The sequence below is a fragment of the Cyanobium sp. A1C-AMD genome (assembly GCF_024346495.1).
Taxonomy (GTDB): domain Bacteria; phylum Cyanobacteriota; class Cyanobacteriia; order PCC-6307; family Cyanobiaceae; genus Cyanobium_A; species Cyanobium_A usitatum.
The window spans coordinates 1-53,091 of record NZ_JAGQDB010000006.1; the positions used below are offsets into that span (position 1 = coordinate 1).

Annotated in this window: 62 protein-coding genes and 1 tRNA gene (1 of these 63 only partly in view); 31 read left to right on the forward strand and 32 right to left on the reverse strand. The window is 65.2% G+C overall.

Features of this window, described 5'->3' with window-relative positions; all coding sequences use genetic code 11:
• From yidC to sppA, 7 genes are all read right to left on the reverse strand, one after another.
• A partial coding sequence (gene yidC, locus KBY74_RS02000) for a membrane protein insertase YidC (protein ID WP_254941276.1) occupies nt 1-777 on the reverse strand: 777 nt, incomplete at its 3' end.
• A gap of 53 nt (nt 778-830) precedes the next feature.
• Entirely contained in the window at nt 831-1,238 is a 408-nt protein-coding gene (locus tag KBY74_RS02005; protein ID WP_254941277.1) for a PH domain-containing protein, read from the reverse strand.
• Nucleotides 1,235-1,618, reverse strand: a complete 384-nt coding sequence (rnpA, locus tag KBY74_RS02010; RefSeq protein ID WP_254941278.1) for a ribonuclease P protein component — start codon at nt 1,616-1,618, stop codon at nt 1,235-1,237. The genes KBY74_RS02005 and rnpA overlap by 4 nt, the downstream gene beginning before the upstream one ends.
• Before the next feature lie 5 nt (nt 1,619-1,623).
• Nucleotides 1,624-1,761, reverse strand: a complete 138-nt coding sequence (rpmH, locus tag KBY74_RS02015) for a 50S ribosomal protein L34 (protein ID WP_006170261.1) — start codon at nt 1,759-1,761, stop codon at nt 1,624-1,626.
• A gap of 95 nt (nt 1,762-1,856) precedes the next feature.
• Complete coding sequence (locus KBY74_RS02020; protein ID WP_254941279.1) at nt 1,857-2,450, reverse strand: DUF2808 domain-containing protein; 594 nt, start codon at nt 2,448-2,450, stop codon at nt 1,857-1,859.
• Nucleotides 2,451-2,538: 88 nt separating this feature from the next.
• Nucleotides 2,539-2,916, reverse strand: a complete 378-nt coding sequence (gene aroH / locus KBY74_RS02025; protein ID WP_254941280.1) for a chorismate mutase — start codon at nt 2,914-2,916, stop codon at nt 2,539-2,541.
• The gene (sppA, locus tag KBY74_RS02030; RefSeq protein WP_106501686.1) at nt 2,913-3,725 is read right to left on the reverse strand and encodes a signal peptide peptidase SppA; all 813 of its coding nucleotides are present in this window, start codon (nt 3,723-3,725) and stop codon (nt 2,913-2,915) included. The genes aroH and sppA overlap by 4 nt, the downstream gene beginning before the upstream one ends.
• Nucleotides 3,726-3,783: 58 nt before the next feature.
• Between sppA and KBY74_RS02035 the strand changes: the two genes are divergently transcribed.
• The 5 genes from KBY74_RS02035 (at nt 3,784) to KBY74_RS02055 (ending at nt 8,399) form a co-directional block, all read left to right on the forward strand.
• Nucleotides 3,784-4,719 carry a DMT family transporter gene (locus tag KBY74_RS02035; RefSeq protein WP_254941281.1) on the forward strand — a complete coding sequence of 312 codons (936 nt, stop codon included), beginning with the start codon at nt 3,784-3,786 and terminating at the stop codon, nt 4,717-4,719.
• Nucleotides 4,719-5,795: a glycosyltransferase gene (locus tag KBY74_RS02040; RefSeq protein WP_254941282.1), complete on the forward strand. Its 1,077-nt coding sequence runs from the start codon at nt 4,719-4,721 to the stop codon at nt 5,793-5,795. Before KBY74_RS02035 ends, KBY74_RS02040 begins: the two co-directional genes overlap by 1 nt.
• Nucleotides 5,796-5,878: 83 nt before the next feature.
• On the forward strand, nt 5,879-6,127 hold the full coding sequence (locus tag KBY74_RS02045) for a type II toxin-antitoxin system Phd/YefM family antitoxin (RefSeq protein ID WP_254941283.1): 249 nt from the start codon (nt 5,879-5,881) through the stop codon (nt 6,125-6,127).
• Nucleotides 6,128-6,141: 14 nt separating this feature from the next.
• A complete protein-coding gene (locus tag KBY74_RS02050) occupies nt 6,142-6,525 on the forward strand; it encodes a type II toxin-antitoxin system VapC family toxin (RefSeq protein WP_254941284.1) in 384 nt (127 codons plus the stop codon).
• Nucleotides 6,526-6,596: 71 nt separating this feature from the next.
• Nucleotides 6,597-8,399: a glycosyltransferase family 39 protein gene (locus KBY74_RS02055; RefSeq protein ID WP_254941285.1), complete on the forward strand. Its 1,803-nt coding sequence runs from the start codon at nt 6,597-6,599 to the stop codon at nt 8,397-8,399.
• Here KBY74_RS02055 and KBY74_RS02060 read toward each other — a convergent pair.
• Nucleotides 8,393-8,941 carry a DUF721 domain-containing protein gene (locus KBY74_RS02060; protein WP_106501429.1) on the reverse strand — a complete coding sequence of 183 codons (549 nt, stop codon included), beginning with the start codon at nt 8,939-8,941 and terminating at the stop codon, nt 8,393-8,395. The two genes, KBY74_RS02055 and KBY74_RS02060, sit on opposite strands and share 7 nt — an antisense overlap.
• A gap of 87 nt (nt 8,942-9,028) precedes the next feature.
• On the opposite strand from KBY74_RS02060, the gene KBY74_RS02065 reads away from it, so the two are divergent.
• From KBY74_RS02065 to KBY74_RS02085, 5 genes are read left to right on the forward strand one after another with little or no spacing between them, the layout of a single operon-like run.
• The gene (locus tag KBY74_RS02065) at nt 9,029-9,802 is read left to right on the forward strand and encodes a PspA/IM30 family protein (protein ID WP_254941325.1); all 774 of its coding nucleotides are present in this window, start codon (nt 9,029-9,031) and stop codon (nt 9,800-9,802) included.
• A 48-nt stretch (nt 9,803-9,850) separates the two neighbouring features.
• Nucleotides 9,851-10,201 (forward strand): co-chaperone YbbN, encoded by a 351-nt coding sequence (locus tag KBY74_RS02070; RefSeq protein WP_254941286.1) that lies wholly within the window; start codon nt 9,851-9,853, stop codon nt 10,199-10,201.
• Complete coding sequence (locus KBY74_RS02075; protein WP_254941287.1) at nt 10,188-11,381, forward strand: aminotransferase class I/II-fold pyridoxal phosphate-dependent enzyme; 1,194 nt, start codon at nt 10,188-10,190, stop codon at nt 11,379-11,381. Before KBY74_RS02070 ends, KBY74_RS02075 begins: the two co-directional genes overlap by 14 nt.
• The gene (locus KBY74_RS02080; RefSeq protein WP_254941288.1) at nt 11,378-12,085 is read left to right on the forward strand and encodes a biotin--[acetyl-CoA-carboxylase] ligase; all 708 of its coding nucleotides are present in this window, start codon (nt 11,378-11,380) and stop codon (nt 12,083-12,085) included. Before KBY74_RS02075 ends, KBY74_RS02080 begins: the two co-directional genes overlap by 4 nt.
• Before the next feature lie 52 nt (nt 12,086-12,137).
• The gene (locus KBY74_RS02085; protein WP_254941289.1) at nt 12,138-13,289 is read left to right on the forward strand and encodes a M23 family metallopeptidase; all 1,152 of its coding nucleotides are present in this window, start codon (nt 12,138-12,140) and stop codon (nt 13,287-13,289) included.
• Here the strand turns inward: KBY74_RS02085 and KBY74_RS02090 are convergent.
• A complete protein-coding gene (locus KBY74_RS02090) occupies nt 13,282-13,956 on the reverse strand; it encodes an ABC transporter ATP-binding protein (protein WP_254941290.1) in 675 nt (224 codons plus the stop codon). The genes KBY74_RS02085 and KBY74_RS02090 overlap by 8 nt on opposite strands.
• A gap of 36 nt (nt 13,957-13,992) precedes the next feature.
• Entirely contained in the window at nt 13,993-15,552 is a 1,560-nt protein-coding gene (locus KBY74_RS02095; RefSeq protein ID WP_254941291.1) for an NAD(P)H-quinone oxidoreductase subunit N, read from the reverse strand.
• A gap of 110 nt (nt 15,553-15,662) precedes the next feature.
• Between KBY74_RS02095 and topA the strand changes: the two genes are divergently transcribed.
• The 5 genes from topA to KBY74_RS02120 are packed head-to-tail and all read left to right on the forward strand — an operon-like array spanning nt 15,663 to nt 21,672.
• A complete protein-coding gene (gene topA, locus KBY74_RS02100) occupies nt 15,663-18,380 on the forward strand; it encodes a type I DNA topoisomerase (protein ID WP_254941292.1) in 2,718 nt (905 codons plus the stop codon).
• Entirely contained in the window at nt 18,380-18,835 is a 456-nt protein-coding gene (locus tag KBY74_RS02105; RefSeq protein ID WP_254941293.1) for a hypothetical protein, read from the forward strand. The genes topA and KBY74_RS02105 overlap by 1 nt, the downstream gene beginning before the upstream one ends.
• Nucleotides 18,835-19,497, forward strand: coding sequence for a DUF2232 domain-containing protein (locus KBY74_RS02110; RefSeq protein ID WP_254941294.1), 663 nt, complete (start codon nt 18,835-18,837; stop codon nt 19,495-19,497). Before KBY74_RS02105 ends, KBY74_RS02110 begins: the two co-directional genes overlap by 1 nt.
• Nucleotides 19,498-19,505: 8 nt before the next feature.
• On the forward strand, nt 19,506-20,639 hold the full coding sequence (locus tag KBY74_RS02115; RefSeq protein WP_254941295.1) for a nicotinate-nucleotide--dimethylbenzimidazole phosphoribosyltransferase: 1,134 nt from the start codon (nt 19,506-19,508) through the stop codon (nt 20,637-20,639).
• A gap of 10 nt (nt 20,640-20,649) precedes the next feature.
• Nucleotides 20,650-21,672 (forward strand): twin-arginine translocation pathway signal, encoded by a 1,023-nt coding sequence (locus KBY74_RS02120; protein WP_254941296.1) that lies wholly within the window; start codon nt 20,650-20,652, stop codon nt 21,670-21,672.
• Here KBY74_RS02120 and KBY74_RS02125 read toward each other — a convergent pair.
• Nucleotides 21,669-22,742, reverse strand: coding sequence for an aldo/keto reductase (locus KBY74_RS02125; protein ID WP_254941326.1), 1,074 nt, complete (start codon nt 22,740-22,742; stop codon nt 21,669-21,671). The two genes, KBY74_RS02120 and KBY74_RS02125, sit on opposite strands and share 4 nt — an antisense overlap.
• Nucleotides 22,743-22,803: 61 nt before the next feature.
• A complete protein-coding gene (locus KBY74_RS02130; RefSeq protein ID WP_254941297.1) occupies nt 22,804-23,373 on the reverse strand; it encodes a bifunctional nuclease family protein in 570 nt (189 codons plus the stop codon).
• 60 nt (nt 23,374-23,433) lie between these two features.
• Here KBY74_RS02130 and KBY74_RS02135 point away from each other — a divergent pair, with 60 nt between their 5' ends.
• Both KBY74_RS02135 and KBY74_RS02140 read left to right on the forward strand, forming a co-directional pair.
• Nucleotides 23,434-24,099: a riboflavin synthase gene (locus KBY74_RS02135; protein WP_254941298.1), complete on the forward strand. Its 666-nt coding sequence runs from the start codon at nt 23,434-23,436 to the stop codon at nt 24,097-24,099.
• 49 nt (nt 24,100-24,148) lie between these two features.
• On the forward strand, nt 24,149-24,724 hold the full coding sequence (locus KBY74_RS02140) for an HdeD family acid-resistance protein (protein ID WP_254941299.1): 576 nt from the start codon (nt 24,149-24,151) through the stop codon (nt 24,722-24,724).
• A 24-nt stretch (nt 24,725-24,748) separates the two neighbouring features.
• Here the strand turns inward: KBY74_RS02140 and KBY74_RS02145 are convergent, their stop codons facing one another.
• The 4 genes from KBY74_RS02145 to KBY74_RS02160 form a co-directional block, all read right to left on the reverse strand.
• On the reverse strand, nt 24,749-25,114 hold the full coding sequence (locus KBY74_RS02145; protein WP_254941327.1) for an AbrB family transcriptional regulator: 366 nt from the start codon (nt 25,112-25,114) through the stop codon (nt 24,749-24,751).
• Nucleotides 25,115-25,239: 125 nt separating this feature from the next.
• Nucleotides 25,240-25,848 carry a heme-copper oxidase subunit III gene (locus tag KBY74_RS02150; RefSeq protein WP_396123064.1) on the reverse strand — a complete coding sequence of 203 codons (609 nt, stop codon included), beginning with the start codon at nt 25,846-25,848 and terminating at the stop codon, nt 25,240-25,242.
• The gene (ctaD, locus tag KBY74_RS02155) at nt 25,845-27,467 is read right to left on the reverse strand and encodes a cytochrome c oxidase subunit I (RefSeq protein ID WP_254941300.1); all 1,623 of its coding nucleotides are present in this window, start codon (nt 27,465-27,467) and stop codon (nt 25,845-25,847) included. Before ctaD ends, KBY74_RS02150 begins: the two co-directional genes overlap by 4 nt.
• A 9-nt stretch (nt 27,468-27,476) precedes the next feature.
• Nucleotides 27,477-28,349: a cytochrome c oxidase subunit II gene (locus KBY74_RS02160; RefSeq protein ID WP_396123065.1), complete on the reverse strand. Its 873-nt coding sequence runs from the start codon at nt 28,347-28,349 to the stop codon at nt 27,477-27,479.
• Nucleotides 28,350-28,544: 195 nt separating this feature from the next.
• Here KBY74_RS02160 and KBY74_RS02165 point away from each other — a divergent pair, with 195 nt between their 5' ends.
• The 6 genes from KBY74_RS02165 to KBY74_RS02190 all read left to right on the forward strand — a co-directional run bounded on the left by KBY74_RS02165 (nt 28,545) and on the right by KBY74_RS02190 (nt 33,481).
• Nucleotides 28,545-29,507 carry a COX15/CtaA family protein gene (locus KBY74_RS02165; RefSeq protein WP_254941301.1) on the forward strand — a complete coding sequence of 321 codons (963 nt, stop codon included), beginning with the start codon at nt 28,545-28,547 and terminating at the stop codon, nt 29,505-29,507.
• Nucleotides 29,500-30,483 carry a heme o synthase gene (locus KBY74_RS02170; protein ID WP_254941302.1) on the forward strand — a complete coding sequence of 328 codons (984 nt, stop codon included), beginning with the start codon at nt 29,500-29,502 and terminating at the stop codon, nt 30,481-30,483. Before KBY74_RS02165 ends, KBY74_RS02170 begins: the two co-directional genes overlap by 8 nt.
• Before the next feature lie 18 nt (nt 30,484-30,501).
• Nucleotides 30,502-31,524 (forward strand): ATP-binding cassette domain-containing protein, encoded by a 1,023-nt coding sequence (locus tag KBY74_RS02175; protein WP_396121812.1) that lies wholly within the window; start codon nt 30,502-30,504, stop codon nt 31,522-31,524.
• Nucleotides 31,524-32,369, forward strand: a complete 846-nt coding sequence (locus tag KBY74_RS02180) for an ABC transporter permease (protein ID WP_254941304.1) — start codon at nt 31,524-31,526, stop codon at nt 32,367-32,369. The genes KBY74_RS02175 and KBY74_RS02180 overlap by 1 nt, the downstream gene beginning before the upstream one ends.
• A gap of 98 nt (nt 32,370-32,467) precedes the next feature.
• Nucleotides 32,468-32,806: a hypothetical protein gene (locus KBY74_RS02185; RefSeq protein ID WP_254941305.1), complete on the forward strand. Its 339-nt coding sequence runs from the start codon at nt 32,468-32,470 to the stop codon at nt 32,804-32,806.
• The gene (locus KBY74_RS02190) at nt 32,807-33,481 is read left to right on the forward strand and encodes an N-acetylmannosamine-6-phosphate 2-epimerase (protein ID WP_254941306.1); all 675 of its coding nucleotides are present in this window, start codon (nt 32,807-32,809) and stop codon (nt 33,479-33,481) included.
• Nucleotides 33,482-33,492: 11 nt separating this feature from the next.
• Here KBY74_RS02190 and groL read toward each other — a convergent pair whose 3' ends face one another.
• Nucleotides 33,493-35,175, reverse strand: a complete 1,683-nt coding sequence (gene groL, locus KBY74_RS02195; RefSeq protein ID WP_254941307.1) for a chaperonin GroEL — start codon at nt 35,173-35,175, stop codon at nt 33,493-33,495.
• Between the two features lie 134 nt (nt 35,176-35,309).
• Between groL and KBY74_RS02200 the strand changes: the two genes are divergently transcribed.
• The gene (locus tag KBY74_RS02200) at nt 35,310-35,549 is read left to right on the forward strand and encodes a hypothetical protein (RefSeq protein WP_106501449.1); all 240 of its coding nucleotides are present in this window, start codon (nt 35,310-35,312) and stop codon (nt 35,547-35,549) included.
• Here KBY74_RS02200 and fabG read toward each other — a convergent pair.
• Nucleotides 35,546-36,298: a 3-oxoacyl-[acyl-carrier-protein] reductase gene (fabG, locus tag KBY74_RS02205; protein WP_254941308.1), complete on the reverse strand. Its 753-nt coding sequence runs from the start codon at nt 36,296-36,298 to the stop codon at nt 35,546-35,548. The genes KBY74_RS02200 and fabG overlap by 4 nt on opposite strands.
• A gap of 72 nt (nt 36,299-36,370) precedes the next feature.
• The gene (locus KBY74_RS02210; protein WP_254941309.1) at nt 36,371-37,216 is read right to left on the reverse strand and encodes a lipopolysaccharide heptosyltransferase family protein; all 846 of its coding nucleotides are present in this window, start codon (nt 37,214-37,216) and stop codon (nt 36,371-36,373) included.
• Nucleotides 37,217-37,289: 73 nt separating this feature from the next.
• On the opposite strand from KBY74_RS02210, the gene ispD reads away from it, so the two are divergent.
• On the forward strand, nt 37,290-37,970 hold the full coding sequence (gene ispD, locus KBY74_RS02215) for a 2-C-methyl-D-erythritol 4-phosphate cytidylyltransferase (protein WP_254941310.1): 681 nt from the start codon (nt 37,290-37,292) through the stop codon (nt 37,968-37,970).
• Here the strand turns inward: ispD and KBY74_RS02220 are convergent.
• Together KBY74_RS02220 and KBY74_RS02225 are read right to left on the reverse strand one after the other, a co-directional pair.
• Nucleotides 37,933-38,862 (reverse strand): LD-carboxypeptidase, encoded by a 930-nt coding sequence (locus KBY74_RS02220; RefSeq protein WP_254941311.1) that lies wholly within the window; start codon nt 38,860-38,862, stop codon nt 37,933-37,935. The two genes, ispD and KBY74_RS02220, sit on opposite strands and share 38 nt — an antisense overlap.
• On the reverse strand, nt 38,859-39,764 hold the full coding sequence (locus KBY74_RS02225) for a 4-hydroxybenzoate polyprenyltransferase (protein ID WP_254941312.1): 906 nt from the start codon (nt 39,762-39,764) through the stop codon (nt 38,859-38,861). The genes KBY74_RS02220 and KBY74_RS02225 overlap by 4 nt, the downstream gene beginning before the upstream one ends.
• A 91-nt stretch (nt 39,765-39,855) precedes the next feature.
• Here KBY74_RS02225 and KBY74_RS02230 point away from each other — a divergent pair, with 91 nt between their 5' ends.
• A complete protein-coding gene (locus tag KBY74_RS02230) occupies nt 39,856-41,466 on the forward strand; it encodes a Ppx/GppA phosphatase family protein (RefSeq protein ID WP_254941313.1) in 1,611 nt (536 codons plus the stop codon).
• On the opposite strand, the gene KBY74_RS02235 is transcribed toward KBY74_RS02230, so the two are convergent.
• Together KBY74_RS02235 and KBY74_RS02240 are read right to left on the reverse strand one after the other, a co-directional pair.
• Nucleotides 41,447-42,199, reverse strand: a complete 753-nt coding sequence (locus KBY74_RS02235; RefSeq protein ID WP_254941314.1) for a helix-turn-helix domain-containing protein — start codon at nt 42,197-42,199, stop codon at nt 41,447-41,449. The two genes, KBY74_RS02230 and KBY74_RS02235, sit on opposite strands and share 20 nt — an antisense overlap.
• A gap of 66 nt (nt 42,200-42,265) precedes the next feature.
• Nucleotides 42,266-42,337, reverse strand: a tRNA-Val gene (locus KBY74_RS02240).
• Between the two features lie 69 nt (nt 42,338-42,406).
• Here KBY74_RS02240 and KBY74_RS02245 point away from each other — a divergent pair.
• Nucleotides 42,407-43,882, forward strand: coding sequence for an FAD-dependent oxidoreductase (locus tag KBY74_RS02245; RefSeq protein ID WP_254941315.1), 1,476 nt, complete (start codon nt 42,407-42,409; stop codon nt 43,880-43,882).
• 7 nt (nt 43,883-43,889) lie between these two features.
• Here the strand turns inward: KBY74_RS02245 and cobM are convergent, their stop codons facing one another.
• The 4 genes from cobM to petC are packed head-to-tail and all read right to left on the reverse strand — an operon-like array spanning nt 43,890 to nt 47,055.
• A complete protein-coding gene (gene cobM / locus KBY74_RS02250) occupies nt 43,890-44,657 on the reverse strand; it encodes a precorrin-4 C(11)-methyltransferase (protein WP_254941316.1) in 768 nt (255 codons plus the stop codon).
• On the reverse strand, nt 44,654-45,514 hold the full coding sequence (gene lgt, locus KBY74_RS02255) for a prolipoprotein diacylglyceryl transferase (protein ID WP_254941329.1): 861 nt from the start codon (nt 45,512-45,514) through the stop codon (nt 44,654-44,656). Before lgt ends, cobM begins: the two co-directional genes overlap by 4 nt.
• Nucleotides 45,511-46,446, reverse strand: a complete 936-nt coding sequence (gene petA, locus KBY74_RS02260) for a cytochrome f (RefSeq protein WP_254941317.1) — start codon at nt 46,444-46,446, stop codon at nt 45,511-45,513. The genes lgt and petA overlap by 4 nt, the downstream gene beginning before the upstream one ends.
• 48 nt (nt 46,447-46,494) lie before the next feature.
• Nucleotides 46,495-47,055: a cytochrome b6-f complex iron-sulfur subunit gene (petC, locus tag KBY74_RS02265; RefSeq protein ID WP_106501698.1), complete on the reverse strand. Its 561-nt coding sequence runs from the start codon at nt 47,053-47,055 to the stop codon at nt 46,495-46,497.
• 130 nt (nt 47,056-47,185) lie between these two features.
• Between petC and KBY74_RS02270 the strand changes: the two genes are divergently transcribed.
• Nucleotides 47,186-47,542, forward strand: a complete 357-nt coding sequence (locus KBY74_RS02270) for a DUF3067 family protein (protein ID WP_261360220.1) — start codon at nt 47,186-47,188, stop codon at nt 47,540-47,542.
• On the opposite strand, the gene tatC is transcribed toward KBY74_RS02270, so the two are convergent.
• A complete protein-coding gene (tatC, locus tag KBY74_RS02275; RefSeq protein ID WP_254941319.1) occupies nt 47,539-48,318 on the reverse strand; it encodes a twin-arginine translocase subunit TatC in 780 nt (259 codons plus the stop codon). The genes KBY74_RS02270 and tatC overlap by 4 nt on opposite strands.
• Nucleotides 48,315-50,021 (reverse strand): NFACT family protein, encoded by a 1,707-nt coding sequence (locus tag KBY74_RS02280; RefSeq protein WP_254941320.1) that lies wholly within the window; start codon nt 50,019-50,021, stop codon nt 48,315-48,317. The genes tatC and KBY74_RS02280 overlap by 4 nt, the downstream gene beginning before the upstream one ends.
• A 42-nt stretch (nt 50,022-50,063) precedes the next feature.
• Between KBY74_RS02280 and gmk the strand changes: the two genes are divergently transcribed.
• Nucleotides 50,064-50,618: a guanylate kinase gene (gene gmk, locus KBY74_RS02285; protein ID WP_254941321.1), complete on the forward strand. Its 555-nt coding sequence runs from the start codon at nt 50,064-50,066 to the stop codon at nt 50,616-50,618.
• Between the two features lie 91 nt (nt 50,619-50,709).
• Here gmk and psaJ read toward each other — a convergent pair whose 3' ends face one another.
• Both psaJ and KBY74_RS02295 read right to left on the reverse strand, forming a co-directional pair.
• Entirely contained in the window at nt 50,710-50,826 is a 117-nt protein-coding gene (gene psaJ, locus KBY74_RS02290; RefSeq protein ID WP_254941322.1) for a photosystem I reaction center subunit IX, read from the reverse strand.
• 54 nt (nt 50,827-50,880) lie between these two features.
• A complete protein-coding gene (locus KBY74_RS02295) occupies nt 50,881-51,375 on the reverse strand; it encodes a Photosystem I reaction center subunit III (RefSeq protein ID WP_254941330.1) in 495 nt (164 codons plus the stop codon).
• A 61-nt stretch (nt 51,376-51,436) separates the two neighbouring features.
• Between KBY74_RS02295 and tsaD the strand changes: the two genes are divergently transcribed.
• Both tsaD and KBY74_RS02305 read left to right on the forward strand, forming a co-directional pair.
• Entirely contained in the window at nt 51,437-52,516 is a 1,080-nt protein-coding gene (gene tsaD / locus KBY74_RS02300) for a tRNA (adenosine(37)-N6)-threonylcarbamoyltransferase complex transferase subunit TsaD (protein ID WP_254941323.1), read from the forward strand.
• Nucleotides 52,517-52,556: 40 nt separating this feature from the next.
• Nucleotides 52,557-52,766: a chlorophyll a/b-binding protein gene (locus tag KBY74_RS02305; RefSeq protein ID WP_254941324.1), complete on the forward strand. Its 210-nt coding sequence runs from the start codon at nt 52,557-52,559 to the stop codon at nt 52,764-52,766.
• Nucleotides 52,767-52,793: 27 nt separating this feature from the next.
• Here the strand turns inward: KBY74_RS02305 and KBY74_RS02310 are convergent, their stop codons facing one another.
• A protein-coding gene (locus KBY74_RS02310) for a type IV pilus twitching motility protein PilT (protein WP_254941331.1) crosses the window boundary here: on the reverse strand, nt 52,794-53,091 show its 3' end. 800 nt of this gene lie beyond the right edge of the window; only the last 298 of its 1,098 coding nucleotides appear in the window; its start codon lies off the right edge, out of view; its stop codon occupies nt 52,794-52,796.

Consider the following 53,091-nt stretch of genomic DNA (forward strand, 5'->3'; position numbering starts at 1 on the left):
GTCGGTCATAAAGCCCACTTGGCCGAGGGCCTTGATGAACAGGAAGCCGCTGCGGGCTGCCAGACCGGGGATCTTGGCCTCCACGGTGGCGTCGCCGGTGCCTAGGGCCGTGATCGTGCCATCAGCTGCCACGCTCACGACGCCTTCTCCTTTGGTCACGCTCCAGGCGGGCGTGTAGGCGTCGCCATGGTCGATGCCCTGCAGCACCGAAGCAAAGCTCGAGCCGTCTTTGGTGTGCAGCTTCACCTGGGCCGAATCACCCACCCCCAGCTTGGTGCCGCCTTCGAGGCTGGCGATCACCGGCACGTGGGTGGTTTCGGTAACGAAGATCGAGTGGCTTGGGCTGTTGAAGGGTTTGGGTTCGACTGCGGCGATTTGCTCAGCAGGCAGCACCTTGAGGTTGAGGGTGTAAGGCACATCCGCGAAAGGTGAGCCCCGCAGGGTGGCGAACAGGGCAAACAGGATCGGCATCTGCACCAGCAGGGGCAGGCAGCCAGCCAGGGGGCTGCCGAACTCCTTCATCAGCCCGCCCAGCTCCTCCTGCTGCTTCTGGGGGTTGTTGGCGTACTTGGCCTTGATCTCGGCCTGCCGCTTCTGCATGGCGGGCTGGGCGATTCGCATGCGGCGGGCGTTGCGGATCGAGCCGGCGCTGAGCGGGAACAGGGCCAGCCGGATCACCACGGTGAGGGCGATGATTGCCAGGCCATAGCTGGGCACCAATCCGTAGAAGAAATCGAGGATTGGGAGCAGCAGGTTGTCGGAGATGTAGCCGATCACGGCAGAGGGGCTCTCTGGGTAGGGGGGAGCGTGGGCTCAGTGTGACTGATGGTCTAGGCGGCCATGCCCTTAGGTGTGGAGCTTTTGGCTTGGCGGCGCTCCTCGATGTAGGCCTCCAGGTCCCGGAACCCAGGCACTGCGCGCATCTCGAGCTTGGAGCCGTCGTTGAGCACCAGCACCATGTCGCCCCAGAGGCCGAAGCCGCGGGGCACACTGCGCACCTCCCTGATTTGGCTGTACACAACCTGGGTGCGGTCGCGCCCCAGCCAGCCACCATTTACCTCGATGCGGCGACTGGTGATCCGGAAACGCAGCCATAGAGCCCGCACGATCGCTCCAATTGCGAAAGGAATGCCGATCAGGGTGAGCCCGAGCACCAAATTGAAGATCAGGTCTCCCTTGGCGGGTCCACCTTCGTAGAAAACGCTTTCCTGAATGGAGGTGGCGGGGGCAGTGCTCATCGCGTCAGGCCTGCTTGATGAAGAAGTTGATTGCATTCTCCCAGCAAGGCCTGGGGGCATTGCTCAGCGCTACCGGGTTTGAGGCTGAGTAGGAGCCAGAGGCAGCGCTGGCCATCGCCGATTTGCTGGGCAAGTAGGTGCTCGTGCAGGAGGCGGCGCAGGCGATTGCGGCGCACGGATCGTTTGTGCACCTTGCTGCTGATCACAATCCCGCAGCGCCAAGTGCTGGCCGGACTTTCCTGCTGCTTGGCAGGTAGGAGTGGGGGCAGGGCGTCCAAAACGCGGAGCAACAAAAAAGGGCCGTGCGTTTTGCGGCCCTTCTGATACACACGGTCAAACACCCGTTGCCCCTTAAGCCGGTGGCACTGGGGCAGGGCCAAGGCTCTTAAACGGCGAGGCGGGCCCGGCCGCGGCGGCGGCGGGTGCGGATGACGCGGCGGCCTGTGTGGCTGCGCATGCGCACACGAAAACCAGATACGCGCTTGCGCTTACGACTCGTTCCTTCCAGGGTGCGCTTGGTCATGGCTGGCTCTTCGCTGCGCTTATTGCGTCGGTAATGGGCGTAAGGGCCAACCTATCAGGCGGGGTTGGCACCTCCCCCCTCAGTACCACCACTGCTCAGTTGGTAGGGGGATCGATCTGAATCAGCCAGCTGCCCAGGTAGCCGGCTATCGGCACGTCGCCTGGGGCTTGGGCCATGGCATTGAACTGATACATGCCGATGTTGAAGGGATTGAAGATGTTCATGTACACCCCGATGGTGCCGGTGTCTGGCACGGGGGTATCTGGGAAAATCTCTATGGCACCGCCATCGGCAGATACTTCGATCGTGGCTGGGATGGTCTCCTGGCACTTGGTGCGAGACATCATGCCGCCCTCACTCATCTTGCAGAGCTTGACTCGCTTGGGATCAATCTTGGTGTCAAAATAACTTGGGACGCTGATACTTAGTTTTAGAATTGCCGTCTTGCGATCTTTTGGTCTGAGTATCAAGTAGTACTCCGAGCGCTTAAGGCGCTGGGTGTCGGTCATAAAAAAGTAGAGCTTGCGGTAGTCCTTGGTGTTGTCCCAGCGGAACTCCATCAGGCTGGGCGTGCCCTGGGCCAGGCTCGGCTGGAGACTGGTGCTAAGCGCAACTGCTCCAGTGACGAGTGCGGCGCTGGCGGCCAGGGCCGGGAGGGCGAGTTGGTGGCGAAGGCGAGGGAAACCCATCAGGGCTGCACCAATAAGTGATTTGATTCTCAGCAGGGAGCTGCTGCCCCGGTGCCCGGGGTGGCCGGCCCCAAAGGTGGCGGCGGGCCTATGGCTGAGCCCGATCTGGTCGCAGGCCAGCTGCCTCGCGCAGGTAGGGGTGCACCGGGGTCTGCTGCGGTTGTAGCCAGGCATGGGCCAACAGTCGGATGCAGCGAGGCAGATCGCCTGCTACTTCCATTTGCTGGCAATCGAGCAAAGCCACCTGGTCCCAGCCCGGCTGGCGCCTGGCGATGGCCGCCGGAAAACAGGCATCCAGATCCCGGGTTACGGAAAAGGTCACCGACACCAGCTGCTCTCCCTGGAGTCCATTGCGCTCCATAAGGGCATCCACAAGCTCCCTTACACAGGCTTGAATCGCCGCGGTGCTGTTCGCCTCGGCGGTGGTTGCCCCGCGTAGGGCCCGCAGCACAAAACCAGCATTCATGGCCTGTAGAGCCACAGGGGTTGACCGCTCCAGGCCAGTTCCAGGCTGAAGCTCTCGATCAGCTGGCGCAGTTGGCTGCGGCCTGGCAGTACACCGCCAAAGCGTTTAGGCGGGCTGCCAAAGGTGGTTGGGCGGGTTTTCTCAGGGTCGAGGCCAGCCAGCTCAGCGGCCAGTCGCCTGGCCGTCTCCTCATCACCGAGCACATCCACTAAACCCAGCTCCAGGGCTTGGGCGCCGCTGAACACCCGGCCATCGGCGAAGCCGCGCACCGTCTCTTGGTTAAGCCCCCTTCCCGTTGCTACGGCCTCCACAAACTGGTGGTAGCTCGAATCAATCAAGCTCTGCAGCAGCTTGCGTTCCCCTTCGCTGAGAGCGCGATCCGGCGAAAGAATGTCTTTGTAGAGGCCGCTCTTGACGGTTTCAAAGCTCACGCCCACCCGCTCCAGCAGTTTGGAGAGGTTGTTGCCCCGCAGAATCACGCCAATCGAGCCGGTGATCGTGCCTGGGTTGGACACAATTTTTTCGGCGGCAACTCCGATGTAGACCCCGCCTGAGGCGGAAATGTTGCCGAAGCTGGCCACCACCTTGCAGCCCTTTTCTCGCAGGCGCATTAGGGCGCTGTAGATCTCCTGGCTGTCGCCCACGGTGCCGCCGGGGCTATCGATACGCAGCAGAAGAGCAGGGCACTCCCGTTGCTCCACCTGGCGCAGGGCCTTGAGCACCCGGCTGCGGGTGGGGCCGGCGATTGGTCCTTCGATGGCAATGCGCGCCAGGGTGCGACGGGTCTTGCGGCGCCAGGGCCAGGGCATTTGGGATAGGTGAAGTGGTTGGATCTTAAAAACAAAGCCTTCGCCGGCCAGGAAGCCCATGCCCCAGGCCCTGCGATGGCCCTTGATGTTGCTCCCTTTTGCGCTGTGGGGCACGGCGATGGCGGCGATGCGGCCCCTGCTGGAATCCGCCAGTCCCCTGCAGGTGGCAAGCCTGCGGCTGCTGCCAGCGGGGGTTCTGGTGCTGCTGGCCGCCCTGTTGCTAGGCCGCTCCCTGCGGGTGGCTGCCGTTGATTGGCCCTGGTTGCTGGCCTTTGCCCTGGTGGACGGCAGCCTCTTCCAGGGGCTCCTGGCCCGGGGCCTGGGCCAGACTGGAGCGGGCCTGGGTTCGGTACTTATTGATTCCCAGCCCCTGCTGGTGGCCCTGCTGGCCCGCAGTTTGTTTGGGGAGGCGATCAATCCGGTGGGCTGGGTGGGCCTGCTGCTGGGGTTGCTCGGCATCCTTTGCCTGGGTTTGCCGGCACCGGTGCTGCGCCACTGGTGGCTCGATGGTCCCGTCGCCCTTGGCGAACAGGCCTGGAGCCATGGGGAGCTGTGGATGCTGGCGGCGGCGGCGGCGATGGCCATCGGCACGGTGCTGAGTCGCTACGCCAGCCGTCAGAGTGATCCGGTGGCAATTACCGGCTGGCACCTTCTGCTTGGTGGCCTGCCGCTGCTGGGCGGGGTCGCCTGGGAGGGAGCCCTACTGCCCTGCTGGAGCCTGGGAGAATGGGGATTGATGGCTTACGCCACCGTGCTCGGCAGCGCCTTGGCCTACGGCCTCTTCTTCTGGTTTGCCAACAGTGGTGACCTCACGGGTTTCACCGCTCTCACCTTCTTAACTCCCGTCTTCGCCCTGCTCTGCGGGGTTTTGCTGCTTGGTGAGCAGTTGCAGCCGCTGCAGTGGCTCGGGGCCCTGCTGGCCTCGGTTTCGGTGCTGTTGATCAACCGGCGCCAGCAGCTCTGGCGCGGCACCTCCCTGCTGGAGCAGCCGTGATGCGGATTCTGGTGGTGAGTACTCCGGTGGGAGCCCTGGGCAGTGGCCGCGGCGGTGGCGTGGAGCTCACGGCCTGTGCCCTAGTAGCGGGGTTGTTGGGGCGGGGCCACCGGGTGACGGTGCTGGCTGCCGAGGAGTCGGTGTTGCCCACCTCCTGCCTCGCCGCCGAACTTTGGACCTGTAGCGGCAGCTCCCAGACCAGCGCCCAGCACCAGCAGCGCAGTGCCGCGATCACGATGCCGGCCGATGGCCTGCTGCAGGCCTTCTGGCGGCGGGCTCTGTTGGAGGGGCCTGGGGCCGGCTTTGAGGCGGTGATCAACCTGGCCTACGACTGGCTGCCTCTCTGGTTGACGCCCATAGCGCCCCTGCCCCTATTTCACCTGGTGAGCATGGGTTCGGTGAGTGAGGCGATGGATTTGGCGATTGCCGAGCTGGCGGCTTGGGATCAGCGGCGCCTCGCTTTTCATACCCGCGTGCAGGCGGAGGATTTTTGTTTGCCCCAGGCGCCGGTGGTGCTGGGCAATGGCTTTGACCTAGATGCCTATGGCTTCTGCGCCGAGCCTGAGCCGCTGCTCGGCTGGGCCGGCAGGGTGGCGCCGGAGAAGGGGCTGGAGGACGCGGCGGCGGCGGCGGCCCAGCTGGGGTTGCCCCTAGCGGTGTGGGGTTTGGTGGAAGACCAGGCCTATGCGGCAGCGGTGGAGGCGTCGGTGCCGGCTGGCACCCTGCAGTGGCGGGGTTTCTTGCCCACCAATCAGCTGCAGCAGCAACTCGGCCATTGCCAGGCCCTGCTGAATACTCCCAAGTGGAATGAGGCCTACGGCAACGTGGTGGTGGAGGCGCTGGCCTGCGGTGTGCCGGTGGTGGCCTATCGCCGCGGCGGCCCCGGCGAGTTGGTGCAGCACGGTCTCACTGGACTGCTGGTGGAGCCGGATGACGTGACGGCCCTGGCGGCGGCGGTGGCCCAGGTGGGCGCGATGGAGCGACGCGCCTGCCGGGCCTGGGTGGAGGCCAACGCCACGCGGGCGGTGCTGGCGGAGCGGGTGGAGGCGTGGTTGCTGGCGGGGCTGGGATTGTGAAACGGTTTTTCAACCCATCCTGAGAGCTAAATGTTGATGCTTAGTCGACTAACCTGTATCCAAGAGGAAAGTTGATCACAGCCATGCGGCAGGTGAACATGCACGAGGCCAAGACCCACCTCTCGCGGCTGGTTGATGAGGCAGCAGCAGGGGAACCGTTTGTGATCTGCAAGGCTGGTCGGCCCATGGTGTGCGTCTCCCCCCTCAGCGAAGCAGGCACTGCTGGGGCACCGCTGCGGCGCCTGGGCCTGCTGGCCGGCCAGTGCCAGGTGCCCGACGACTTTGATCAGCTGGGTGCCGCCGAGATTGCGGATCTGTTTGAAGGCGCCTGAGGTAAGCGATGCGCATGCTGCTCGATACGCATCTGCTGGTGTGGGCGATGGGCTCGCCCGAGCGGCTGTCAGCGGCACTAGCGGCGATGCTGCAGGATCCCGCCAGTACGCCTGTATTCAGCGTGGCCAGCCTGTGGGAGCTGGTGATCAAACAGGCGCTAGGGAGGCCCGATTTCCGGGTGGAGCCAGCCTTGCTGCGCCGAGCCCTGCTTGATGGCGGTTGGCAGGAGCTGCCGATCCAGGCCCATCACGCCCTGGCGGTGGCCTCACTGCCGCTCCTGCATCGGGATCCCTTTGATCGGCTGTTGCTGGCCCAGGCCAGCGCCGATGGCCTGCTTTTGATCACTGCCGATCAGCAACTGGCGGCCTATCCGGGGCCGGTGCGGCTGATGGGCTGAATGGGCGCTTCAGTACGTTGAATGCTTCGGCAAAACGCCCTCTGCCACAGCGCTTAACGCCAGATCTGCTAATGGCTGAGCCGCCACCGGCCACGCTGGCCCGCCATCGCCTCGTCTTGCTCTGCACCCTGGCGATCGGCTTGCTGCTGTTCGTGTGGCAGCTCGGCAGCACGGGGCTAGTGGATGAAACACCGCCGCTGTTCGCCGCCTCGGCGCGGGCGATGGCTGAAACGGGCGACTGGCTGATTCCCTGCGTCAACGGCCTGCCCCGCTACGACAAACCGCCGCTTTTGTATTGGCTGATGGGGGCCCTCTATGCCCTGCCGGGGCAGCAGGCCTGGAACCCCCTGGGCACCTGGGCGGCGCGCCTGCCCTCGGCCCTGGCCAGCGTGGCCCTGATGCTTGGTCTGGCCCACACGCTGCTGCGCTGGCCCCAACGCTCCCGGGCCCCAGGGGCCACGGCGCTGGCGGCCGCCCTGGCCTACGGCCTTTCGCCCCTGGCGCTGGTGTGGGGCCGCATCTCTGTGAGTGATGCTCTACTGGCTGGGTGTCTGGGGTTCAGCCTGCTGCTGAGCTGGCGCTGCTACGCCGCAGGCGGGCGCCGCTGGTGGCAGGCCTGGCTGGTGCTGGGGCTGGCGGTGCTGGCCAAGGGGCCGGTGGCGGTGCTTTTGCTGGGGCTCACCCTCCTTTTATTTGGCTGGCTGCAGGCGGATCTGGGCGGGCTGTGGGCGCGGCTGCGGCCCCTGCCTGGACTGGCACTCACCGCCCTGGTGGCGCTGCCCTGGTATGGACTGGCGCTGCTGGTGGAGGGAGAACCGTTCTGGCAGAGCTTTTTTGGCTATCACAATCTTCAGCGCTTCACCGCGGTGGTGAACAACCACCAGGCTCCCTGGTGGTTGTTCGGGCCGGTGCTGGTGATCGCCAGCTTGCCGGTCACGCCCTTGTTGCTGCTGGGGCTGGCCCAGGGACTGGGGCGCCTGCGCTGGCGCTGGCTGCCGGCCGAGCCGCTGGCGCCCGAGCTCTCCCTGCAGCGTTTCGCCGCCTGCTGGCTGCTGGCGGTGTTCCTGTTTTTCACTGCGGCCGCCACCAAGCTGCCCAGCTACTGGCTGCCGGCCATACCGGCGGCGGGCCTGCTGGTGGCCCTGGCTGCTCAGCGGTGCCGGCGCTGGGCCTGGGGGCTGAGCCTGCTGCTCACGGCGGTCGTGGCCGGGGGCTTCGCGGCAGGACCCCTTTGGCTGCCGCTGATTGAGGCTCCCGAGATGCCCAGCCTGGTGGCTGAGCTGTTGGCGGCGCCCTGGGTGCCCCTGGCCGCGGCCTTCTGGGCCCTAGCCCTGCTGCTGGGGGCCTGGGCAGGCTGGCGCAAGGACGCTCTGTCGGGCCTGCTGGCCCTGCAGCTGCCGCTGGCAGCGTTTGTGCCGGCCGTGTTGCTGCCGCTGGTGGAGTTGGGGGATCGGCTGCGGGCCGCCCCAGTGCGGGAGCTCGCGGCTGAGGCCCGCTCCGCCCGCCGGCCCAGCGAGCCGCTGGCGATGCTCGGCATGCTCAAACCCTCGCTGCATTACTACAGCCGCCGGGTGGTGATCTTCGAGGGTGATGAGCCCCAGCACCTGTTGAACCTGGCCGATCGCCTGCGGCATGAGAGCCGCCCAGGCCAATCCGCCAGCACGCCGGCGCAGCAGCCGAGTGTGTTGGTGGTGATTGATTCCGGCACCGCCGCCCAGCCCCACTGGCAGGGACTTAAACCCCAGCTATTGAGTCGCCGCGGTATTTATGCCCTCTGGCGTCTGGAGCGCAGTCGCCTGGAGCAGCGGGCGGCCCAGCTGCAGCGGCAGGGGGTGGCCGCCGACTGGCAGCTGCAGCGCCCCGAGCGCTACTGAGGCTGCGCGCCTTCTAAAGACTGGGTCAGCTGCTTTTGCCGGCAGAAACTGCAATGGCCCCAGCGGGCCATCTCACCGGCGGGGGCCGGGCTGGTGCAGCGGGGACAGCTAGCCATGCCGTGGACGTCCACCCGGCTGGGATGGACGCTCCACACCTCTTCCTCCTGCTGGCGGCCGGGGGCTACGGCGGCGCTGGGGTGGTGCTGCTCCAGGCGGATGTCGCGCACGGTGAAGCCGTTCGCGCGTAGGGCCCCCAGCAGTTGGTGGCGGTTGTATTGGAGCGCCTGCAGCCAGGGGCCAGGGGCGGCGCCCACGGTAAGCAGGCCGCTGTGCAGCCGCAGGGGCCGGCAGTGGGGTGCCAGCTGGGCGCCGGCGATGCGGGGCCAGGCCTGCCATAGGGCTGCCAGGTGTCCGCCCTGCTGCCAGCTTTGCTCCAATTCCCGCAGGCAGCTGGCCAGGGCGCTGGCGGGCTGCCGGGGTGGCGGCATCAGCAGGCTCAGATTGCCGAGTTGGCGGGTTTGCTGTCGGGGGGCCTTGGCCATGGCTTGACCCTATCGGCGGTGCGGCAATCCCGCTGGTGAATCAAGCCAAACCCTGGCTAACCTCAGGCCTTGCCCCTGCAGCCTCCGATGGGCTTCTTCGACCGCCTCAGCCGCCTGATCCGCGCCAACGCCAATGCGGCGGTAGGCGCGATGGAGGACCCTTCCAAGATTTTGGATCAATCGGTGGCCGACATGCAGTCGGACCTGATCAAGCTTCGCCAGGCGGTGGCTACTGCTATCGCTAGCCAAAAGCGCATCCAGAACCAGGCCGAGCAGGCCGATTCCCAGGCTAAAACCTGGTATGAGCGCGCTGAACTGGCCCTCAAGAAGGGTGAGGAAGACCTGGCCCGCGAAGCCCTAGGGCGCCGCAAAACCTGCCAGGACACCGCCACTGCCCTCAACACCCAGCTGCAGAGCCAGGCGGGTCAGGTGGACCAGCTCAAAAAGAGCTTGGTGTCACTTGAGAGCAGGATCGCCGAGGCCAAAACCAAAAAGGACATGCTCAAGGCCCGGGCCCAGGCGGCCCAGGCCCAGGAGCAGCTGCAGAGCGCCGTGGGCAGTCTCGGCACCAACAGCTCCATGGCCGCCTTTGAGCGCATGGAGGAAAAGGTGCAGACCCTGGAGGCTCGCAGCCAGGCCGCCGCTGAGCTGGCTGGAGCAGATCTGGAGAGTCAGTTTGCGGCGCTTGAAGGGGCCCCCGAGGTTGACGATGAATTGGCGGCTTTGAAAAATCGCCTGGCCGGTGGCACACCGGTATCCCTGCCCCTGGGCACACCAGCTGCTCCCCAGCTCGAGCCGGTAAAGGTGAGCGAGGTAGACCCGGAGCTCGAGGAGCTCAAGCGTTCGATCGACAAACTCTGAGCGGCTTGGCAGTTCGTCTCCGGCCGGCTGCCCCGCTCCATACAATCGATGTACGCATACGTTTTAAGGGCTGCTGTCGTGTCTGTCGCTCATCTCACCGATGCCAATTTCCAAGCTGAGGTGACCGATTGTTCTACGCCCGTGCTGGTGGATGTGTGGGCCGAATGGTGCGGTCCCTGCCGGCTGATGGCTCCAATGATGGAGTGGATGGCTGCTGAATATGCGGGTCGTCTGGTGGTGGGCAAGCTCGAGGCAGACGCCAACCCAGTGATTCGCGATGGCTTGCAGATCCAGGGACTGCCCGCCCTGATCTTGTTCCGAGATGGCAAGGAACTGGCACGCCACGAGGGTGCCATGGCCAAACCGCAGCTACAGGCTTTTGTGGATGCCCATATCTGAGCGCCTGTCGCGTCTTGGCAGCGGCGTTTTCGCCCGCAATGACCAGCGCAAATCTGCCTACGCATCTCGTGCCGCCAGCCGGGGTTTATCCCCACTGCTCGATCTCTCACTCGGCTCCACCGATCTGCAACCCCCCGAGGCAGCGATCGACGCGATCGCTGCCCAGCTTGGTCGGCCCGCCAGCGCCTCCTACTGCCTTCACGCGGCGACCCTGCCCTTTCGCTCGGCAGTGGCCGATTGGGCCCAGCGTCGCTTTGGGGTGAAGGTGGATCCGGAGACGGAGGTGCTGTTGCTGGTGGGTTCCCAGGAGGGAACGGCTCACCTGCCCCTAGCGGTGCTCAACCCGGGTGATCGGGCCCTGCTGCTCGACCCCTGCTACCCCTCCCACCTGGGTGGCTTACACCTGGCTTCCGCTGAGCCGGTGTTGTTGCCGCTCGATCCCGAGGCGGGCTGGCGACCGGATTTTGATGCCCTCAGCCCAGAGCAGTGGGACGACTTGAAGTTGATGGTGCTCGGCTACCCCCACAACCCCACTGCCACTACGGGCCAGCAGGTCTGGCTGGATGAAGCGGCGGAAAGGGCCTTTCGCCATGGGCTGGTGCTGGCCCACGACAACCCTTACGTGGATCTGGCCCTCGATGGCGAGGCGCCGGCCCTGTTGCGAGCACCCCATTGGCGCGACTGCGGCATTGAGTTTTTCTCCTTTTCCAAGGGCTGGTGTTTGGGGGGCTACCGGCTGGCTTTCGCCATCGGTGCCGAGTGGTTGATCAGCGCCTTGCGGCAGCTCAAGGGGGTGGTGGATTTCAATCAGTCCCTTGCCCTGCAGGCCGGGGCGATTGCGGCGCTTGAGCAGGCTCCCCATTGGCCTGGTGAGTTGCGGCAGGAATACCGGCAGCGACGCGATCGCATGGCTGACGCCCTTGAGGCGGTGGGCTGGCCAGTGCGGCGGCCCTCAATGGCGCTGTATTTGTGGTTGGAGTTGCCGCCCCAGGCGCGCGAGCGCAGCTGGGGTAGCGAGGATTTTTGTGCAGCCCTGCTCGAGGCCACCGGTGTGGCCCTGACGCCTGGCAATGGCTTTGGCCCCGGAGGCGAGGGCTGGCTGCGCCTTGCCCTGGTGCATCCGGTGGCTGACCTCGAGGCTGGTGCGGCCCGCATCGGTGCCTGGCTGGCCACCCTTTGAGCTGGCAGTTGCGCCGCCTGCCGGTGTGTGCCAGCACCGAGATCGAACTTGATCGCTGGCTGGAGCGGCGCCAGGCCGCAGGCATGTCGCTGCAGCGGCTGGCGGTAACAGCTCGGCGCCAGCGTTTTGGCCACGGTCAGCAGGGGCGGCCCTGGTTATCGCCGGCGGGCGGGATCTGGCTCAGTGCGGCCATTCCTTGGGCTGGGGATTTGCCTGGAACGGCCTCCCTGGGCCTTGCGGTAGCGGTGGGGCTGGCCCAGCAGCTCGAGGCCCTGGGGCTTTCGGTGCAACTCAAGTGGCCCAACGATCTGCTCGTGGGGGATCGCAAAATTGCGGGGTTGCTGCCCCGGATGCGCTTGCGGGGTCAGCGGATCCGCGCTGCCCAGGTTGGGGTTGGTCTGAATGGTTGCAACCGGGTGCCGCCTGGAGCCCTGTCGGTGGCAGAGGCCCTCGGCTGCCGCCAGGGCCACCCCCTGGCGCGGCCAGAGCGCTTGTTGCCCAGGGTGCTTGCCGGCCTGGAATGGGCTGCGGCCCATGCCCAGCAGCCTTGCCAGGTGCGCGCTGCCGCCGAGGCCCGGCTGTGGCGCCCTGGGGCGGGCTGGTTGCACGACGGTGAGCTTTGGCAGGTGCTGGGTCTGCATGCCGATGGCCGCCTGCGCCTCGGCCGGCAGGGGCGGGAGCTGGCCCTCCAGCGCCACTTCTGAGGCCGTTCCTTCGGCAAGGCCGCGGTTAGGCAGGATTTTTACAATGGCGCCTATGCGCGATCGCCAGCCACCGGGGCAAGCCCCCCTAAATTCTGCTGCCCCAAGCCCCCTGCGCCGGGGCCGGGTCTTGGTGGGGATGCTGCCCCTTATGGCAGCCCCCCTGCTGGGAGTGGGCCTGGCCTGGGGGCAAGACCAGCTCAGTCCTGGCCTTGCCCCTTCGCCTGCTGCCGCTGGAGCCAACCCCCAGCCGGCAATCGAGATGCCGCCAGCGCCACCGCCCGTGCCCCTGGCCCAGCCGCTACGTCCCGATCCGGCTGCCCTGCAGAGCCGGCCGCCGGCCCGTTTTGATGCCTCCCTCGATGAGCTGGTGCGTGATGGCGTGGTTAGTCCGGTGGAGCGGGCCCGGATTCGTTCGGGCTCCGGCACGACCCCCTTCAACGTGCCGGCCCACCAGCAGGCCTGCAGCAGCGGCGCCCTTTCCCAGCAGGAGTGCAGCAGTGGCTTGGTGGTGCGCTGGCGCGGCCGTACCAACAACGACGTAAATGGTGGCGTAGCAGGCGCTGAATCTTTTGCCCGCTATGACGGCGAAGGTCGCTTGCTGCCGCCGCTCACGGTGCCAGTTTCGGCCCTGCTGGCCGGCGCTGGCGGTAGCTTCCGCCTTGCCGATGTCTTTGGGGTCACGCCCCGCCCGGCTCCGATCGGTGGCAATGGCAACCGCAAGCTGCTGTTTCCTCTTATTGGCTCGGCGATCACCAGCAGCAACTTCGGCTACCGGCTGCACCCGATCCTGGGCAGCTGGCTGATGCACGCGGGCCGCGATCTGGCGGCTCCAGAGGGCACGCCAGTGGTTTCAGCCCTGGGCGGCTTGGTGGTGAGCAGTGGCCTGGCGGGTGGCTATGGCTTGGCGGTTGAGGTCGAACACGACCGGCCGCGGCGCCGCACCCTCTACGGCCATCTCAGCGAGCTCTACGTCAAGGAGGGTGATCGGGTGCGCCAGGGCGAGGTGATAGGTCGGGTCGGCAGCACGGGCTTGAGTAGCGGACCCCATCTGCACTTCGAGTTGCGGCTGCCCGGCGACGGCGGCTGGGTGGCGGTTGATCCTGGTGATCTAGATCCGGGCAAGGGGGCCGCCGGCAGCGATGCCATCGCCCTGTTGATGGGGCAGCTACTGGAGAGATTGGAGCGGCCCCGCACCCTTAGCTGAGGATCCGGCCGTCGCGGAAGTGCACAATCTTCTCGGCCCGGGCAGCTACGTCGTCTTCGTGGGTCACCATCACCACGGTCATGCCGCCGCGATGCAGGGCATCGAAGATGTCGAGTACTTCGGCGGTGGTTTGGGAATCCAGGGCCCCGGTCGGCTCGTCGGCCAGCAGCAGGGCGGGCTGGTTGATGATCGCCCTTGCTATGGCTACCCGTTGCTGCTGGCCGCCCGAGAGCTGATTGGGCTTGTTGTTTAGCCGCTGACCCAGCCCCACCCGCTCTAGGGCCGTTTGGGCCCGTTGGCGCCGCTCAGCGGCAGGCACCCCCGCGTAAACCATCGGCAGGATCACATTGTCGAGGGCGCTCAACTGGGGCAGCAGATGGAACTGCTGAAACACAAAGCCCAGGTCGCGGTTGCGCAAATCAGCGAGCTGGTCGTCGCTGAGGTCTTCCACCGGGGTGTTGTTGAGCCGGTAGCTGCCGCTGGAGGGGCGGTCGAGGCAGCCGAGAATATTCATGGCCGTGCTTTTGCCGGAGCCGGACGCCCCCATCACGGCCAAGTAATCCCCCCTATTGACGGTGAGATCCACACGGTCGAGGGCCTTAACGGCCATCTCGCCGCTGCCATAAACCTTGTCTACGCCCTGAAGTTGGGCAACGGGATCGCCCATCAAATCGTTGCCCTGTTCTTAAAAAATGAACTGTGCTCAACCAATGGCCTGAACCAGCATCGGCGTGCCGGTAACAGCCTGGCTGGCCCAGGTGAATAGGGGGTTGGAGAGAATGCCACCCACCGCTGTGACAATCACGCAGCCCACCAGGGCGGTGCGCAGGGCGGGCAGGCCAGCCACAGACCAATTGATGGCCGGGTAAGCCTTCACCAAATCTGAGGCTTCCTGGGGCTCTTTCACCACCATCATCTTGATTACTGAGATGTAGTAGTAGATCGATACCACCGAGGTGACCAGACCCACCACCACCAGCAGGTATTGGTGATCGGCCCAGCCGGCAAAAAATAGATAAATCTTGCCGAAGAAGCCCAGCATCGGCGGTATGCCACCTAGGGAAAGCAGGCAGAGACTTAAGCCCAGGGTGATCAGCGGATCCTTTTGATAAAGGCCGGCGTAATCGGCGATGCGGTCGGAGCCGGTGCGCAGTGAGAACAGGATGATGCAGGCGAAGGCGCCCAGATTCATGAACAGGTAGGCCGCCATGTAGAGCACCATCGCGGCGAAGCCGTCTTCGGTGCCGCACACCAGGCCGATCATCACGAAGCCGGCCTGGCCGATGGAGCTGTAGGCCAGCATCCGTTTCATCGAGGTTTGGGCCAGGGCCACCACGTTGCCCAGCACCATGCTGAGCACCGCAAGCACGGTGAACAGCAGCTTCCACTGGGCATCAAAGCTCTCGAAGCAGCCCACCAGGATGCGCAGGGCCAGGGCAAAGCCGGCGGCCTTGGAGCCCACCGAAAGGAAGGCCACCACCGGCGTTGGCGAGCCCTCGTAGACGTCGGGGGTCCACTGGTGGAAGGGCACCGCGGCGATCTTGAAGGCCACCGTGGCCAGCACGAAAACCAGGGCTAGAGCCGTAACCGGCGAGGCGCTGGTGCGCAGGGCCAGGGCTACGGCGTCGAGGCCGGTGGCGCCGCCGGTGAGGCCGTAAAGCAGGGAGGCGCCGTAGAGAAATACAGCCGCGGCGGCCGAACCCACCAGCAAATATTTCAGTGCTGCCTCGGAGCTACGGGCATCCCTCTTCATGTAGCCGGCCAGCAAATAGCTAGACACAGAAAGAGTTTCCAGGGACACGAAAATTGTCACTAGATCGGTGGAGCCACATAGGAACATGGCGCCGAGGGTGGCAGCCAGCAGAATGCCGGCGAACTCACCCACCGGTGTGCCGCTCTGCTCCACGTAGCGCCAGCTGAGCAGCAGTGAAATCAAGGTGGAGGCCGCCACCACGGCTCGGAAGGCAATCGCCAGGTTGTCCGCCAGGAAGGAGCCCACGAAGGCGGGCTGCAGGTCGGGGGTGTTCCACTGCAGGGCAAGCAGCACCAGGGCGCTGCCCAGGCCGGCATAACAAATCGGTGGCACCCAGCGGCTGGCGGCCTTCTCGCCAGCGAGATCCACCAGCAGGCAGGTGAGCAGCGCGATCAGCACCGCCGCCTCCGGGGCGATGGCGCCAGCGTTGAGCTGGAGATTTAATCCTCCCGTTCCGGCACCACTGCCGATCGCATCGGCCACGGAAGAGAGGGCGCCCAGCAGGAACATCAGCGAGGGGACCGCGAGGTGGGAGCTGTGATGTCGGTGACTGTAGCTGCGCCTGGCTGTCAACTTGGGCGCTTGATGCGATAAAGAGGGAAGCGGTAAGGCGCTGGTCTGTGGGTCACACCCTGGTCATTGTTGAAAGTCCGACGAAGGCCCGCACCATCCGCGGCTTCCTTCCCAAGGACTTCAAGGTGGAAGCCTCGATGGGGCACGTCCGCGACTTGCCCAATAACGCCAGTGAGATTCCGGCGGCTCACAAGGGTGAGAAGTGGGCCAATCTCGGCGTCAACACCGCCGCCAACTTCGAGCCCCTCTACGTGGTGCCGAAGGACAAGAAAAAGGTGGTCAAGGAGCTCAAGGATGCCCTCAAGGGCGCCGACCAGCTGCTGCTGGCAACTGACGAAGACCGGGAGGGGGAATCGATCAGCTGGCACCTGCTGCAGCTGCTCAGCCCCAAGGTGCCGGTGAAGCGCATGGTGTTTCACGAGATCACCAAAGAGGCCATCAGCCGGGCTCTCGAGGACACCCGCGACCTCGATATGGAGCTGGTGCATGCCCAGGAAACCCGGCGCATCCTCGATCGGCTGGTGGGTTACACCCTTTCGCCGCTGCTGTGGAAAAAGGTGGCGTGGGGGTTGAGCGCCGGCCGGGTTCAATCGGTGGCAGTGCGCCTGCTCGTGCAGCGCGAGCGGGCCCGCCGGGCTTTCCGCAGCGGCAGCTACTGGGACCTCAAGGCCCGGCTGGAGCAGGGCGAAGCTGGCTTTGAGGCCAAGCTCAGCCATTTGAAGGGGGAGCGCATCGCCGGAGGCTCCGACTTCGATGAGAGCACCGGCGCCCTTAAGGCCGGCAGCAAGGTGAGGCTGCTGAGCGAGGCCGAGGCCCGCCAGCTCCAGGTCCAGGTGCAAGCCAATCCCTGGCAGGTGACCTCCGTAGAGGAGAAGCCCACGGTGCGAAAGCCCGTGCCGCCTTTCACCACCAGCACCCTGCAGCAGGAGTCCAACCGCAAGCTGCGGCTCTCGGCCCGGGAAACCATGCGCACGGCCCAGGGCCTCTACGAGCGCGGTTTCATCACCTACATGCGCACCGACTCGGTGCACCTCAGCGACCAGGCGATCAACGCAGCCCGCAGCTGCGTCAGCGAGAAGTACGGCAAGGACTACCTCAGCCCCAGCCCCCGCCAGTTTTCCACCAAGGCCCGCAACGCCCAGGAGGCCCACGAGGCGATTCGCCCAGCCGGTGAGGCGTTCCGCACCCCAAACGCCACAGGTCTAGATGGCAAGGATCTGGCCCTCTATGAGCTGATCTGGAAGCGCACCGTGGCCAGCCAGATGGCTGATGCCCGCCTCACCATGCTCGCCGTTGAACTGCAGGCCGATGGCGGCGCCCTGGGCCCAGCCCAGTTCCGGGCCTCGGGTAAGCGCATCGACTTTGCCGGTTTCTTTCGCGCCTACGTCGAGGGCAGCGACGATCCCGATGCTGCCCTTGAAGGTCAGGAGCTGTTGCTGCCGGCCCTGAAGGTGGGCGACAGCCCCGCCTGCAAGGCGGTGGAGGCCCTGGGCCACCAAACCCAGCCCCCCGCTCGCTACAGCGAGGCTGCCCTGGTGAAGATGCTTGAGAAGGAGGGCATCGGTCGCCCCTCCACCTATGCCTCGATCATCGGCACGATCGTCGATCGTGGCTACGCCACCCTCGCCAACAACTCCCTCACCCCCAGCTTCACGGCTTTTGCCGTGACGGCCCTGCTGGAGGAGCACTTCCCGGATCTGGTGGACACCAGTTTCACGGCCCGGATGGAGAACACCCTCGATGAGATCTCCCACGGTCAGGTGCAGTGGCTGCCTTATCTGGAGAGCTTCTTTAAGGGAGAAAAGGGCCTGGAAACCCAGGTGCAGCAGCGGGAGGGTGATATCGACCCCGGCGTGTCCCGCACCGTTGAGCTGGAGGGCCTGCCCTGCGTGGTGCGCATCGGCCGCTTCGGCGCCTACCTGGAAACCAAGCGCGTCGCTGAAGACGGCACCGAGGAGCTGCTCAAGGCCACCCTGCCCCAGGAGATCACCCCTGCCGATCTCGATGCCGAAAAGGCGGAGTTGATCCTGAGGCAAAAGGCCGATGGGCCCGAGTCCCTTGGTGATGACCCGGAAAGCGGTGAGCAGGTGTACTTGCTGTTTGGCCAGTACGGGCCGTACGTGCAGCGGGGCCAGGTGAGTGACGAGAACCCCAAACCGAAGCGAGCTTCGCTGCCCAAAGGCGCCAAGCCCGAGGAGCTGACCCTGGAGGATGCCATCGCCCTGTTGCGGCTACCCCGCCAACTCGGCGACCACCCGGAGGGCGGTCGGGTGGAGGCGGGGCTTGGTCGCTTTGGCCCCTACGTGGTGCACCACAAGGGCAAAGGCGAGAAGGACTACCGCTCCCTCAAGGCGGAGGACGACGTACTGGTGGTTGGCCTTGACCGAGCCTTGGAGCTGTTCGCCATGCCCAAGAAGGGCCGTGGCGGCCGCACGGCCCTCAAGGACATCGGTGTCCCCGAGGGCGCCGACGAGGCGATCCAACTGTTTGACGGTCCCTACGGCCTCTATGTCAAGCAGGGCAAGGTGAATGCTTCGCTGCCGGAGGGCACCACCGCCGACACCATCACCCTGGAGCAGGCGGTTGAGCTGCTGGCCGCAAAGGCAGCTACTGGCAAAGCTGCGGCCAGGAAGCCGGGAGCCAAAAAGCCAGCAGCCAAAAAACCGGCAGCTAAGGCTCCTGCGGCAAAGAAAGCTCCCAGCACCACCAAGACCGGCCGGCTGCGCGCCAGCGCGGTGCGGGTGATCAGGGCGGCGGACAGCTGATGGCAGGCGCCGGCCGCACCTTTGGGTCGCTGCTTTGCGCCCTAGCGCTGGCTGGCTGCAGTGGCACCCGCTTCGGCGACCAGCTGGCCCGCAGCTTCTCAGCGCCCCCGGCCCAGCCCGCTCAGCCGGTCTCTCCTGCCCCTAATCCAGCTACCGCCACTCCCGCCTCAAAAGCTGCTGCCCCCACTTCTGCTGCCCCCACTGCTGTCTCCCCCAAAAAGGCTGAGCCCAAGCCCGTGGAAGCCAAGCCGGCAGCCGTCAATCCCAGTAAGCCAGCCCCCTATCGCATCACGATCCAGCTGCCCTCCGCCGATCCCGCGGCCCCGGCTGAAGCGGTCACACAAGCCTTGCGGGCGGCGGGGGTCAGTTTTGAGGTGGAGATGATTGAGCGGGTCGGAGCTGCTGCCACGCCGGCGCCTGCCCCCACGGTCACACCGGCGCCGGCACCGCGCTGATGTCGTCCCGGCGCCAACTCAACCGCGGCCAGGCCCGCCAGTTGATGGATACGGCCTATCTCGCCGCCGCCACCGCCCTGCTGTGGGTGGCGCTCTACTACCTGCCGGTGGGCAGCCCCCTATTTCGGCTGGCCCTGCCCCTACCCCTGGCCCTGTTGCAGTTGCGTCATGGCTGGCGCTGTGCCGTGGAGGGACTGGTTGTGACCGCCCTATTGCTGGTCGCCTTGATGGGTCCGATCCGGGGGCCGTTGGTGGTTTTCCCCTATGGCTTGCTGGCCCTGTGGCTGGGCTGGTGCTGGCGGGCCAGGGCTGGTTGGCGCTCCAGTTGGTGGCTGAGCTGGGGCGTTGGCAGCCTTATCGGTGCAGCCGGCTTCCTGGTGCGGGTGGCGGTGCTATCGGTTTTGGTGGGCGAGAACCTTTGGGTGCTGATCACCACGGCGGCTGCTGGTTTATTGGAGAAGCTGGCTGGCTGGCTGGGCTTGGCGGCATCGATCGAGCTGGCCCAGGTGCAGCTGGCTGCGCTGGCGTTGGTGTGGGTGCAGAACGTGATCGTGGTGCTTGCCCTGCATGCGGTGGCCTACTGGATCTTTCCGCGCCTGCAAGCTCCAATCCCAGAGCCACCAGATGCCCTGAGGGCCCTGGTGGCCCTTGATCCCCTCTGAGTGGCCTGATGGCCCCTGATTCCTGGACCCAGGCTCTGGAGCAGGGCTGGCGCCGCAGCCGCACTCTGCTGCTGCTCGCCGCCACCGATACGGCTGCGGTGCCTGGGATTTCCGCTGCCGGGGCCTCGCCCCAGGCCCGGCTGGGCACGGCGGCCGCCGATGCCGAATTGCTGCTGCTGGGCCCCGGTGGTCGCCGCTGCCATGCCCTGCCGCCCCTGCCGGCGGGGGTCAGCCCGGCCCTGATCAGCCACGTGGTGTTGAGTCAGCTGGGGCTGCTGGAGCGCACCCGGGTGCTCGATCTGGGCTGTGCGATCGCGGCGGCGGTGCCGCACCTGCGCCTGCCGGGGCTGGAGAGTGCCGGCCCGGCCCGCTGCCTCAGCACGGGCCAGGCCCTTGCCCCAGCGAGGGTGGCGGCCCTCGTGCAGCGCGGCAGCGCCTGGGGCAGGCGCTTGGATCCGGCCGAGCCGTTGCTGCTGGCCGAATGTGTGCCAGGCGGCACCACCACGGCCCTGGCGGTGCTCGAGGGCCTGGGGGTGGCAGCGGCGGGTCTAGTGAGCGGCAGCTTGCGCCAACCGGCCCATGGCCTGAAGGCGGCCCTCGTGGCTCAGGGTTTGGCTGCAGCGAGTTTTGAGGCGGCAGATCCGACGGGAGTTGCGCACCCCCTAGCATTTGCGGACCCCCTAAACGTGTTGGCGGCGTTGGGGGATCCAATGCAGGCCTTCGCTGCTGGGCTGGTGGGGGCGGCGGCGGCCCGCGGTACGCCGGTGCTGCTGGCCGGTGGCAGCCAGATGGCGGCGGTGCTGGCCCTGGCCCTAGCCCTGGCTGAGCCAGGCCAGCGGCCAGCCCTGGCGGATCGCTTGGTGGTGGCCACCACCGCCTGGGTGGCCGAGGAAGCTGGCAGCAACCTGGCCCTGCTGCTGGAGCGCATAGGTGCCCGCTGGCAGGTGCGGCCGCGGCTGGAGGTGGCGGCCCTGCGCTTCCATGGCTGCAGCAGCGCCGCCCTACGCGACTACGAGCGCGGCTACGTCAAGGAGGGGGTGGGGGCCGGCGGCCTGGCCCTGCTCTGGCAGCTGGCGGGCCGGCAGCCAGGGGCCCTGGCTGAGGCCTGCGACGCAGCCTGCCGGCTGGAGCTCGGTGCCTAGGGTCGCTGCCATGGCATTCACTCCCGCTGTGCTCTCCCGTCGCCGGCTGCTGCAGCTAGGGGTGGGAGCTGGCGCTGGCCTGCTGGCCGCCTGCCGCTCCGCCCCTGGCCCCGAGCTGCTGCTGGCAGAAGCAGACCTGCCAGCCGCCTGGCTGAAGCAACTGCCCGCCCCCTGGCGGACACGCCAAGTGGCTGATGCCGCTGCTGTGCAAAAAGCCGTGCGTGAGCTGGGCCAACGGCCGGCCCCTGGCTTGGTTGCTCTCAGTGACGGCTGGGCCAGTGGCCTGAGCCGGCAGCAACTTCAGTCCTTTGAGGCGCCGCGGCTCTGGGCTCGCCTGGCCGCCTTCAGTGCCCCGGTGGCCCGTCTTTATGGTCCGGTGGGTGAGGCGCAGCTGGCCTTCCCCTGGGCCTACAGCCCCTGGGTGATCGCCCTGCGCAGCCGCCCCGACCTGGCCGCCCGTCGCGAGGAGGGCTGGCAGTTGCTGCTTGATCCCAGCCTGCGTGGCCGGTTGGTGTTGCCCTCCAGCCCTCGCATCAGCCTGGAGATCATGGGCGGCGATTTTGAGCGGCTGGAGCGGTTGCGGGCCCAGGCCCTCGCCTACGACGACCGTGACGGCCTCAACCTGCTGCTCAGCGGTGATGCTGAGGCGGCGGTGCTGCCCCTGCAGCGCCTGATTCCCCTGCTGCGCCGCGACCAGCGCCTGGCGGTGATCTGGCCAGACAGCGGCGCGCCCCTCAGCTGGCAACTGCTGCTGCGACCTGCCGGTGCTGCACAGTCAGCGCCACCACCGCTGGAGTGGCTCGGTGCAGTGCTGGAGCAGCCCCTGCTGGAGCAACTGCTGGCCCGGGGCTTGGTGCCGCCCCTGCCCCAGGTCGATCTGGCGCCGGTGGCGCGGCGCTTTCCCGAGTCGATAGCAGCCCTGCTGCTGCCGGGAGATGGCCTGCTGCAGCGCTGCTGGAGCCTGCCACCCCTTTCCGTGCCCCAGCAGCTGGCCCAGCAGAACCTCTGGGATGCGGCCGCCCCCAGGCCCTAGCCCCAAAGGCGGCGGCGGGGGGCGGCGCTCAGGCGCCGGTGGGTGTCGGCTAGCAGCTCGGGGATGGGCAGCTCGTGGGGGCAGCGGGGCAGGCAGGCGCCGCAGGCGCGGCAGGCCTCGGCGTTGAGCTCCTCCCACCAGTGGCCGGCGCGGCCGATCAGGTTGTAGCGCTCCTGGGCAAAGGCCTCCATGCCGTGGCCCACGGCCAGGTTGCGCAGGCGCAGGAGTTCGGGGATCGGCACGCCGTTGGGGCAGGGCAAGCAGGCGCGGCACTGGCCGCAGCGCTCCGCCCCCAGGCGCTCGCGGCCGGCGACGTCCAGGCGCTGCAGGGCTGAGCGTTGCGCGGCACTCAGCCAGGGCGAGGGCCCGCCGATGGCAGCGGCCCAGGCCAGGTCTTCCGGCTGCTCAGCCCCCAGGCTCAAGGTGGAGATCCCCTGATCGAGCAGGAAGCGATAGGCCAGCTCCAGGGGGTGAAACGGGGCGCAGTCGGCCAGCAGCTCCGCTGGTGGGTCGTAGAGGCGACCGCCCTTGTCGGCCGGGGAGATGGCAAGCACGCCGATTCCCTGGGCCAGGGCGGCGCGGGCGATGGGCAGGAGGGTCTGGTTAAACAGGTGCACATGCAGGCTGCAGAACGTGAAGCTCCCCGTGCTCAGGGCGGCTTCGATCAGCTCGGGCGTGCCGTGGCTGCTGAAGCCCACCTGGCCCACCAGTCCTTCGTCTTTGGCCCAGGTCAGCAGGTCGGCGCCGGGCCCCTTAATCGCCCACTCCAGGTGCTCGGGGCGGTTGAGGCCGTGCACGGCCAGGTTGGAGAGCTGGGCCACGCCAAGGCGCGCCAGGATTGAGCGCAATTGCCCCTGGCCGGTGGCCAGGTCGGGGCCGGGCAGCAGTTTGCTGGTGATGCGCCAGCCATCTGAGGGGCCCAGGTTGTCCCGTTGCAGTGCCGCCAGGGCCTGGCCCAGGAAGGTTTCGGCGGGCCCGTAGGCAGGGGCTGTTTCCAGGTGGTTGATGCCGGCGGCCAGGGCTGCCCTAAGCACCGCTTCCATTTGGGCGGGGCTGCCCAGGGCCCGCATCGTGCCCAAGCTGAAGGCCGACACCGCCGGCCCGGCGCCGTAGGGGCGCCGCAGCCGGTTTTCAGGCTGTTGGTTCATCCCCAGGTTGGTCGGCTTTGGGGTGGGCCTGTTTGAGGTGGCGCACCAGGTCGGCAGGGCTGGTGCTGTCCAGGAAGCGGCGGAAATTGTCCTGCTCCTGGGCGTCGGCCTCCGCATCAACCGGGATGGAGGCATCAGCCACGACCTCTTCAAGCATCCAGATGCTGCTGCCGGTGCGCAGGGCTAGGGCGATGGCATCGCTAGGCCTGGCGTCGAGCTCGATGCTTGAGGCAGCTGTTTGGTCGCCAGGCGCCGCCCCTTCCCCATCCCTAGCGGGGCTGAGTTTCAGCACGGCGCGGAAGGTGCTGTCTTCGATCGTGTGAATTACAACCCGGTCGAGCTGCAAACCCCCAGCGTCGATCAGGTCGGCCATCAGGTCGTGGCTGAGGGGTCGGGTCGGTGGTTCTTCGCTGAGTCCCGCCAAGATATTTTGGGCTTGGGCCTGGTCGATCCAGATCGGCACCTGGCGCCGGCCCGATGGATCGCGTAGCAAAACGATCGGGCTGCGACTGGCCGCATCGAGGGCAATTCCGGCAACGCGCATTTCAACCATGGCTCAGCGCTGCCCTTTAGCCGATTATGGCGAGGATTATCGCCCTGGGCTGGAAAGCAAATGTTTACCGGGCTGGTGCAGGCCACAGGCGTGATCCGCCGCTCTCCCCACGGGGTTCAACTGCAGTGGGCTGCTGCCCCTGGGGCTACTTGGACCCCTGCCAGCCTGGCCCTGGGCGACAGCGTGGCGGTGGATGGGGTTTGTCTCACCGTGGCTGGGCGGCTGGCCGATGGCTTTCGCGCCGATGTCAGCGAGGAAACCTTGGGCCGCACCACCTTGGCCGCCAAGGCAGACCGCGGCGGCAGGGTGAATCTTGAGCCGGCCCTGCGCCTGGCCGACCGGCTTGGTGGCCACCTGGTGAGCGGCCATGTGGATGGGCTCGGGGTGGTGCGGGCCATCGCCCGCCAGGACGCCTCCTGGCGCCTGGAGCTGGCCTGGCAGAACCCCGCCTACGGCCGCTATGTCTGCGAAAAGGCCAGCGTGGCGGTGGATGGCATCAGCCTGACAGTGGCCGGCTGTGACCCCGATGGTGTTGGTTTCTGGATTGCCGTGATTCCCCACACCTGGGCCAGCACCACCCTGGCGCAGCTGGCCGTGGGGGATGGGGTCAACCTGGAGGCCGACCTACTGGCCAAATACACCGAGCGTTTGCTGGCTGCCACCGGCCCCAGCGGCGCGGCCGAGCCGATCAATTCCCCCTGGCTGGCTGATCACGGCTGGATCTGACGTCTGCGCTTGGCGTGACTACCGTCCAGGTGATGTTGCTGCCATAGCGATGGGCTCAGGTCTGTTTTCGGCCAAAGGCGAGGGATTGAAGGCCTTCACCCTGTTTGAGGGGGTGTTGATGCTGGTACTTGGGGTGCTGGCCCTGATCTTCCCGGTGCTGGCTTCCGCCTGGATCACGGTGATCGTGGCGGTGGGCTTTCTGGTGGGCGGCATCGTGGGTTGGGTAAGCAACTTGGCCCGCTCCCGCCAGTTGGGACGCTGGTATTGCTTTTCGCGGCTGGTGATTTCCACCCTCTTCATCGTGGTGGGGGCCTGGATGATTCAGCAGTTCCGCGGCGGTCCGCTCGAGGGCGGCCTGGTGGTGGCCAGTCTGGCCTTTGCCATCGGCATCGTTTTCATCCTCGAAGGCGTGGTTTCGATGCTTGTGGCCCTCGGTCACACACGGGTGAGTGGCTGGGGTTGGGGCTTGCTTAACGGCATCGTCACCCTGATCCTCGGCGTGCTGATCGTGACCATGCAGGCCTGGGGGCTGCTCTGGGTGATTGGGGTGCTGGTTGGAATCAGCTTCCTGTTCAGCGGTATTGACCTACTCGCCTTCAGCGCCAGCTTCCACGGCGACGACTGAGCAGGAGCGCCAGGGGAGAGGGGCCTAGGGATCTTGTGGTTCGAGCGGTAGCAGGCTGATCGAGCCGTTGTCTGGGTTGATCTCGATCCGAAATTCCTGTCCCGGCTCCAAACCCAGCCTGCGTGTGTAGGCGTGGCCGATCAGCAGGTTGCCGTTGCCATGCACCCGGGTGCGGAAATCAGCTTGCCGTCCCTTGCCTTGGCCGCTGCTGGCGGTTCGGCTAACGCTGTTTGGTACCGGGTAGCCCTTGGCAGCCACCAAAGCTCGATAAAAACTTTTTTTCAGCACCCGTCCGCTCGGACCCACGTAGCCGCAGCCCCGGGCGATTTCGTCCTCTGGGCGGTTGCTCAGGGCGCGGGCCCTATCAAGAAGGGCCTTGCCTTCCAGCATGTCCGCGGGGCTGTCGCCGTTCCTGGCCGCCATGTAAAAGGCCTGCGCTGGGCAGATATATCAACTAATTGTGCCCGGTACGCAAGGAAATCGCCATCCGTGCCAGCGGTTGACGACTTGGCGCCTCAGAGCAGATACAGGATTCCGTAGAGCACAACCCAGATGCCATCAACGAAATGCCAATAGAGCTCAGCCGCTTCTAGGCCGAAGTGGTCGCTGGCGCTGATGCGTCCTCCCTGGCGAGTTTGCAGAGCAACGATGGCGATGCAGATCACGCCAAGAGTCACGTGGAGGCCGTGGAAGCCTGTTAAGGCGTAGAAGGTGCTGGCAAAAAGGTTGTCGGTGAGGCTGAAGGGCAGGTTGAAATACTCGACCATCTGACCCGCCAGGAAAATCGCGCCTAGGCCACCAGTGATTGCAAGCCAGAGGCGGCTGGCCCCCAGCTGTCCGGCCCGACATTCCTTGCCCGCGCGGTGAAAGGTGAAGCTGCTGATGATCAAAACCACCGTGTTGATGGTGGGTAGCAGCAATTCGAGCTCATAGATCCCCCCTTCCGGCAGCGGATTCACGGCCCGGAAAGTGAGATAGGCGGCAAAAAAACCGGCGAAGGTCATGCCATCTGCCACTAAGAAGGTGGCTAGGCCAAATAGGCGGAAATCTCCGTGGCCCTCACCAGCTGGGCTGTGGCCAGCCTCAATGGCGACTGAATCCTGTAGGGGTGTGGTGCTGGTCACGCTTTTGTCTCCGGGTGCTGGCCGTAGCCGTAGGGCTCGGTAACTAGTGGTGCCTCGCCGTGCCAGTTTTCAACCGGTGGCGGCGAACTGGTAAGCCACTCAGATGTAAGGGCATTCCAAGGGTTGTCACCAGCCTCTTTGCCATTTATCGCCGTAACCACCACGTTGATAAGCAGTGGCAGGGTGCTGATGGCCATCAACAGGGCGCCCACGCTGCTCACCTGGTTAAGGGTGGTGAAAGCGGGGTCGTATTCGGCAACTCGACGAGGCATGCCATTTAAGCCGAGCCAGTGCTGGGGTGCGAAGCAGAGATTGAAACCAACAAAAGTGAGCAGGAAGTGGAGCCTCCCCAGGTCCTCGTTGAGCAGGCGACCGGTGAACTTCGGATACCAGTGATACAAAGATCCGAAAATAACAAATACCGTGCCCCCGTAAACAATGTAGTGGAAGTGACCCACCACGAAGTATGTATCATGAACGTGAATATCAAAAGGCACCTGAGCCAGGGCTACGCCAGTGATGCCGCCGAATACAAAATTAACGATGAAGGCGCATGAAAACAACATCGCCGAATTGAGGGCAATCTTGCCGCCCCACAAAGTTGCCAACCAGTTGAAGAATTTGATCCCGGTTGGGACGGCGATAAAGGAGGTGGCAATCGTGAAAAACAGGCGCATCCACGGCGGTGTGCCGCTGGTGAACATGTGGTGAGCCCAAACAATTAGGCCAAGGAAAACGATCGCCATAATCGAATACACCATCGTGGTGTAACCAAAAAGAGGTTTGCGGGCGTGGATAGGCAGTATTTCGCTGACGAGCCCAAAGGCTGGCAACACCATTATATATACAGCCGGGTGGGAATAGAACCAAAAAAGGTGTTGATAAACTACTACGTTTCCACCCATCGTTGGGTTGAAAAATCCGGTGTGGGCAATGATGTCGAAACTGAGCAGAATTAGGGTGCCTGCCAGTACTGGCGTCGACAGCACAACTAAAACACTGGTGCCCAGCATCGCCCAGCAATACATGGGCAGCATCATCAGCTTCAGCCCAGGACGCCGCAGCTTCAGAATGGTGGCAATGAAGTTGATGCCGCCAAAAATCGAGCTGCCACCAAGCAGAAGCACGCTCAATATCCACACCACTTGGCCTGCTGCTGGGGTGGTGAGGCTTAGGGGTGGATAGGCGGTCCAGCCGGATTGGGCAGCCGCTCCGGCAATAAAATAACTACTGATAAGCAGAATGCCCGCAGGTGGAATCAGCCAGAAGGCCACAGCGTTGAGACGGGGGAAAGCCATGTCTCTGGCGCCCACATAAAAGGGAATCAGATAATTGCCGAAGGCGCCATTTACGACTGGCACGATCCAAAGAAAGATCATGACCGTGCCATGCAGGGTGAGCACCTCGTTGTAGGTCTCACGGCTGACGAAATCGGAGATTGGACTAATCAGTTCCGTGCGAATAACCCCAGCTAGGGCGCCGCCGATCAAATAGAAGATGAAGCCACAAACCAAATACTGCAGCCCAATTACCTTGTGATCGAGGCTGAAACTGAAGTAGCGCAGCCAGCCTTGGGGTTGCAGGTTGCCGTCGAAATCGCTTGGGTTGGCGAGAGTCATGGCGGGTCGTCAGGTGGTGGTGCGGTTGGGAGTGTTCTGCTGCAACCAGTTGTCGTAGGCATCGGGCTCGTGCACTACCACGTTGGAGCGCATGCCGCCGTGGTATGGCCCGCAAAGCTCGGCGCAGATGATCGGATAGGTGCCAGCCCGAGTGGCGGTAAAGGAGAGCACGGTTGGCTGGCCTGGAATTACGTCCTGCTTGAGACGGAACTGGGGCACCCAGAAGGCATGGATTACGTCACGGGCTTCCATGCGCAACTCAACTTGTTGACCGGTGGGCACATGCAGTTCGCCGCTGGTTATATCTGAGCCTGGATAGTGAAAAATGAAGGCAAATTGCATAGCGGTTACCTCAACAGGTAAAACCGGACCAGCAGGAGCGGCGTCCATGCCGGCTACCCCAATACCACCCCAAACCCGCCCAGCCGTATCCCCTTCGTTAACACTGACCTGTTGAATGGCCCCGTGATCCATAGCTCCGTGATCCATAGCCCCGTGATCCATGGCCATGTGATCGTTCAGCGTGGCCATACCGCCCATTCGCTCATAAATGTCGTAGCTGTATAGACCGACAAACAAAACAACCACTGCGGGGATTGCTGTCCAAACAATCTCCAAGGGCAGATTTCCCTCTATTGCCAGCCCATCACTGACATCGCCGCTGCGGCGCCTAAATCGAAACAAGCTGTAAACCAGCAGGATCACGATGCCGAGAAATAGCACGGTGCCAATGCTGAATAAAACCTTAAATAGATCGTCGTAGGTGGATGCGTTGCTACTGGCGCCCAGCGGCAGCATGTTGACGTTGTTGCCAACCCAAAGCCCTGTCAGCACAAGGGCTGTGGTGGCCGTGAGCACAGCTAGGGCGGTGCGAATTGGCACGGTGCTGTTTGAGCTTCCAGTCAGCCTATGGGCACTGGCTGCGATGTGCGGGTCGATCTTTGCCTTGGTTGGCAAATCAACGCCTCAGCCGCTTGCAAGCAGGGCTGATGTTTTCACTTCGTGATCTGGGCAATTAAGAGTCCCTCGTTTTGAACAACTTGGTTAGCTTCTCTGGACTTCGGGATGGTCGTTTCCGTGACGACAAATCTCCAACCACCCCTAAACCCAAGCATCCGCAGCAGGCCGGACCCTGTTCTGATCCAGCGGCTCGCCTTACTTGCCTCCCATCTAGTGGTGGCGTTGGTGGCCTTGGTTGGCATCGGCGGTGCCACCAGGGTTATGGAGGCGGGTCTGGCCTGTCCTGACTGGCCCCTTTGCTACGGCCGCCTCCTGCCAGGTCGTCAGATGAATCTCCAGGTGTTTTTGGAGTGGTTTCACCGCCTTGATGCCTTCGTAGTGGGCGTGGCCCTGCTGGTTCTTACGGCAGCGAGTTTTCTCTGGCGGCGACGCCTGCCCGCTTGGTTGCCCTGGCTGGCTGCTGGGACGCTCTTTCTGGTGTTGGTTCAAGGGGGCCTGGGGGCTCTCACCGTCACCCAGCTACTGGCAGCGCCGCTAGTTACTGCCCATCTCGCCACGGCCTTGCTGCTGGTTGCGCTCACAAGTGGCCTCTACCAGCGCCTGGCAATGGCCAATAGGGTCTCGATCAGCCCTCCGCTTTGGTGGCAGCTGCTGGCGAGCTTGGCTCTGGTGCTGGTGTTCGCCCAGTGCCTGCTGGGTGGAACCATGGCCAGCCAATGGGCGGCTGATCAGTGTTTGAGTGCCGGCAATGGCTGCCGCTGGCTGCTTGCTCACCGCCAGCTCGCCATGCCAGCAGCTCTCGGAGTGCTGGCCCTAGCTGCAGCAACCCTGCTGTTGCCCCCAGGTCAGGGTCAACTGCCCGGCCTCGCCCAGGGAGCGGCCGTTTTGGTGCTGGCCCAGGTGAGCCTGGGCATTTGGACCTTGAAGCTCCAGCTGCAGGCGCCGCTGGTGACGATCGGCCACCAACTGCTGGCAGCGCTGCTGGTCGCTCTGCTTGCAGCGGTGCTTGCCCGCTCCCTTGGCAACTCAGGCCAGACCTTGCCCATGTCTCAAACGTCTTCCGAGGTGGCTCATGGTTAGTGCAACTATCACAGCTCCAATCGCCGTTGCCCCGGCGATCCGCCCCTCGGTGAAATTGCCGGCCTGGCTTGAAGTTGCCAAGCCCCGACTCATACCGCTGCTGCTCGCCACCACCCTCGGTGGGATGGCACTCAGCAGTGGCGATGCACCCGCCGCCAGCACGATCATCTGCACCCTTGTGGGGGGCAGCCTGGCTTCGGCTGCGGCCGGTGTGCTCAATTGCCTCTGGGAACAGGATCTCGATGGGCGCATGCAGCGCACTAGTCGCCGTGCCCTGCCCTCTGGTCGTCTGGCCCAGCGCCAGGCCTTTGCCCTAGCCATTGGCCTCACCATCCTGTCGGTGGCAGTGCTGGTTATGGGCGTTAATCCGCTGGCTGCCAGCCTTTCCCTGTTGGGGCTCTGCAGTTATGTGCTGCTCTACACAGCCCTGCTCAAGCCGCGCACCAGTCAGAACATCGTGGTCGGCGGGGTGGCCGGGGCTATTCCGCCCTTGGTGGGAGCTGCCGCTGCCACCGGCTCCCTTGGCTGGGCTTCCTGGTGGTTGTTTTCCCTTGTGATGTTGTGGACGCCAGCCCACTTCTGGGCCCTTGCCCTGCTGCTCAAGGACGATTACCGCTCCGTGGGCATCCCGATGCTTCCGGTGGTCAAGGGAGTAGCGGTTACGACTCGGGCCATCAGTCATTACGCCTGGGCCACCGTTGGCTTGAGCCTGCTTGGGATCGTGGCGCTGCCAACGGGTGGCTTGCTTTATGGCTTGATGGTGCTGCCGTTCAACGCCCGCCTGCTCCAGTTGAGCTCCCAGCTACGCAGCCAGCCTGACGAACCCCAACGGGCCAAGGCCATGTTCCGCTGGTCGATTTTCTATTTATTCGGCATCTGTGCGTTGCTTTTGTTGGCCCGCTTACCGCAGGCAGCCCTGCTGGGCCCCCAGCTGTTCAACGTCCCCTTTGCTGGCTTGCCTACATTGGTCGGCTGATTGGAGCGGCTTGAGTCGGTGATCGAACTGCAGCAGCTCTGCAAGCGCTACGGGGGCAAAAAGGCGGCAACTGCCGTCATTGCCCTCGACAACCTTTCCCTGCAAGTACCGGCCGGCAGCCTCTATGGCCTGCTTGGTCCTAACGGTGCTGGTAAGACGACCGCCTTGCGCATCCTTTGCACCCTGCTGGCCCCTGACAGCGGCAGCGTGCGGGTAGGCGGCGTTGATGCCCTGGCCGAGCCCCGGGCGGTGCGTCGCTTGTTGGGCTACGTGGCCCAGGAGGTAGCAATCGACAAGATCCTCACCGGCCGCGAACTGCTGCAGCTGCAGGGTGATCTTTATCACCTGACCCCAGCTGCCCGGAACCGGCGCATGGACGAGCTGATCGAGCTGCTCGGCATGGCCGACTGGATTGATCGGCGTTGCGGTAGCTACTCGGGCGGAATGCGGCGCCGGCTCGATCTGGCCGCTGGCCTGCTGCACAGCCCCAAGGTGCTGGTGCTCGATGAGCCCACCGTCGGCCTTGATATCGAGAGTCGCGCTGCGATCTGGTCCGTCTTGCGTCAGCTTCGCGATGGCGGCACAACCGTGCTGCTTAGCAGCCACTACTTAGAGGAGGTTGATGCCCTGGCTGACCATCTGGCGATCATCGAGGCTGGCAAGGTCATCGCCGAGGGCGCTCCTGCTGTGCTCAAGGCCGCCTTGGGTGGTGATCGAGTGACCTTAAGGGTGCGTGAATTCAGTGATGCCGACGAAGCTGAGCGGGTGCGCAGCCTGCTGCACGATTGCGCCGGGGTACGCCAGGTGGTGGTGAACCGGGCCCAGGGCTACTCCCTGAATCTGGTGATTGAGCACGATGGCGTTGTTGAGCAGCTGCGCCGCCAATTGGCGGCAGCCGACCTCCCGGTTTTCGCCCTCGCCCAGAGCCGCCCCAGCCTCGATGATGTCTATCTCCAGGCCACCGGCCGCACCCTGATGGACGCGGAGCTGGCGGTGGCCGGCAGCCGTGATCCCAAGGCTGAACGCAAAGCGAGCATGTGATGACCACAACCCTTCCAGGCCCCCAACCCGAGGCATCCGCCTTGGCCGAGATCAGTCAAGAAACCCTGGCCCTCACCCGTCGTTTGTTCGTACAGCTGCAGCGTCGGCCTTCCACCTTGGTGGCGGGGGTGCTGCAGCCCCTGATCTGGCTGGTGTTGTTTGGCGCCCTGTTTGCCAAGGCTCCGGCGGGCCTGCTGCCTGGCGGCATCAGTTATGGGCGCTTCCTTGGCGCAGGTGTGATCGTGTTCACGGCCTTCAGTGCGGCCCTGAACGCCGGCCTGCCATTGATGTTTGACCGCGAATTTGGCTTCCTCAACCGGCTGCTGGTGGCGCCGCTGCGCTCGCGCAGCTCGATCGTGTTCGCCTCGGTGCTCTACATCACCACCCTGAGCTTGGTGCAGAGCCTGGCGATCATGGGCACTGCCGCATTGCTGGGTTACGGCTGGCCTGGTGGTGCTGGGCTGCTGCTGGTATTGGTCACCTTGCTGTTGTTGGTTTTTGCAGTCACGGCCCTGAGCTTGGGGCTCGCTTTTGCGCTGCCAGGCCACATCGAGCTGATTGCGGTGATCTTTGTGGCCAACCTGCCACTGCTGTTTGCCAGCACCGCTTTGGCTCCGTTGTCGTTCATGCCTGCCTGGCTGGGCTGGCTAGCGGCCCTTAATCCCCTTACCTTCGCGATAGAACCGATTCGTGCCGCCTATGCGGGACAGGTCTCTCTCACCGCAGTGGTGCTGGAGGCCCCCTACGGCCAGCTCAGCAGCGCCACCTGCCTAGGGGTGCTCGCCTTACTGGCCGCCGGGTTGTTCCTGCTGATTCGGCCGCTTTTGGATCGCAAGCTCACCTAGCAGGTCCTTTCGTGACGCAGCCCTCCAGATTCCCCCCGTCCGACCGTCCCGACTTAGGGGACCGTTTGCTGGCGGCGGTTGCAGAACGGGATCAGGCCATGGCCCAGCGTCTGGTGCAGCAGTGGGCGCACCGCAGGGGGTTGGCGGCCCTCGAAGCCCTGATCTCCGGCCCACTTTGCGTGGGCCAAGGAGTAGGGGCGGCTGATTGGCTGCGCTCCCAGGCTGGCCTGGAAACCAACCTTCAGCCCAGCGTGCAACCAGTTGTGCAACGAGTTGAGCAACGAGTTGAGCAACGGCCTGTGCTGGCCCTTGTGCAGGATGCCCTGGCTCCGGCAGCGCGCAATGCCGCTCCTGCGCCCTTTGCCCATGCTTCCCTACGGGCCTGGCTGCCGGATGCTGAAGAGCTCGATGACTTTCACCTTCCCCTGGCCAGCTGAGTGAAGCCCTCCGGTTTGATTGTTTCGGTGCAGGCCCCCGAGGGATCTCCGATGCGCGATCCCGATGTGATCGCCGCCATGGCAGATGCCAGTTTGCGCAATGGCGCCTCTGGGGTGCGTCTGGAAAGCCCAGAGCACATCGGCGCTGTTCGTCAACGCTGCCCAACGGCCCTGATCGTGGGCCTATGGAAGCGCAGCTACCCAGACAGCTCGGTGTACATCACCCCGGGGTGGGAGGAGATTCGTGCTGTTTGGGCTGCTGGTGCCGATGTGGTGGCGATTGATGCCACCGAGCGCTATCGCCCCGGGGGTGAAAATTTAGAGGGTCTGATCGCCCGCGCCCAGCGGGAGCTTGGTGCTGTGCTGATGGCGGATGTGGACAGCGTTGCCAATGGTCTGCGTGCCGCCGAGCTGGGTTGCACCTGGGTCGGCACGACTCTTTATGGCTACACGGAGTCAACCTCAGGCCAGAAGCCACCAGCCTGGGATCTATTGCCCCTGCTGCGGCAGCAATTACCCATCGATGTGAGTCTGATCTGCGAGGGCGGCATATCAAGCCCTCAGCAGGCCCGCCAAGCCCTCGACCTCGGCGCTGATGCCGTGGTTGTGGGCACGGCAATCACCGGGGTCGATTTGCAGGTTGCTGCCTATGTACGGGATGTGCTGGCTGGCTGAGCAGCCTGGGATCACATCATCCCGGGCATGCCCATGCCTCCCATACCTCCCATACCTCCCATTCCGCCCATACCTCCCATTCCGCCCATACCTCCCATGTCGCCGCCGGGGGCTGCTGCTTCTGGTTCGGGCTTATCAGCGATCACAACCTCGGTGGTGATCAGCATGGAGGCGATCGAGACCGCGTCTTGAAGGGCTAGGCGCACCACCTTGGCCGCATCGAGAATGCCAGCGGCCAGGAGGTCTTCGTAGACGCCGGTTAGGGCGTTGTAGCCCTTGCCCAGCCGCAGGATCTCAGCTGCCACCACGGCGCCATCGGCGCCGGAGTTGTGGGCGATCTGGCGCACGGGCTCGGCTAAGGCCCGCTTGACGATCTCGACGCCGGTGCGCTCATCGCCCTGGCAGCTAGCCGCCAGGCTGCTCAGCCCTTCGGCCAGCTCCAACAGGGTGCAGCCGCCACCAGCAATGATTCCCTCCTCCACTGCAGCGCGGGTGGCGTTGAGGGCGTCTTCGATGCGCAGCTTGCGGTTTTTGAGCTCGGTTTCGGTGGGAGCACCCACCTTGATCACGGCAACTCCTCCAGCCAGTTTGGCGATCCGCTCCTGCAGCTTTTCGCGGTCGTAATCGGAGTCGGTGTTGTCGAGCTCGCGCCTGATTGAGGCCACCCGATCAGCAACGACTGCCTGGTGCTCACCGCTGGCCACGATCGTGGTGCTGTCCTTGGTGATGGTGATGCGGCGGGCCTGACCGAGCTCGGCTAGGCCGGTCTTGTCCAGGGTCATGGCCTGGTCTTCGCTCACGACCGTGGCGCCGGTGAGTACGGCGATGTCGCCAAGCATGGCCTTGCGGCGATCCCCAAAACCAGGGGCCCGCACTGCTGCAACCTGCAATACGCCCCGGTTTTTGTTGACCACCAGGGTGGCGAGAGCTTCTCCCTCCACTTCTTCCGCCAGGATCAGCAGGGGCCTGCCGCCCTTGGAAACCGCCTCCAGCACGGGCACCAGATCAGTGATGGTGCTGATTTTGCGGTCGGTGATCAGGATCAGGGCATTTTCAAAGACGCATTCGCGCCTCTCCTGGTCGGTGACGAAGTAGGGGGAGCTGTAGCCACGGTCGAAGGCCATGCCTTCGGTGATCTCCAGTTCGGTGGCCAAGGAGGTGGACTCCTCAACGGTGATGACGCCGTCAGCGCTCACCTTGCCCATGGCTTCGGCGATCATTCGGCCGATCTCTTCGTCGTTGCCGGAGCTCACCTCGGCTACCTGGCGAATCGCTTCACCGGCGACGGGTTGGGCCCTCTCGGCGATGCCAGCCACGATCTGGGCTGTGGCCCTTTCCATGCCGCGGCGTAACACGACCGGGCTGGCGCCGGCAGCCACGTTTCTGAGGCCTTCGCGGACCAGTGCCTGGGCCAGCAGTGTGGCAGTGGTGGTGCCGTCGCCGGCGGTGTCCTTGGTCTTGCTGGCCACCTGCTGCATCAGCTTGGCGCCAACGTTTTCGAAGGGATCTTCGAGTTCGATCTCCCGGGCGATGGTGACGCCGTCATTAACGATCTCGGGCGCGCCGAATTTCTTTTCGAGCACAACGTTGCGGCCGCGGGGTCCGATGGTGACCTTCACCGCGTTGGCCAGGGCGTTTACACCACGCTCAAGGGCGCCACGGGAGGCATCTGAAAAGCTGATCAGCTTGGCCATGAAAACGGCGGACACTCAGTGAAGTCAGGGTCCCACAGCGGACCACCGCCTAGCTAACGCAGTGGGGTGGGGAAAGCCGAATCAAGCTGCTGCTTTGGGCTACTGATTCGCTCCAGGCTCGATAGGGTTCAGCAATGGAGGATCTGCTGCAGACAGCATTGGAGAGCGCGGACGAAGCCATCTCGCTGGATCCGGGTTCCACTGCAAACGCCATGGTGTTTGTGCTCGTGGCGGCGGCCGGGGTGTTGATGGCTTTGGTTTATGTGCCGGTGAGGCTGTTTTTGACAATCACCGCCCGCAGTCGCCGTCTGCGCCTGCTGCAGCGGATTCGCCGGCTGCGCGAGGAGTTGGCTCAGCCGCTCACAAGCTCTTAACGCATCACCATGCCGCCATCCACCTGCAGCACCTGGCCGGTGATGTAGGCGGCAGCCGGGTCGGCGGCCAGAAAGCGCACTGCACCTGCCACCTCGGCGGCGCTGCCCATCCTCCCCAGGGGAATCGCCGCCAGGATTAGTTCTTTGTCGAGCTCGGCGGTCATGTCGCTCTCGATGAAGCCTGGGGCAACGGCATTGACGGTGACCCCACGGGCGGCAAATTCAGCCGCATTGCTGCGGGTGAGGCCGATCACCCCGGCCTTGGCGGCGCTGTAGTTGGCCTGGCCTGGATTGCCCATCAGGGCCACCACTGAGGTGATGTTGATGATGCGGCCGCTGCGGGCCTTGAGCATGGCGCGGCTCACAGCGCGGGTGCACAGAAACACGCCGGTGAGATTGAGGTTGATCACGCTTTGCCAGTCGGCGGTTTTCATCCGCATCAGCAGGCCGTCGCGGGTGATGCCGGCGTTGTTAACCAACACGTCGAGCCGGCCGCCCTTGGCGAGCACCGCTTTGACCATCGCGTCGACCTGCTCTTCATCGGCTACATCGGCCCGATGGCTCCAGGCTTCGCCCCCGGCAGCAGTGATCTCAGCCACGACCGCTTCGGCGGCATCGGGGGAGCTGGCGTAATTCACCACTACTTGGGCGCCGGCCGCTGCCAGCTCAAGGGCGATGGCGCGACCGATACCGCGGCTGGCACCGGTAACCAGCGCCACTTGGCCGGCCAGGGGGGCTGGGCTGGACATCACGGCACTCGACATCGCGGCACTGGGGTTTGTGGCGCTGATCGTATGGCCTGACTATCCCCCGAACCCCAATTATCCCAGTCCCAGGGCGGCGAGCACCTCGGCGTGGCCAAGTTGGCTGAGGTTGGCGGCGCTGCCGAGGCCCTGCACCCCAGCACGGCTGGGCAGACTGGCGGGATCCCGGCCTAGGGCCACCAGCGGCAGGCCGAGCAGCAGGGCCAATTCGATGGCTACGGGGTCGCTGGCTAGCACCACATCGGCACTAGCGATCTGGGCGGCGCGCTTACGCATATCTCCAGCCCCAGTCCCAGCTAGTGCTCGCACGGTCCGCAGGGTGGGCAGCTTGCTGCGGATCTGGGCGGGTAGGTCTTGCCATTGCTGGGCTGGCCAGTCGCCGCCAGCAGCGGAGGGGGCCAGCAGCAGGGCCGGTCCATCGCCACTGGGTAGGGCCGCGCTCGCGGCCTCCAGGTCGGCCGGGGCGATCGGCAACCGGAAAGAATCAGCCTCGAGCCGCACCCCGATGGGCCGCAGGAAGGCTTCAAAGGCCTGGTTGGCCCAGCCGCCCTCGATGGGGGTGATCCGCTCGGTGGCGGAAAAGCCACTGCTGGCCACCCGGGTGGGGATGTGGCTCATCGACAGCATCAGATCCATCTGGCGGCTGGGCGCCAGATTGAGGCTCACCTGAAAATCAGGCTCCCGCACCGAACCCATCAAGTTGGCCCAATCGGCAAGGGTTGCCTGCTCGTAGGTGAAGGGCATGGCCCGTTCCACGGCTGGATGCAGGCCCCAGAGGGGCACCGCCGCTAACGGACAGACCACCTGGACGTCGGCATGGAGTTGGTCGGCGACGGCAGCAACGGCTGCAAAACTCTGCAGCTGCTGGCTGCTGCCGCCCGGAATCAGAAACAGGGCGCGCATCGCAAACGACACAGGTTCGGCGGCCTGATTGTATGGATCAGATTCGGATTGACCCGTCTCGCGGGAGTCGCTTGTGCATTTGCTGATCGCCGCAGCCGGCAGCGGCCGCCGCATGGGGGCCACCGGCAACAAGCTGCTGTTGCCGGTGGCGGGGCGGTCGGTGCTGGCCTGGACCCTCGATGCAGCCCTCGCCTGCCCCTCCATTAGCTGGATCGGCATCGTGGGCCAGCCCGTTGATGCAGCCGCGATAGCGGCGATTGTGGCTGAAGCTCAGCCTGACCTGCCGGTGCAGTGGATTGAGGGTGGTGACACCCGTCAGGAGTCGGTGAGCCGGGGGCTGGCGGCCTTGCCGGCAGCTGCTGGTGGGGTGCTGATCCACGACGGGGCTCGCTGTCTTGTCGAGCCGGAGCTGCTGGCCCGCTGTGCCGCTGCGGTGCAGCAAGGCGCAGCGGTGATCGCCGCCACCCCCGTAACCGACACGATCAAGCAGGTGGATGGAGCTGGCACCATCACGGCCACCCCAGATCGCAGCTGGTTGTGGGCAGCCCAAACTCCCCAGGGTTTTCCGGTTCAGCAGCTGCGGGCTGCGCATGCAACCGCCACGGAGCAGGGCTGGAGCGTCACCGACGATGCGGCCCTGTTTGAGCGGCTGGGTTTGGCGGTGCAGGTGTTGGAGGCGCCTGCCTCCAACATCAAGCTCACCACCCCTTTCGATCTCACCGTGGCAGCGGCGGTGCTTGCTTCGCGCTGCTGATCCGCAGCTGGCCGCTGCTGCCATCGAGCTCGGCCCAGGCACCTAGGGGTAGGGCCGCATTGCCCGCCACATGACCCATGGGCAAGTTGCTCACCACGGGGATGCCGAGATCGCTTGTGCGCTCTCGGAGCACCTGCTCGAGGCTGAAACGATCTGCTTCGGCCGGGTTTTCATCGCAGTCTGTGAACTGCCCCAGGCCGATGCCGGCCAGCTGCTGCAGCCCACCGCACAGCCGCCAGTGGGTGAGCATGCGCTCGATTCGGTATGGCGCTTCGCCCACGTCTTCGAGCACCAAAATGGCGCCGCGCAGATCCGGCAGATACGGCGTACCCAGCAGGTGGGTGGCCACGGTGAGGTTGGCGGCCAGCAGGGGGCCTGCGGCGCTGCCGCCACACCAGCCCTCGCCCTGAAGGTCGCCCACGGGTTCGCCAAACAACAGGCACCGCAGCCGCTCCTGGCTCCAGGCGGGTTCGGCGGCCAGGGTGGTGAGCAGCGGCCCGTGGATGGCACCTCCCTGCCCCTGGGCTAGTTGGGCCCAGAGCAGGGAGGTGACGTCGGAGAAACCAAGCAGCCAGCGAGCTGGCAGGGCCAGGGGTGCTTCCAACAACCGGGCCGCTCCCCAGCCGCCCCGCACACAGGCCAGCAGTTCGGCGCCCCGCCTGGCGGCAGCTTCCAGGTCGCCGCGGCGCTGTTGGTCTTGGCCGGCCAGATAGCCCCACTGGCGCCCGTGCAGCGGCGTGCGCTCTACCTCCAGCCCCCAGCCCTCCAGCACGGCGATGCCCGCCTCAAGGCGCGCCAAGGCGTCTTCGCCCAGCAGGGCCGAGCTTGCGGCCACCAGCTGCACCCGATCCCCTGGCCGCAGCGGTGAGGGCTGATGTGTGACCTGGCTCATGGCAGTTGCCCCAGCACCAGGGCAAGCAGCAGCAGCCCTCCCAGCTGCACCTGGCGGCTGAAGTGGCGGCCGTAGGCGGACCGGGCCAGGTTGGGGTGGCGCAGCAGGGCCGCTTCGCGCTGCATGCCGGCTGCTGCCAGCAGACCCAACGGCCAGCTGATCCAGCCGCTGCCTTGCAGGCCGGCGGCTAGCCCCAGGGCCAGGGCGGCGAGGCCGTAGCTGATCGCCACCGCCAGGGGGGCCCGGCCGCCCAGGCTGAGGGCACTGCTGCGCACGCCGATGGCCCGGTCGTCATCCCGGTCGGCCATGGCGTAAACCGTGTCGAAGCCGAAGGTCCAAAGCAAGGTGGCCAGCCATACCAGGGCCAGGGGCCAGCCGCCGGCCAGGGAGCCGGTGGCAACGGACCAGGGGATCAGCACCGCAAAACCCCAGCAGAGGGCCAGTACCAGTTGGGGGTAACCAAACCAGCGTTTAGCCGAGGGGTAGAGCAGCACTGGCGGCAGGGCCGCGATTGCTAGCAGCAGGCAGAGGTTGCGACTGGCGGCGGGCAACCCCCACATCAGCACCAGCAGCACTGCCAAGGCGACGACAAGGCTGAGCAGCAGCAGGCCTATCGCCTCGCCAACGCCAACGCGGCCATCGGCCAGGGGACGGCTGCGGGTGCGCTCCACCAAGGGGTCGATGCGGCGGTCCCAGAGGTCGTTGGCGATGCAGCCGGCCGCGCTCACCGCCAATCCTCCCAGCACTATTAATCCCACCAACAGCGGCGCCGGTGGGGCGTTTGGGGTGAGCCAGAGGCTCCAGCCAGCTGGAATCAGCAGGATCAGGCGGCCACTGGGCTTGTGCCAGCGCACCAGCTCCAGCCAGGCCCCCAGACGGGTGCCGCGCGTCAAATTGGCCATGCCCCCTTTTCGTCGTGCCGCACCCTAGGTGTGCCGGTGGGATGGGCAGAGGGTGGCAAAGTAGCGCCCCAAGTGGCAGTTGCTGAGCTTGATGGTTCAGGCCCCCAACCTTCAGCTGGCCGGTCGCCGCCGGGTGGCCGCGATCGACATCGGCACCAACTCGATTCACCTGCTGGTGGCAGAGGTGGATCCGGAGCTGAGCAGTTTCAGTGTGGTGCTGGCTGAGAAGGCCACCACCCGGCTTGGCGATAGGGATCCCCATAGCGGTGACCTCAGTGCCGAGGCGATCGAGCGGGCTTTTCGCACCCTGCGCCACGATCGCGATCTGGCCCTTAGCCATGGGGTGGAGCAGATCGTCACGGCGGCCACCAGTGCCGTGCGGGAGGCCCCCAATGGCAGGGATTTCCTGGTGGCGCTGCAGGAGCAACTGGGCCTGGAGGTGGATCTGGTGAGCGGGCCCGAGGAGGCGCGACTGATCTACTTGGGTGTGCTTTCGGGCATGGCTTTCGGCGACCAGCCCCACTTGATTATTGATATCGGTGGCGGCTCCACCGAATTGGTGCTGGCCGATGGCCGGGACGGCCGCTCCTTCAGCAGCACCCGCATCGGCGCGGTGCGCCTGCAGCGGGAGTTTTGTCAGCAGGACCCCCTTCCGGTTGAACGTCGCTCCTTCCTGCAGGCTTACATCCAGGGCGCCCTCGACCCTGCCGTAGCTGAGGTGAAGGCGGCGCTGCGGCGGGGCGAACAGCCGCTGATGGTGGGTACCAGCGGCACAGCCATGGCCCTAGCGGCGCTGGCGGCTGCTGAAGATCCCAAGCCGCCGCTAAAGCTGCAGGGCTACAGGCTCAGCCGTGAGCGCATCGACCAGCTCACCGCCCGGCTCCTGGCGATGACGCCGGAGCAGCGCCGCGCCTTGCCCGCCATCAATGACCGCCGGGCCGAAATCATCGTGCCAGGCGCCCTGATTTTGCAGACGGCGATGGCGATGCTCGGCGTGCGGGAGCTGGTGGTTTGTGATCGGGCCCTGCGGGAGGGCTTGATTGTGGACTGGATGCTGCGCAACGGCCTGCTGGGAGATCGCTTTGCCTTCCAGAGCACTATTCGCCAGCGCACCGTGCTGCACCTGGCCCAGCGCTTTGGTGTCGATCGGGCTCGGGCCGATCGGGTGGCCTCCCACGCCCTCAGCCTCTACGACCAGTCGCGGGGGCTGCTGCACCACGACGAGGGACCGGGCCGGGAGCTGCTCTGGGCCGCCGCCCAATTGCATACCTGTGGCAAGAGCATCAATATCTCCGCTTATCACAAGCACAGCTGGTATTTGATCCGCCACGGCGAGCTGCTGGGCTACTCCGAATCCGAGCACCTGATGGTGGCGGCGATTGGCCGCTATCACCGCCGCAGCCTGCCGAAGAAGCGCCATGAGTCGTGGCAGCTGATCGAAGACCGCGACCAGCGCCGCACCGTTACGTCGATGGCCTTGCTGTTGCGTTTGGCGGCGGCCCTAGATCGCCGGCCCGCTGCGGTGATTGCGGCCCTGCAGGTGACGTCAAGGCAAAATGCTGTTTGCGTTGGCCTCGAGCCCCTGGCGGCCGCCCCTGGTGAGCCAGCTCCGGATCTCAGCTTGGAGCGCTGGAGCTTGAGATCCTGCGCCGAAGTGGTGCAGGAATCCTGCGGCCTTGGTCTCAGGGTGCCGGAGCTCTGAAGCTGCGCCAACGCACCTGATCAATGGGTCCCATGGGCTGAGGAGCACCGCCTCCCATTTGGGTGCGCACCAGGTCGGGACGCCCTGCCAGCACCTCAAGCCCTGAGCCAAGGGGGAAGCTCCGCTCACCTGTGAAGGTGCCACGGAACAGAGTGGTCCCGGTTTTTGTTTTTATTTCGAGCCAGCTGGGCTGGCTGCTCGTCAGTTGCAGCTGATCGGGCTTGAGGCTGCCACTTTCTCTCTCTTTGCTCCTGTCTGCTGGGGAAATCTCGCTCAGCAGCTGGGGCTGCGCTTGCGGCTGGGTTGGGCGGGCCTGGTGACGCTGCCACTGCTGCCAGCCCGCGGCGCCGGCGCCGCTGAGGGCGACCAGGATTGCTGCTGTGATGGCCAGTCGGCCACTGGTTTGTGCCGGTCTGGTTGGGGCGCGCTGGGTCAGTTCGGCCACCTTGATCGGCTTGGCTTGAAACTGGCCGCTATCGCGCAGGGTTTGCAGGGGGCCATCGATGTTGATGGCCAGGCTGCTGGCGATTCTGCGGGCCTGGGCGATCACAAACACCGGTTCCGGCAATCGGCTGGCGTCGGCTTCTTCCAGGGCCTGAAGTTGTTCGACTCCCATGTTTAGACGGGCTGCCAGCACGCCCAGTTCGAGACCTTGGACCTCCCGGCCCTGGCGCAGCGTCTGACCCAGGCAGCGCAGGGCGGATAAGGCCTCGGGGTTGGGAGAATCCGACACCACAACAGCGAGGTCAGCAGATTTAGGCATTCTGCAGGCAAATTTGATGCGGTCTAGCCGTTGAAATGGGCGATACTGGATTCGAACCAGTGACCCCTTCCGTGTGAAGGAAGTGCGCTACCGCTGTGCTAATCGCCCGCACTACCAGAGCTTAAAACACCACAGGCAGTCGATCGGTCACCATGGGCTAAGAGCCAGTCGCCTTGCGTGAGCGCCAACCCCGAAGGAGCCGATCCCAAGCCAGCCACGGCCCCTCTGGACTTGAGCCAGCCTGTGGATGTTGATCAGCCAGTGGACGTATTGATCGTGGGAGGCGGGGTGTGCGGCACGGCCCTGCTGTTCCAGCTGGCCCGCTACACCGATTTGGGCCGCATCCTGCTGGTGGAGCGCTACGACGTCCTGGCCAGGGTGAACTCCAAGGCCACCAACAACAGCCAGACGATTCACTGCGGCGACATCGAGACCAACTACACGCTCGAGAAGGCGGTGCGGGTGAAGCGCACCGCCGAGATGATCGTGAACTACGCCGAGCTGCTTGATCCAGCCAGCCGCGAGCTCTGTGTGTTTCGCACTCCAAAAATGGTGCTGGGGGTGGGCGAGCGCGAGTGCACCTTCCTGCGGGAGCGCTTTGCTCGCTTCTCACCCCACTTTCCGGCAATGGAGCTGCTCGAGAAGCCCCAGATCGCCGAGTGGGAGCCCCAGGTGGGACTGGTGCAGGGGGAGTTGCGCCCGGAGGAGCTGGTAGCGATCGGCATCCGCCGCACGTACACCGCCGTGGACTACGAGGAGCTATCGGCCTCGTTCGTGGCCCAGGCGGAGGCGGCGGTGGCTGGAACGCCGCGCCAGCTCACGGTGCAGCTAGGCACCAGCGTGGTCGCGATTACGCCTGAGGGCGATGGCTACCGGGTGGAGCTGGCCCCCACCCCCGGCTGCAGCTCGGGTTTGGCTGTTGATGGCACCCCGGTTGCGCCCCACAGCGTTTGGGCCCGGCACGTGGTGGTGAATGCCGGAGCCCACAGCCTGCTGATGGCCCAGCGCATGGGCTACGGACTGGAGTATTCCTGCCTGCCGGTGGCCGGCAGCTTTTACTTCACACCGGATTTGCTCCGGGGCAAGGTCTATACGGTGCAGAACGACAAGCTGCCCTTTGCCGCCATTCACGGCGACCCCGACGTGCGGGCCCCTGGCAAAACCCGTTTTGGCCCCACCGCCCTTTTGCTGCCCCTGCTGGAGCGCTACAAGCCAGCCTCGTTTTGGGAGTTTCTGAAGGTGCTGCGGCTCGATTGGGCAGTGCTGGCCGTGTTCTGGCAGCTCTTTCGCATCGCTGATATCCGCAATTACATCTTTAAAAATCTGCTGTTTGAGGTGCCCTGGCTGAGGCGGCGATTGTTTTTGGCAGATGCTCGCAAGATCGTGCCCGACATGCGCCTCGAGGATCTCAGCTTCGCTGAGGGCTATGGCGGCGTGCGCCCCCAGCTGATCGATAAGGCCAACCGCAAGCTGATGCTTGGCGAGGCCAGCATCGCGGCCCGGCCAGGCCTTGTGTTCAACGTCACCCCTTCGCCTGGGGGCACCTGCTGCCTGGGTAATGCCGCCCGGGACCTGGAGGCGATCGTCGAGCGGCTCGGCTGTGGCTTCGATCGGCAGCGCTTGGCCCGGGAGCTTTATGGCGAGGCGGGCTGATGCCTTTTCAGCTAGCGCCGCCGCGGAAGAGGTGATTGTGGCTTGCTGAGTAGAGGCGAGAACGGGCCTCCGCCGGCGCCGCCAGCGCCGGGCTCACCACGTAGAGGGTGGTGCGGATCAACTGCCGTTCCTGGCTCACCCGGGCCATGTCGGCCAGGGGAACCACCTTGATCCACTCATCAGGCCAGCTCACCCGGTAGCCAATGGCCACGGGAGTGTCAGCGGGGTAGTGGCGCAGCAGCTCGGTTTGCACCTCTTCGACGTGGCGAGCACTGAGGTAGAGGCAAAGGGAAGCGCGCAGGGCTGCCAGCCGCTCCAGTGCCTCCCGCTCCGGCACGCCGGTGCGTCCGCCAGCGCGGCTCAGCACGATCGTCTGCACCAGGCCAGGGATGGTGAGCTCGCTCTGCAGGGCCGATGCGGTGGCCTGGTAGGCACTCAAGCCGGGCACTACCTCAACGCCGATACCGGCATCGGCTAGGCGGCAAATTTGCTCGGCGATGGCGCCGTAGAGGCAAGGATCCCCATCGTGGAGCCGCACCACGGTTTTGCCGGCACGGGCCCGATCCAGCACCACCTCCATCACCTGCTCCAGCGTGAGGGTGCTGGTGCGCACCTGCTCACAGCTCTCGGGAGCCAGGGCTGCGATCTGGGGATTGATTAGGGAGTCGGTCCACACCAACACCTCCGCCTGCTCCAGCAGGTGGGCGGCGCGCAGGGTGAGCAGGTCGGGTGCGCCGGGCCCGGCACCAACTATCCAGACAGGCTTGTTATTCAAGTGGTTACTCCACTGGGGTCGGGTAGGGGGCGGTGGCGGCGGTAGAGCCACCAGAGGCCAACGCCGCCAAGGGCAATCAACAGCAGGCTGACCAGCTGCGCCATGCGCAGACCGCCATCACAGAAGGGCGGCTCGGAGAGCAGGCAGAGGGGGTCTAGGCGCAGCCCTTCAATCCACACTCGGCCGCTGCTGTAGGCCATCAGATATACGCAGCTGAGTGCTCCAGGCAGCAGCTGAATGCGGCCGCGACTGGCGGCCCGAAATAGCCCCAGCAGTAGGGCGCACACCCCGAGATTCCAAAGGGATTCGTAGAGGAAGGTGGGGTGAAAGTAGAGCTGCTCAAAAAATTCAGCTGGGCGGCTGGCCGCGGGGATCTGCAGTTTCCAGGGAAGATCCGTAGGCAAGCCGAAGGCCTCGGAATTAAAGAAATTTCCCCAGCGGCCAATCGCCTGGCCGAGGGCCACGGCGGGCATCAGCACGTCGAGCAGCTGCCAGAAGGGCTGACGGCGCCAGCGGCAAAACAGCATCGTGGCAAGGGCGCCGCCCAGCAGGGCGCCGTGGATGGCGATGCCACCGCGCCAGATGGCGATCGCATCAAGCCAGTTGCCGGAATACTGGCGCCACTCGAGCGCGACGTAGTAAATGCGGGCCCCGATCACGGCCCCCAGGACCATCAGGGGCAGGAGATCGGCAATCAGGGATGGCTCAATGCCTCGAGCCCGGCCGAGCCGGGTGGCCAGGCTGAGGCCCAGCAACACGGCCACGGCGATGAGCAGGCCGTACCAGCGCAAGGCAAAGGGGCCCAGCTGGAAAACCAGGGGCCCCGGGGAGGTGAAGATGGCAAGCACGCTGCTCAGATCAAGCCTTCAGCAGCCTGAACCTTTTCAACCTGGCGCTTCTTGAGCACCAGCAAGATCTGGGCCAGGGCGATTGCGGCAAAGAATGCCAACAAACCGTAGATGCGCACAGGGTTTTGCAGCACCACCTCGGCATCAATCTGTCCGAAGCCACCCACGTTGGGGTCGTTGGTGATCGGTGAACCGGCAACAACTGCATCACCAACAGCCGCAAGGATGGTGGGGCCAGCCGGCACTGTTTCAGTGGCTGTGGTGCCATCTGCGGCGGTGATCTCCACCAGGGAAGCGCCGTTATCACCGGCAGTGATTGCTGACACCGTGCCAGTTACGGGGGAGTTGAACACGCCGTTGTTGCTCTTCTCGCCGGTGGGATACACCTGGCCGCGGCCACGGTTGCCGCCCACATGCAGCTGGTATTTGCCGAAGTGGATGCTGCTGTCGGTGGCGGGATCAGGAGAAAGAATCGGGAAAACGATCTCTTGGTGCTCATCACCGGAGATAGGGCCCACCAACAGGATGTTGGGTTGGTCGTCGGAATACTGGGTGTAATAAATGCCGGCAGTTTCCTCCTTCAGCTCCTCGCTGAGGCGGTCTTGCGGGGCAAGGGTGAAGCCATCTGGAAGCATCACCACAGCGCCGACATTGAGACCGGTGCGGCTGCCATCGCCGGCCACCTGCTGAACGCTGGCGTCGTAGGGGATTTCCACCACGGCCTTGAACACCGTGTCAGGGAAAATGGCCTGGGGCACTTCCACCCGGGTGGCCTTCTTGGCTAGGTGGCAGTTGGCGCAGACGATCTTGCCGGTGGCCTCCCGGGGGCTGGCGTAGTTCTGCTGGGCCCAGAAGGGATAGGCCCAGCTGGGGCTGGCGCCGGTCAAAAGCACGGCGAAGGCGATCAGGGAGCCGAGCAGCAGGGAAAGGGAACGACGCATCACGAGATCAGGCGACAGACAGGGAGAAGAAAAGCTGGATCGGGGTAATCAGGCCCACCAGGGCTTGTCGCCGGTGCGGAAGTCGGTTTCGCTCCACTGGCTAAGGAAAACGTTGTCGTTGTCTACAGAAACGTGAGCCAGGGCCAAGGAGAGGGGCGCTGGACCGCGCACCACTTTGCCGGTGGCGTCGTACTGGGAGCCATGGCAGGGGCACATGAACTTATTGGCACCGCTGTTCCAGGGCACTACACAGCCAAGGTGAGTGCAGATGGCGTTGATGCCGTAGCTGCCGATGGCGTCATTGCCCTCAACGAGCAAGTAGGTGGGATCTCCTTTGAGGCCCTGCACCAGGCTGCGATCGCCCTCCTTATGACTGCTGAGCCAGCCGCTGGCAGTGACGCTGTTGCCGAGCTCGTCTTTAGCGGTGGTGCCGCCGCCGCCGCCTGCCGCCTTGGGGGGGATGAAATAACGAGCCACTGGATAAAGGGCACCCAGGGCCACACCGGTCACAGACCCGAAGGTCAGCAGGTTCATGAACTGCCGGCGGCCCATTCCGGGCACATCACCGTTGGAGGCGCTATTTGAAGCGCTCGCTGGCATCTGGGTCATGAAGACGCGCCGGGACAATGTGGCGCTCATTATGAACCTTGCCTGTGCGGCTCCGGGGCGGTGCAGCCGGCTGGCCCCTGGGCCTGCAACATGCTGTTGTGCAATCCATCGCGTGAGCTTGGGCGTGTCCCTGCCCTCCAGTGCCCTCCCCCCACCCCCTGAGCCAGGTTCGCCCCTGTCTGCGCAAGAGGTTTTGGATCTACTGCAAACCCGTTGGCAGGCTTCCTACGACCTGCAGCTGGTGCAGCGTCGCGGCCGGCTCTATCTACAGGTGATGTGGGCTTACTTAGAGCAGCAATCCTTTCCGCTCACGGAGGAGGGCTACCGCAGCAAGCTCGAGGAACTGGTGGGTTTGCTGAACGGCTTGGGGGTGGCTGATCAGGTGCGCAGCTGGCTGGCCACCACCTCCGATAAGCCGAGGCAGGGAAAGGCCATGGGTCTGGCGTTGGAGATCCCGGCCGGCCGGGCCAGCGAATTTTTGCTCTAGGCGGGCCGCAGCCGTTCGGTGCAGGCCACCAGGCCAACGCCGACTAGGTAGAGGGCCGTGATCGCCCCGGAGAGCAGCAGCATCGTTACGGGGTCGGTGGATGGGGTCAACACGGCCCCCGCCAGGGCGCTTGCCAACACCACCCAGCGCCAGCCCGCCAGCATGGGCTGGGCCTTCACCAGGCCAAGGGCGCCGAGCAATAACTGCAGCACTGGCAGTTGAAATGCCAGCGCGGTGGCCACCATCAGCAGCAGCACGAAGTCGAGGTAGCGCTCGATCGACCAACTCGGTTCGACCACGTCGGCGCCGTAGCTCACCAGGAAGCGCAGGGCCGCGGGCACCAGTGCCCACCAGGCGAAGGCCAGCCCCGCCGCAAACAGCACCGCCGAGCCAGCTACCGCCGGGGCCACCAGCCGCCGCTCCCGCCGGGTAAGTCCGGGCAGCACGAACCCCAGACCCTCGTAGAGCACGTAGGGCAGGGCCAAGGTGAGCCCGGCGTAGCCCGCCACTTTGAACGACACAAACAAAAATTCGCCCGGGGCCAGCTGCAGAAAGCGGATGCCCTCCGCTGGCACTTCCAGCAGCCGCACCAATGGTTTAACGGCGACAAGGCAGGCTGCTGCCGCCACCACTACCGCCAGCAGGCTGCGCAGCACGCGGCGGCGTAGCTCCTCGAGATGGTCCACAAGGCTCATCTCCACCTCGGCTGGAAATTCTCCAGGCCCCGGTTCGGGCGCGGCGAGGCGCTTGGCTGAAATTTCGGGTTCGGCGCTCATCGTTTCTGCTCCATCAGCAGGCTAAGAGCCCGCTGAGGTTCTCCCCACAGCACGGAGCCGCCACGATGGCGCACGGTACCGGGCGCTGCACCAGGAATGCGTTGTAACTCCTCGGAGGGCACCATCACCACCGGCACCCGCCGGTTGCCTCGGCCCCTGCTGTAGTGAGCGGCCAGATCGGCTGCGGCCTGCAAATCCGCATCGCTAGCCGGTCGCTCCGAGCTTTTCAGCACCACATGGCTGCCGGGCAGCTCCTGGGCGTGGAACCAGAGATCGCCGCGGCGCGCCTGGCGAAAGGCGATCCATTCGTTTTGGCGGTGGTTGCGGCCAATTTGTACAGGCAAACCGGAAGGTGTGTGCAGCTCCAGGGGTTGGGGCACCCCCTCGATCGCCCCAGCCCGCCGCCTCTGGCGACCCCCCGCTGGTTTGCGCTGGCCGCGCTCAGCCAGTAGGGCTTCGAGCTCGGCAGCCAGGCTGCCCACCTGTTCGAGGCTGTCGGCCTGCTCCAGGTAGGTGAGGCTGGCTTCGAGGCTTGCTAAGCGCTGCCTGTGCTGCTCCAGCCTGGGGGTGATCGCCGCCACCGAGCGCCGCCGCTTGCGGGCGGTTTTGTAGAGCTTCTGTGCCTCTTCAATGCACTGGCGGCTCGGCTGTAGCTGGCTGAGCAGGGCATCGGCGCGGCGCTGCAGAGCTTCCCCTTCAGGCACCGCATCCAGCAGGGCTTGCTGCTCGCTGGCCTGGCGGCTTTCGCGCTCGACTGTGGCCTGCAAGCGGTGCTGCAGCTGCTGGCGCTGCTGCACAAGCAGCTGGGCGCCGAGGTGCTCGCTGAAATAGGCGGCCATGCCTTGGTTTATTGCAAGGGCTGGATTTGCGGCAGGGGTATCGCCGCTGGATCCAGCCCAGCAGCGGTAGCCGGCCGGTTCGAGCTGCCAGCTGAATCGCCCCATCTGCACGGCTTCAAGCCACTGGCGCCAGCCTTGCCACAACTGCTGCCATTGCTCCGGACTGATGCTGTCCACGCTCAGTTCGCCCCATCCGCAGGGCAGTAGCTGGCGCAGTAAGGCCGGACTGATGCCCTGGTAGGCATCACGCAGGGCCTGCTGCAGGGGCAGGGGCACTAGGCGCAGACGGCGCTGCCAGCTCCCAAAGCTCTCCTCCAGCCGCGGCGGCTCGCCCGCCAGGGGCGGGGGCGGTTGATAAGGGTCGCCGGTGCCGATCGGCCGTAGGCGTGATTGCTGGGGTTTCACCTGGCGGGCCAGGGCCACTACCTGGCGGTCGGCGTCGAGCAGCAGCAGGTTGCTGTGGCGGCCCATCAGCTCCACCACCAGCCAGCGCAGCACGGGCTCACCGGGACGCCTGGCGAAGCCGAGCTCCACCACCCGCTCCCAGCCCTGCTGCTGGATTTCTATGAGGGCCAGACCCTTGAGGCCGTGCTGCAGCTGCTGGGCCAGAGTGCTGCCATCCCCTTGGCGGGGTGGCGGCGGGATTGTGTGCAGCCGAGCCGCTTCCGCCTGCCAGCTGAGCTCGAGCCAGTGGCTACCGCTAAGGCTGCGCAGGCCGATCTGCAGGGCCTGGGGGCTGGCCTGCTGGGCCTTCTCGAAGCGACTTGGCAGCAGCAGCGGCCGCCACTCGGCCAGCACCGCCCGCAGGGTCGTGACGTCTACTGCCTGCAGGCGGGAGGGGGACCCGGCTTGGCAGGGCAACACGGACGCTGGCTTCTACTCTGCAGGCCAGAGCTGTCGCCCGCCATGAGCGCCTTGCCCGGCCGTCTCACCTTGATCACTGGTCCTAGTGGAGTCGGCAAGGGCACCTTGGTGCAAAGGCTGCTGCTACTTCATCCGGAGATCTGGCTATCGATCTCAGCCACCACCCGCGCCCCCCGCGCCGGTGAGCTGGATGGCCAGCACTACTTCTTCCTGACTCGTGACGCCTTTGAAGGCCAGGTGGCTGAGGGTGGTTTTCTGGAGTGGGCCGAATTTGCCGGCAACCTCTACGGCACCCCCCGCCAACCGGTGCAGGCCCAGCTAGCTGCAGGCAGGCCCGTGCTGCTTGAGATCGAGCTGGAGGGGGCACGCCAGGTGCGCCAAAGTTTTGCCGAGGCTTTCCAGATTTTTGTTGAGCCCCCCAGTTTTGAGGAGCTTGAGCGGCGTATCCGCGGCCGCGGCACCGACAGCGAGGAGGCGATTGGCCGGCGGCTGGAGCGGGCCAAGGTGGAGCTGGCTGCGGCGCCGGAATTTGACGCGGTGCTTGTCAACGGCGAACTGGAGCTGGCCCTCGCTGAGTTGGAGCAGCTGCTGGGCTAGGGCGGCTAGGCACGGGAAAAAAAAAGCGGCCCCGGGGGGCCGCGGCTTATCAGAATTGACTGATCAGACCCCTCTGATCAGAGGGGTCTGATCAGAGGGGATGGAACAGCAAGTCGGGGAAGAAGCGATTGAATTCGATCAGAATTCCTGCCGTGGCTGTGAACCAGATGGCAGCAAACACCGGAGCGGTGGTGAGGAACTTTTTCATGGTTAGAGGAGGGGTGAAGTCGGGATCCGGTCGCGCTCAGATCGGGGAAACCGCTCAGCGAGGGGAAACCGTGACCTTGTCGTCGGATTCGAGCAGCTTGCCGCTGGTGAGCTCGCCGAAGGCTGCCAGGGGCCAGGTCGCGGCTGCCAGGGTGCTCTTGAATGCCAGGGGCAGATCGATCTGGATCTCCTTCATGGCGGCATCCTTGTCACCGCGGATGGCGCGCAGATAGTTGCGACCAGCCCAGCCAATGCAGCCAGCGATGTAGAGGAAGGCAATGCCAGGGATCATGAAATCACCGGCATGGTTCCAGCGACCATCAACGATCAGGTGGGGCAGGCCATCGGCACCACATACGGCCTGGCTGTACATCGCGAAGCGCGCCTTGGCCTGATCGGTTTTGGCGGTAGCAGCGCGCTGCTGGAAGCGGGCGCTCTCGGAGCAGGGGGTCAGTCCTGCCACGTCGGCTTTGGCCGCAGGGGCGAAGCCGAGCAACAGGAAGGCGGAGAGCAGAACCGCGAAGAGTCGGCGGGAGAAAAGACGGCGCATCGGACGCAAGGCCGCGGGGCAGGATGACACTCCTGGACAGTACGGGAGCTGTTGAAGTCCAATGCCATTGGTTCTGGCCCTCGAAACAAGTTGTGACGAGTCGGCGGCAGCGATTGTGCGTGATCAGACGGTGCTCGCCAGTGCCGTCGCCTCCCAGGTGGAGGAGCACGCCCGCTGGGGTGGCGTGGTGCCGGAAATCGCCTCGCGGCGACACGTCGAGGCCCTGCCCCAGCTGATTGAGCAGGTGTGCCGCGACAGCGGCGTGACCATGGCGGAGCTTGATGGCATCGCCGCCACCGCCGCGCCGGGCCTGGTGGGGGCCCTGCTGGTGGCCTCGGTCACGGGCCGCACCCTGGCGAGGCTGCATGGCAAGCCCTTTGTGGCTGTTCATCACCTGGAAGGTCATCTCTGCTCGGTGCAGCTGGGCGAGCCCCTGCCCCCCGGTCCCTACCTGGTGCTGCTGGTCAGCGGCGGCCATACCGAGTTGTTGCGGGTTGACGGGCCAGGTCGCTACGTCCGCTTGGGCCGCAGCCACGACGATGCCGCCGGCGAAGCCTTCGACAAGGTCTCCCGCCTGCTTGGGCTCGGATACCCGGGTGGTCCGGCGATTGAGGCGGCTGGGCAGAACGGCGACCCCCTTCGCTTTGCCTTGCCCAAGGGCCGGGTGTCGCGGCCGGAGGGCGGCTTTTATCCCTACGACTTCAGTTTCAGCGGCCTCAAGACAGCGATGCTGCGCCAGGTGCGCGCTTTGGAGGCTGAGCATCAGGCTGAGCACCGGGCAGGCAGCGAGCCGTTGCCGCTGGCTGATCTAGCGGCCAGCTTTGAGCAGGTGGTGGCTCAGGTGTTGGTGGAGCGCAGTTGCCGCTGCGCCCGTGAGCAGGGCCTGGGCACGCTGGTGCTGGTGGGTGGCGTGGCCGCCAATCGGCGGCTGCGGCAGCTGTTGGAGCAGCGCTGCGGGCTCGATGGCCTGGCTTGGCGGGTGGCTCCGCTGGCCTACTGCACCGATAACGCCGCCATGATCGGGGTGGCTGGGGCCCAGCGCCTGGCCGGCGGCCAGAGCAGCTGCTTTGACCTGGGCGTGGCTGCCCGGCTGCCCCTGGAGCAAGCCGGCTTGCTTTACGAATCACAACCGTGCTTTTAATCGTCGTAAACTGAAATCCCTCCGGTATTGGTGCGGCCCGATGACCACCCTCAACCGCGAGCGCGGGCTGCAAGACACCGTCGATATTGAGCAGGTGCCCGACGGGTTTGAGCCGGTGAGTGCCACTGAGCTCAATGCCTGGCGCCGCGGTTTCACCCCCCAAGCCGAGATCTGGAACGGCCGGCTGGCCATGGTGGGTCTGTCGGTGGGCTTATCGGTGCTGCTAGTGGCCCGCCTGGCGAGCCACTAAAAAACATTTTCAGCATCCCTGGGGTGCCTAGGTGCGACCGCGAAGCGCTTGAGACAGCTCGTTGGGCTTGAGGCTTTGGGCTATCGCATCCTCTGGGGTAACCCGGTGGGCTTCCACCAATTTCTGCAACGACTGATTTGCGGTTTGCATGCCATCGAAAGCGCTGCGCTTCATGATCTCCTCGATCTCGTCGAGTTCGCCTCGCTGGATATAGTCCTTGCAGGCGTCGGTGTTGATTAATATGTCGTGAAAAGCGGCCCGTTTGCCGTCGGTTGTTTTAAGCAGTCCCTGGGCTATTACGCCGAGCAGTGATTCTGAAACCGCA

Coding starts and splice junctions, on each gene's coding strand:
- KBY74_RS02115 (WP_254941295.1), top strand. CDS start 19,506: ATGGCCCCTGATTCCTGGACCCAGGCTCTGGAGCAGGGCTGGCGCCGC.
- KBY74_RS02020 (WP_254941279.1), bottom strand. CDS start 2,450: ATGGGTTTCCCTCGCCTTCGCCACCAACTCGCCCTCCCGGCCCTGGCC.
- fabG (WP_254941308.1), bottom strand. CDS start 36,298: ATGTCCAGCCCAGCCCCCCTGGCCGGCCAAGTGGCGCTGGTTACCGGT.
- tsaD (WP_254941323.1), top strand. CDS start 51,437: ATGCCATTGGTTCTGGCCCTCGAAACAAGTTGTGACGAGTCGGCGGCA.
- KBY74_RS02130 (WP_254941297.1), bottom strand. CDS start 23,373: ATGGTTGAAATGCGCGTTGCCGGAATTGCCCTCGATGCGGCCAGTCGC.
- KBY74_RS02120 (WP_254941296.1), top strand. CDS start 20,650: ATGGCATTCACTCCCGCTGTGCTCTCCCGTCGCCGGCTGCTGCAGCTA.
- KBY74_RS02060 (WP_106501429.1), bottom strand. CDS start 8,941: ATGGCCAAGGCCCCCCGACAGCAAACCCGCCAACTCGGCAATCTGAGC.
- KBY74_RS02005 (WP_254941277.1), bottom strand. CDS start 1,238: ATGAGCACTGCCCCCGCCACCTCCATTCAGGAAAGCGTTTTCTACGAA.
- petA (WP_254941317.1), bottom strand. CDS start 46,446: ATGCGTCGTTCCCTTTCCCTGCTGCTCGGCTCCCTGATCGCCTTCGCC.
- gmk (WP_254941321.1), top strand. CDS start 50,064: ATGAGCGCCTTGCCCGGCCGTCTCACCTTGATCACTGGTCCTAGTGGA.
- KBY74_RS02045 (WP_254941283.1), top strand. CDS start 5,879: ATGCGGCAGGTGAACATGCACGAGGCCAAGACCCACCTCTCGCGGCTG.
- rpmH (WP_006170261.1), bottom strand. CDS start 1,761: ATGACCAAGCGCACCCTGGAAGGAACGAGTCGTAAGCGCAAGCGCGTA.
- KBY74_RS02180 (WP_254941304.1), top strand. CDS start 31,524: ATGACCACAACCCTTCCAGGCCCCCAACCCGAGGCATCCGCCTTGGCC.
- KBY74_RS02035 (WP_254941281.1), top strand. CDS start 3,784: ATGCCCCAGGCCCTGCGATGGCCCTTGATGTTGCTCCCTTTTGCGCTG.
- ctaD (WP_254941300.1), bottom strand. CDS start 27,467: ATGACTCTCGCCAACCCAAGCGATTTCGACGGCAACCTGCAACCCCAA.
- KBY74_RS02230 (WP_254941313.1), top strand. CDS start 39,856: ATGGTTCAGGCCCCCAACCTTCAGCTGGCCGGTCGCCGCCGGGTGGCC.
- KBY74_RS02105 (WP_254941293.1), top strand. CDS start 18,380: ATGGCAGGCGCCGGCCGCACCTTTGGGTCGCTGCTTTGCGCCCTAGCG.
- KBY74_RS02210 (WP_254941309.1), bottom strand. CDS start 37,216: ATGCGCGCCCTGTTTCTGATTCCGGGCGGCAGCAGCCAGCAGCTGCAG.
- KBY74_RS02200 (WP_106501449.1), top strand. CDS start 35,310: ATGGAGGATCTGCTGCAGACAGCATTGGAGAGCGCGGACGAAGCCATC.
- aroH (WP_254941280.1), bottom strand. CDS start 2,916: ATGAATGCTGGTTTTGTGCTGCGGGCCCTACGCGGGGCAACCACCGCC.
- KBY74_RS02140 (WP_254941299.1), top strand. CDS start 24,149: ATGGGCTCAGGTCTGTTTTCGGCCAAAGGCGAGGGATTGAAGGCCTTC.
- KBY74_RS02085 (WP_254941289.1), top strand. CDS start 12,138: ATGCGCGATCGCCAGCCACCGGGGCAAGCCCCCCTAAATTCTGCTGCC.
- KBY74_RS02070 (WP_254941286.1), top strand. CDS start 9,851: ATGTACGCATACGTTTTAAGGGCTGCTGTCGTGTCTGTCGCTCATCTC.
- psaJ (WP_254941322.1), bottom strand. CDS start 50,826: ATGAAAAAGTTCCTCACCACCGCTCCGGTGTTTGCTGCCATCTGGTTC.
- KBY74_RS02090 (WP_254941290.1), bottom strand. CDS start 13,956: ATGGGCGATCCCGTTGCCCAACTTCAGGGCGTAGACAAGGTTTATGGC.
- sppA (WP_106501686.1), bottom strand. CDS start 3,725: ATGCCCTGGCCCTGGCGCCGCAAGACCCGTCGCACCCTGGCGCGCATT.
- KBY74_RS02065 (WP_254941325.1), top strand. CDS start 9,029: ATGGGCTTCTTCGACCGCCTCAGCCGCCTGATCCGCGCCAACGCCAAT.
- KBY74_RS02110 (WP_254941294.1), top strand. CDS start 18,835: ATGTCGTCCCGGCGCCAACTCAACCGCGGCCAGGCCCGCCAGTTGATG.
- KBY74_RS02185 (WP_254941305.1), top strand. CDS start 32,468: ATGGCCCAGCGTCTGGTGCAGCAGTGGGCGCACCGCAGGGGGTTGGCG.
- KBY74_RS02055 (WP_254941285.1), top strand. CDS start 6,597: ATGGCTGAGCCGCCACCGGCCACGCTGGCCCGCCATCGCCTCGTCTTG.
- KBY74_RS02125 (WP_254941326.1), bottom strand. CDS start 22,742: ATGCGGGCCCTGGGCAGCCCCGCCCAAATGGAAGCGGTGCTTAGGGCA.
- KBY74_RS02135 (WP_254941298.1), top strand. CDS start 23,434: ATGTTTACCGGGCTGGTGCAGGCCACAGGCGTGATCCGCCGCTCTCCC.
- KBY74_RS02225 (WP_254941312.1), bottom strand. CDS start 39,764: ATGGCCAATTTGACGCGCGGCACCCGTCTGGGGGCCTGGCTGGAGCTG.
- tatC (WP_254941319.1), bottom strand. CDS start 48,318: ATGAGCGCCGAACCCGAAATTTCAGCCAAGCGCCTCGCCGCGCCCGAA.
- KBY74_RS02305 (WP_254941324.1), top strand. CDS start 52,557: ATGACCACCCTCAACCGCGAGCGCGGGCTGCAAGACACCGTCGATATT.
- KBY74_RS02040 (WP_254941282.1), top strand. CDS start 4,719: ATGCGGATTCTGGTGGTGAGTACTCCGGTGGGAGCCCTGGGCAGTGGC.
- KBY74_RS02170 (WP_254941302.1), top strand. CDS start 29,500: ATGGTTAGTGCAACTATCACAGCTCCAATCGCCGTTGCCCCGGCGATC.
- KBY74_RS02050 (WP_254941284.1), top strand. CDS start 6,142: ATGCTGCTCGATACGCATCTGCTGGTGTGGGCGATGGGCTCGCCCGAG.
- groL (WP_254941307.1), bottom strand. CDS start 35,175: ATGGCCAAGCTGATCAGCTTTTCAGATGCCTCCCGTGGCGCCCTTGAG.
- KBY74_RS02295 (WP_254941330.1), bottom strand. CDS start 51,375: ATGCGCCGTCTTTTCTCCCGCCGACTCTTCGCGGTTCTGCTCTCCGCC.
- KBY74_RS02145 (WP_254941327.1), bottom strand. CDS start 25,114: ATGCTGGAAGGCAAGGCCCTTCTTGATAGGGCCCGCGCCCTGAGCAAC.
- petC (WP_106501698.1), bottom strand. CDS start 47,055: ATGACCCAGATGCCAGCGAGCGCTTCAAATAGCGCCTCCAACGGTGAT.
- KBY74_RS02220 (WP_254941311.1), bottom strand. CDS start 38,862: ATGAGCCAGGTCACACATCAGCCCTCACCGCTGCGGCCAGGGGATCGG.
- KBY74_RS02075 (WP_254941287.1), top strand. CDS start 10,188: ATGCCCATATCTGAGCGCCTGTCGCGTCTTGGCAGCGGCGTTTTCGCC.
- KBY74_RS02095 (WP_254941291.1), bottom strand. CDS start 15,552: ATGTTCCTGCTGGGCGCCCTCTCTTCCGTGGCCGATGCGATCGGCAGT.